Raw genomic sequence first — 57,671 nt, 5'->3', positions numbered from 1 at the left:
TCCAGAATGTTCGCAAGATCGCGGATCGACACGCGCTCGGTCAGCAGAGCCTGCAGGACGCGCTGCACACCACCCACTGAAATCTGCCCCGGAATGAGGTCGGCCACGAGCTTCTGATGTTCTTTCGGCAATTCGTCGAGGAGCTTTTGCGTCTCGGCATGCGAGAGCAGCTCGGACATGTTGTCCTTCACCAATTCGGTCAAATGCGTGGTGATGACGGTGGCCGGATCGACGACGGTATAGCCGCGGAAGAGCGCTTCCTCGCGCGAGCTGGGGTCGACCCACATTGCCGGCAGGCCGAAGGTCGGTTCGGTTGTCTCTTCGCCGGTCATGTTGATCTTGTCGCCGCGCGGATCCATGACCAGGATCATGTTGGGCCTGAGGTCGCCGCGACCGGCCTCGATCTCTTTGATGCGGAGGACATAGGAGTTGGCCTGAATCTGCAGATTGTCCTGGATGCGGACGGCCGGCAGGATGAAGCCCATCTCACCGGCGAGCTGGCGACGCAGCGCCTTGACCTGGTCGGTCAGGCGATGGCCGCGCTCGGTATTAATGAGACCCAGCAGGCCATATCCCAGCTCCAACCGTATGGCGTCAAGCTGAAGCGCCGTCGAAATCGGCTCCTCGGCGACCGGTACATGCGCTTGCTCGACAACCTGCTGTTGGGCCGCGACTGCCGCCGCCTTCTTCTGGTGACGCATGACCAGGTAGGCCATGAGGCCGGTCAAAGCGGCCAGGCTCATGAAGGGGATGGTTGGAATTCCCGGCATCAGAGAGAGCAAGGTCATGAGAAAGGCGGCAAGGCCCAAAGCTGCGGGATAGCCGGAGAGCTGCTTGAAAAGCGCCTTGTCGGTCGAACCCGAAACGCCCGCCTTCGTGACCAGCATACCGGCGCCGGTTGAGACGATCAGGGCCGGGATCTGCGAAACCAGCCCGTCACCGACCGTCAGCAAGGTATAGGTCGAGGCGGCTTCGCTCATCGACAGGCCCTCTTGGGCGACGCCGATGATGATGCCACCGATGACGTTGATGAAGACGATGATCAGGCCGGCAATAGCGTCGCCGCGCACGAATTTCGCGGCACCGTCCATCGAACCGAAGAAGTTGCTTTCGTCCTCAAGCGTCTTGCGACGTTGCTTGGCTTCCTTTTCGTCAATGAGGCCGGCGGAAAGATCGGCGTCGACCGCCATCTGCTTGCCAGGCATGGCGTCCAGGCTGAAACGCGCCGAAACTTCGGCGATACGGCCCGAACCCTTGGTGATAACGACAAAGTTCACAAGGACAAGGATGGCAAAGACGATGATGCCGATAACGTAATTGCCGCCCATGATGAAGCCGCCGAAGGCCTGAATGACATGGCCGGCAGCATCGGTGCCTTCATGGCCGTGGGTCAGGATGAGGCGGGTAGAGGCGAGATTGAGCGCCAGGCGCAACATCGTCACCAGCAGCAGGACGGTCGGGAAACTGGAGAAATCGAGCGGCTTCTCGATGAACAAAACCGTCATCAAGATGAGAATGGAGATCGTGATCGAGAAGGCGAGCGAGATATCGAGCAGCCAAGCCGGCATCGGGAAGATGAGCACCGACAGCACGGCCACGAGACCCAAGGCCAGCGCGATCTCGCCGCGTTTGACAAAGCTGACGAGCCGCCCCAGCGAGTTGCCCCCACCGCCGCCCGTGCCGCCGGTACCCGTCGCCATATCGGTCATGGACCGCTACCCCTTCATCCCCCGACGCCGATCGTCGGAACCCAGATTTACTTACCGGTGAAAACTCAAGCGTTGGCCGCTTCGCCTTCGCCGTGAGCGGCCGGGACGGCGATGCCTTCTTCGCTGTATTGCTTCAGCTTGTTGCGAAGGGTGCGAATGGAAATGCCGAGGATATTGGCAGCGTGCGTGCGATTGCCCAGGCAATGGCTGAGCGTATCGATGATGAGATCCCGTTCGACGGCAGCAACCGTCTTGCCGACCAAGGCCGTCGTTCCGGCAGCCGCGACCGCCGCGGCCTTCGCAACCGCAGAATCGGTTGGGGAACTGGCGGCGACCATACCGGCGCCGACCACGGGCAAACCACGGCCACCCGTCAGCATAATCGCGTCCGGACCAATCACCGGCCCCTGCGTCAACAGCACGGCGCGATGCATCGTATTCTCAAGTTCGCGGACATTGCCGCGCCATTCATGGGCGCGCAGCAATTCGATGACTTCCGGAGTGATGGACTCAATATGGACGCCGTTGGCTGCCGCATACTTGTGGGCAAAGTGCTCTGCCAGCAGGGCGATGTCGCCCGGCCGTTCGCGCAGCGGCGGCAATTCGAGTGACATCACGTTGAGGCGGAAATAGAGGTCTTCCCGGAAGGTACCCTTGCGCACTTCTTCCTGCATGTCGCGGTTCGACGTGGCAATGAGGCGAATGTCGACCTTGACCGGCTGCGAGCCGCCGACGCGGTCGATCACGCGCTCCTGAATGGCACGCAGGAGCTTCGCCTGCAGGCGCGGATGCATTTCGCTGATTTCATCGAGGAGCAGGGTTCCGCCCGACGCTTCCTCGAACTTGCCGATGCGACGCGCGATGGCGCCGGTGAAGGCGCCCTTTTCGTGGCCGAACAGTTCGGATTCCAGCAGGTTTTCGGGAATCGCGGCGCAGTTCACCGAGACGAAGGGCTTTGCTGCCCGCTTCGAATGGGTGTGGATGTAGCGAGCCATGACTTCCTTGCCGGTGCCGCTCTCGCCGGTCACCAGGATGCTGGCATCGGAAGGTGCCACCTGATCGGCAAGCTTCAGAGTCGCCTTCATGACAGGGTCGCTGAAAATGAAGGCTGAGCTTTCCTCGGTCACCGCGGCGAGGACAGCCGCGATCAGTTCAGCGTCCGGGGGCAGGGGGATATACTCCTTGGCGCCCGCCTTGATGGCCCGCACGGCGATCTCGGCCGATGTGCCGATGCCGCAAGCGACAACCGGAATGCTGATGCGTTCCCGCTTAAGGCTGTCGATCATCCTGGTGATATCGAGGCTGACGTCGAACATGATGAGTTCGGCACCCTGGCCATTGCGCAGAGCGTTCATGGCCTGGTCGACATCGTCGACATGCGCCACCTTGGCGCCGCGGCTCAGCGCGATCTTGCCGGCGGCGGCAATGTGGCCATCAAGGGATCCGACGATGAGAAGTCGCATCGGTTAGTCTCCGTTCAATCGAAATATTTGACGCGTTGGTTGGCCGGCAGGATGGTGTTGAGCACCAGTTCCAACCGCCGCGGATTTTCCTGGCGGCCGATCGACAGCGCGCCCAGGATGAAGATCTGGTTGATGAGAAGTTCGATCGCCGAGTTGCGCTCCAGCTTGCTGGCGATCGGCAGAAAGACGACATTGGCCAGCACCGCGCCATAGAAAGTCGTCAGCAATGCCACGGCCATTGCCGGGCCGATACCTTCGGGCTGATTGAGCGATCCCAGCATCTGCACAAGTCCGATCAATGTGCCGATAAGGCCCATGGCCGGCGATACTTCAGCGGCGCGGCGCAAGATACCGGTAGAGCGTTGATGCCGCTGCGCCATAGCGTGGGTTTCAAAGGTCAGGTTGCGCTCGACTTCCTCGATCGGCATGCCGTCGACCAGCATCGTCATGCCGCGCAGCAGGTAAGGCTCGTTACGCAGACCGACCAGTTCATTCTGCATGGCGAGGAGGCCGCGTCGACGCGCCCTTTCTGCCAGTTGCAGAACCTTCGCGGCCGCTTCATTGGGGGTGTGGCCCGTGCTGAAGAGGGTGCGCAACATCAGGGGCTGCGCCTGCATGATCTCGGTAAAGGAATAGGAGACCATGGTGATGGCGAAGGTGCCGCAGACCACGATGAGGATGGAGGGAATGTCGACGAATGCCAGCCAGTTGCCGCCGAGGAAGATCGCCGCTGCAATCAGCAGAATAGCACCGAGCAGTCCAAGTACCGTCGCCATGTCGAGACCCTGGCGTGCCGGCTCCAGGCGCAAGGGCATTTCGCTCTTAGCGGTAAAATTCTGGATCGGTTCATTGGCGGTGTCGGACATGGCGCTTCCTTTGCGAGATCGCGATCAACCGCGGTCGGATTTGATGATTTCGGTCATCGTTACGCCGAGGCGATCTTCCACCACGACAACCTCGCCACGGGCGACCAGCCGATTGTTGACATAGATGTCGACCGCCTCGCCGACCTTGCGGTCGAGCTCGACAACAGCGCCACGTCCAAGCTTGAGGAGCTGGCTGACCTGCATCGTGGCTCGACCCAGCACGGCCGAAACCTGGACCGGCACGTCATAGACGGCGTCCAGCTCCTTGGCGTTCGTCGGAACGCGGCCCGCTTCGGCAGATACGTCGGTTCCCGCATTCTGCTCATCGAATTCCTGCAATTGCAGGTTCTCTTCGTCACCCATTTCCCGCTCCTCGCTCAGCCGACAGCGCTATCGCTGTCAGTACTGTCACCATCCGGTGTTCCAGACGGTTCGATTGACTTTGCTTCGTTCATTTCCGTCGGCACGATCCCGTGAGTCGCCAAGCAACGGTCAAGGGCCGCCGCTACTTCCTGCCAGACACTGTCCGCGCGCCGTTCAAGTCCGCCATCGGCCCATTCAATACGGCAGCTGGCGCCATTGAGGCCTGCGTCGGAGAGCAGATTGACGCGACCCTCGAAATGCTGGTCGGCAGCGATTTCGCCGATCTTCGCCTGCAAGGCCGGCAACAGATCGGCCGGAACCCGCACATTAAGGCGCGATTCCCGGCGCTGGTCGACCAGGCATTGTTCGATGGTTTTCTCAACCTCGGCGAGGCCGCCGCGCCGGCTGAACTCCGGCAGCATCTTGCGGGTCATGGCCAGCGCCAAGCCGGCCGCCTCGCTCAACAATGTGGCGCGGTCGAGCGAAAGGGTTGCCGACATGGCTGCGACCTGGCTGCCGATCGATGCCAAGCCGGCAGCAATCTGTGCCTCGATTTGCGCCTGCGCCTCGGCCTTTCCTTCGGCCTTGCCCTTGGTCAACCCTTCTTTGAGCGCCGCAGCCTTGGCGTCGGCTACCGCTGCCGACAGTTCCGCTTCGCTGAAAGTAGGCTCCGGCGGCGGCGGTGGGGGCGGTGGCTCCACCACGGCCGCTGGCTCCGGCTTCGCCTTGCGCACGACGGCGCGCGGCGCCGCTTGCGTGGCGTCGAAGTCATTCTCGAATAGAAACTTGCGTACCGTGGTCACCCCAGGTTTCTCCGGCCGGTCCATAGGTAGCTACTAATAGATCAATTCGTCGTCGCCCTTGCTGTCGGCCAGGACCAGTTCGCCCTTGGCCGCCAGCTCCTTGGCGAGATTGACCATGCTCATCTGCGCTTCTTCGACGTCCTTCAAGCGGACCGGGCCCATAGCACCCATGTCTTCCTTCAGCATCTTGGAGGCGCGCTCCGACATGTTGGAAAGGAACAGGTCGCGGACCGCTTCCGACGCGCCCTTGAGCGCGATCGGCAGCTTGGTTTTGTCGACGCTGCGCATGAGGGTCTGGACGCCGCCCGGATCGAGCTTGCCCAAATCCTCGAACGTGAACATGAGCGATTTGACCTTTTCGGCGGAATCGCGGTTCCGTTCCTCAAGGGCGGCGATGAACCGCTGCTCGGTGTTGCGGTCGAGATTGTTGAAGATCTCGGCGATGAGCTCGTGCGCGTCGCGCTTCGAAGAGCGGGCGAGGTTGGACAGGAACTCATTGCGCAAGGTGCGCTCGACGTCGTCGATGACATCCTTCTGGATCGATTCCATGCGTAGCATGCGCATCACCACTTCCATCGCGAACGCCTCGGGGAGGAGGGCGATGACGCGCGAGGCATGATCGGGCTTCACCTTTGAGAGCACGACGGCGACGGTCTGCGGGTATTCGTTCTTAAGGTAGTTCGCCAGCACGCTCTCGTTGACGTTGGATAGCTTGTCCCACATCGTGCGGCCGGCGGGACCACGGATTTCCTCCATGATCGCGTCGACCTTCGTCTTGTCGAGCACCTTCATGAGGAGACGCTCGGTGGATTCGAAGGTGCCAGTGAGCGACCCGGTCGACGAGATGCTGTCGGCGAACTCGACGAACAGGCGCTCGACCACGGTGGCGCTGACCGTGCCGAGATTGGCCATCGTCTGCGAGATCTCGCGGATCTCGTCGTCGTGCATCATAGCAAAGAGCTTGGAGGCACTTTCCTCACCCACCGACATGAGGAGGAGGGCTGCCTTCTGCGCGCCGGTCAGCGATCTATAGTCGTCCTTCGTGCGCATTTCAGGCTTCCTGATACATCCACTGACGCATGATATTCACCGCCTGTTCGGGGTGTTGATCGACCAACTCGGCGATACGCTTCAACGAGGAGGCGCGAACACGGCCTTCGACCTGGTTGATATCGATCATCTGTTCGATTTCGTTGGCGATATTGGTGATCTCGCCCATCGAGGTCGGCTGGCCGGCGGTCAAGGCTGCCAAATCCGATGTGCCGGCCCCCGGCAGGGCGAGGGCGGCAGCAGCGCCCGGCGGCAAAGCGGCGCCGCCCGGACCGGCGATAGCGAACTGCTCGGGGGCTGCCGCCGGCAGGGCCAGCAGGCGGTTGAGCAGCGGGCGAACCACCAGCAGCAGGACCAGAACCGCGACCAGAGAGAGGACGATGAGTTCGGCGATCCGCATCAGATCGGCCTTTTCGAGGCCCATGATGTTGATGCCTTCGTCGATCGGCTCCGGCTCGGCGAACTGCATATTTATGACTTCGACGGTGTCGCCGCGATTGGCATCGAAACCGACGGCGGATTTGACCAGGGTCGAGATCTGGTCGAGCTCGGGTTGGGGGCGGGGCGCGTAGGTCTTTGTGCCGTCGGCGGCCGTCGTGTAGGTGCCATCGACCAGAACGGCGACGGACAGTTTCTTGACGTCGCCAGTGTGCTTGACCTCGGTCTGCGTCTTCTTGGAGATCTCGTAGTTGACGGTCTCTTCGGTGCGCTGCGTCGTGCTGTTGCTGGTGTCGCCTGTGCCACCGCTGGCACCCGGCGGGTTCGGCACATTGTTGGCGACCGAGACGTTGTTGTTGGAGGATTTTTCCTGGCTTTGCTCGTTCTCGTCCACCGTCTGTGTCGACCGCACGACCTGTCCGTCCGGATCGAAGCTTTCCGTGTTGGTCGTGACCTGGTTGAAGTCGAGCTCGGTATTGACCTCAGCCCGGATCTTGCCGGCCCCAAGCGTCTGCGAGAGCAAATCCTCGATCGCCTGGGTCAGGCGCAGTTCATAGGCGCGACGCATTTCATCGGCATTGGCGGCCGTCATCTCGCCTTCGGCGCCACCGCGGGCGAGGAGGTGGCCCTTATCATCGATGACCGAGACGTTTGCCGTCTTCATCCCGGGCACGGAAGAGGCGACGAGATGCTGGATCGCCGCCACCTGCTCTTTGTCGAGGATGCCTTGCAGGGTGACGACGACGGATGCCGACGGTTCGGCCTTGTCGCGCGAGAACAGCTCCCGCTTCGGCATGACGAGATGGACGCGGGCACCCTTTACCTGACGCAGCGCGCGGATGGTGCGGCTGAGTTCGCCTTCAAGGGCGCGGAGCTGGTTGATCTGCTGGACGAAGTTCGTGGTGCCGAGTGCGTCGGCGCGATCGAAAATCTCGTAACCAATTGAGCCACCGTTCGGCAGCCCTTCGCCCGCCATGGCGAGGCGCACACGGCCGACTTGGTCTTCTGGCACATATATCTGCGCGCCGTCGCCCTTCACGTCGAAGGGGACCTGCTGTTCCTCAAGCTTGGCCGCAATGGCTGCGGAATCCGTGGAATCGAGGCCGCCATAGAGCAGCGCCATGCCGGGAGTGGTCAGGCGGGTGCCGATGAACCCGAAAAAAGCGATAAGCGCCAAGCTGACGGCAGCCAAGCTTGCAAGTCGCACAGGGCCAAGATTGCGCAACGTCTGCAGAAAGGAATTCACGTTAGCCACTCGCTCCTGATAGGCAGCTTTTGCCGACTCGGCCGCACAATTCGACTAAAATTTTATATACTAAAATTTTCGTAGAATTGCTTGGTTTAGGGTCGGCTTGTGCTGCAAGGACAGGATCGAATGTAGGCTGCAGGCTTTAACGAGAGGTTAATGGCGGTAAAAATTGCCTAGGTGAGGCTGAAATTCTTGCCTATCTAGGTGCTTGATATGGTTAATTTAAATTCAGTAATCCACAGGCATTAAGGAATATTACCTTAACCTCTCACGATCGTGGGGATTCATCCCCCGGCTCAACGCGATCGATGGTCCGATAATCCTGTATGCGCGTCGTGCGGAGGCCACGAAGCCCGTGCCGATCAATCGCCCGCTGCCAGGATAGGAATTCTTCCACAGAAAGTGAGTAACGCTTGCAGGCTTCTTCGATGCTGATGAGACCGGCCCGAACACCGGCAACGACCTCAGCCTTGCGCCGGATCACCCAGCGGCGGGTGCCGGGTGGCGGCAAGTCGTCGATGCTCTTGGGCGGTGCATCGCCAATATTGCTGTTCGCTGGTCTCAAATCTGCCATGGCCATGATGGGGATCCTCTGCAGGATGTCCCGCGATTCCGTATCTGCGTCTCGCCATTCATACGTCAGGGCCATTTAACAAAGTCCTAAACCAGGCCCGGAAAAGTCGCCGGGCCATGTTCAATTTTCATAAAATGTCTTGTGGTACCAGCAAGTTGCCGATCAGGCATCTGAGCTCGGTTTGGTGATCTTCTGGATCTTCTCCAACGGCACGCGGATCGAGCCGATGTTCAGATAGACCTTGCCGTCGACGATGTCGGCGGAATCAACCGAGCCATAGCTGGTGATGGGCGCCGTGTATTTCTTGCCCTGGGCGTCTTCATAGCTGACGGCGACGCGGTATTCGCCATCGGCCAGCTGATTGCCGAAATAATCGGTCCCGTCCCACAACGCCTTGTGCTCACCGACCGTGCGGTCGGCCTCCATGATCATGACGACCTGATTATTCTTGTCATAAATCTGCAGCGTCGCGCGGGTCGCTGTTTTATCAAGCGTGTAGGCGAATTTCGACTCGCCATCGTTCAGCATGATTTTGTCGGTGTCGACGGCGACGTCCGTGCCGATGAAGCTGACAGCCGCATAGGCATTCGTCGAGGATTGCAGGTCGATCAACTGCTCCAGGCGCTTGTTGGACTGGATCTGCTGTTCGACGGAGGAGAAGGCGACCAGCTGCTGCGTAAATTGGGCCGTATCCATCGGCGATAGCGGGTCTTGGTTCTGCAGCTGTTTGGTAAGCAGGGTCAGGAAATTGTCATAGGTGTCGGCCAAGTCGCCCAGGGCGCTGCCGCTGCTCGACGCGTTGGCCTGTGCGGCGGCTGCGTTTTTCGCCAGCGTATCGCTGATGCTGGGGATATCCATGACCTGCTACTCCCTAAAATCGACTAGACCTGCACGTCGACATAGCCGTCGTTGGTCGCGATCACGGAACTTGGGGCGATATCCGCTTCAGTTTCCGCGCTGCTGCCATCGGCCATGCCGTTGCCGCCCGAACCGGAGCCGTTGCCGGAACCGAAGTCACGGGCAAAAGCTTCCGGGTCGCCCCCCTGTAGACTGAAGGAAAGGTCACCCGGACCGGCTTTCAGTCCAGCTTCTTGCAAGGCCCGTTCCAACGCCTTCATGTCGCGTTGGAGAAGGTCCAAGGTCGCCGGCCGTTCGACTGTCACAGCGGCCTGAACGTTGTTTTCCTCGTCAATTTCGAGCTTCAGGTGGATACGCCCGAGCTCTGAAGGAGAAAGTTGCAAGGTGATGCTGCCAACACCTTCCTTGGCCGATTTCTGAATGGAGAGGGCGACCTGGTCATGTACCGGCAAATTCTGCAGGTGCTGGCGCAGGTTGGCGACGAAGTCGGTGCGTCTGATGGCCGAACCTTGCGCCAAGTGCAGATTCCAGCCCGGAACGCCGGTGACCGAGCCGAGGCCACCGTCAAATGTCGCCGTATTATAGGTCGTGGCCATCGGCGTAGCGGCGGCACTGCTATTGACCGACGCCGCGACATGGATCTCCGAATTCTGGGCGGCCTGTTGCTGGTTGCTGCTGGAATTCGTGGCGGTGGCCCCCTGGCCTGCGGGACCGGCGCGTCGCGCGTTGGTGTTGCGCCGAAACGACCCGGCGGCTTCCTCCAGCTCTCGCTCGTTCTTGCGCGTTGCCGCATCTACCTGGGATTGCGCGGCGGTGGCCGCCTCGTCCCCGGTACTGCCGAGCGCGAGGGTGCTGGTGAATGTTACCGGCGCTTTGGCCGCGTCGGGATCGACGGTGGCATCTTCATCGCCGGCCGCGTTTGGGGCCGCTTGGGGCGCAGACGCACTGGCTGAGTCAGGTTCAATCAGAGGCGTAACTTCGCCAACCGCATCACCGGAAGAGCCAACCGGCACCGAAGGAGATGAATCGCTGGCAGCGACAGCCGGAGCGACATCCGTTCCGTCTTCAACCGTCTCAACGGGCACCGCGGCAACAATCGGCGAGGGCGTTGGGACGCTCTGTGTCGACTGATCGGGCGCTGGGTCACCTTCTGCGTCCGTCTGCGCGCCATCGGGATTCATATTTTCGCCAATTGGCGCATCGATCGATTGCTCAGAGGGAGCGCCCTCGACGCCCTCTGCCGGCTCTGTCGGAACATCGCCGATGTCCACTTCCTGACCCGCAACCTGACCGCAATCGACACGCCCGGCAACATTGCCGACACCACTGGCCCGATGAACGATTCCACGTGCTGGATTGGCCGAATCATCGCCGATCGACCAGCGCGAACTTGACTGATCGTTCTGGACCCGCCGGTCGACATGCGTCCCCCCAGCGTCGCGGTAGTCGACGCGGTTGTTCGGGTAATCGTCAAACCGACGGCGTGGCGTGTATGCAGTGGAAGCCTTGGTGGTCGTTGGCTCGGCCTGGGTCAAGTGATGATTCATCACGCCCATCAGCATGTCGGCAAACCCTGAATTGCCGCTGCCGGTCTTCGCATTGCTGGTCTTGGCGGCAAGAACGGCGCTGAAATCGATGCGGTTGGTTTCCATTTGCGTCCTCAAGCCAGAAAGTTGACCAGCGAGATCTGGTTTGTCGTGCCCATCACGGCAAAGATCGCTTGCAATTGCGTTTGTGCCAGATCGATCTTGGCAGCGACCTCGTTGCGGTCGACCGCTTCGATCTTGTCGGTTCCGTCGCTGTAAAGGTTGATCGAGGTCTGGTGCGACAGAGAGGTCGCGGTAATGACCGCGTCATTGACGGTATTGTCGGCGTGGAGCGCGCGGATACCAGTCAGGGCATCGTTCGCAAGCGCCCGCGCGGTTTCGATTTTCTCCTGGTAGTGATCGAGATCGTTGACCGCCGATTGCGCATATCGCAGTGCCAGCTGCAATTTCTGGAAAGCCGGTTCGTTGGCCGAGAAAGTGCTGCGCAATGTCAGCTGGTCGGCGATCGTGATCTTTCCCCGCTCCCAGGCATTGGCAGAGTCATTCGGCTCCTGGTGTTCGTTATAGATCGGTGCCACGGGATTGGTGACGACCGTTGGCTGAACGACTTTGAGCTCTGTCTTAAGTTCAACGCCAGGTGTCGTCGATGTCAGCGTGAAGGTGCCGGTACCGGTTGCGCCGGCCGTTGCTGTTACCGGCATGGCGGGCACAGCCGCGTTGACCAATGCGACAAGATTGATGGCGATCGCATCCATGTCGCGCTCGCCACCCGTCGTGACATAGCGAACAGTTCTGCCGTTGACTGTCAGTTCATAGGCGTCGCCCTTGCGACCGACCGGGCCAGAAAGGCTGATTTCATCGATCTGCGGCAAGGGGCCTGGCGGGATATTCTGGACCGTCGTCGCGGTAGTTGGGGCCGTGGTTACCTGCCCGACATCGGTCGTCAGGACAGCCGTATAGGTAAATGGCGTGCCCGGTGTATCGGATTTCAGGACCAGATCGTCTCCGGAGATGGCGGCAGTAACGCCGAGGCCGGCGGCATTGATCAGGCCGGCGAACTTCTGCGCTACAGACTTGGCGTCGTCGATCGATGTCGTCGTCACCGTAAAGGGACCGCCGACGGGAGCGGTGAAGTTGATCGTGTAGACGTCGCCATTGTCGCCGAACGGACCGGGGAAAGTCACCGTGCTTTCCTGTGCCACGGGAAGAACCGTCCGCTGCAGAGTCTTCACGTCGGCTTCATTCTGGACGGCGCCGTGAGATTCGAAGGCAGTGGTCGAGGCGATTTGAATCTGCCCGTTGCCAGGTGCTGTTACGGTCACGCTGAACGGTGGCTGGTAGGCGTTGATCTTGTCGATGAGCTGCCCGACGATGTCATCGAGGCTCTTCTCGTCGCCCGTTGTCTTATAGCTGATCGTCACCGGCAAAGTGTGCGCCGGCGGATCCATGATCGTGACACTGTAGGTCTCGTTGATCGTTCCAACCGGCCCTGACAACTGGATGAGGTCGACCTGACTGGCGCCGATCGGGATATTGGGCTGGACGGTCGTGATTTTAGACGGCGTCGGGTCATTGCCCGTAACTGTGGCGCTGAAGGCTGTTCCGGGGGTCGTGGCCGTAATGGTCAAGCCATTGGCATCGACATCGCTGACAGTAACAACACCGGTAAGCGGGGCCGAGCCATTGATGGCCGTGCGCAGCTGATCGGCCAATTCCTGAGCGGTCAGCGGCCCGGTAAAGGTAAAAGTCTGGGCGTTGATGGTGAAGCTCTCGGATTGCAGCGTACCCAAATAGTCGGTGGTGACCCGGACCTGCTGAACCGTGGTGCCGGTTGCCAATTGCTGAGCGGTCGAAGACGAGATGGAGTTGGCGCTCCCGGACGGATCCGGAAGCCGATGCAGGTCCACGACGGGCAGGCGGTCGTTGGCCGTCAAGCCACCAAAAAGGTAGCGGTCATTGATCTGCTCATTCAACAGGGCCTGGAATTGGCCGAGCGCGCTGTCGATCTGCCCGACGATCGGCGAGACTTTACCTTGCTGAATCTGTGTTGCGGTGGCGCTGTTGTCTGCCCCGCCAGCCACATTGACCACGGTGGCCGCGACACTGTATGTGGCGCCGACTTCGATCGAGGTCAGGGTGATCTCGGAGCCGACCGCTTTCGCTGTGACGCGCATGCCTGCCGTGGCGTTGATCTGGTTGGCAAGATTGCCCGCGACATCGTCAAGGCTGCCTTCGACACCACTTGTGACATAAGAGAACAACTTGCCGTCGACGGTGATCTTGAAGATGTCGCCCGTGTCGCCGATGTCCCCATCGAGCACGACCTTGTCCTTCTGCGCGGTCGGCGGATCGCTGAGCGGGCTTAAGAATGCGCTGTGCATGTTGCTCGCCAGCTTTTCCATGCTGGTGAATACTTTGTCATACGCCTTGACGTCAGGCGAGACAGCTTTGATTGCGGTCAGATAACCGTTCCGACGGTCAATTTCGGCCCGCAGATCCAGGAGGCGTGTGCCCTGGACGCCGTAGGTCACAAGGTTGGTGGATTTCGTACCGGTATTCAATTGCTGCGTCAGCTGCGACAGCGAAAGCTGCAGGTTTTTCACGCCCGAAATATTGCTGAGATAGGTGGCGTATGAGCTGTAGGTGTTGACCGGCATGATGGTTCCTCGCCTTTACCTGCTGACGGCCGCTTGCAGCGTATCGAACAGCTGCTGGACGACAGTCAGCAACCGGGCCGATGCCGAATAGGCATTCTGCAGAACCTGCAGATTGGCCAGTTCTTCGTCGAGATTCACGCCCACGTCGGCCTGATATCTCTGTTCGGTCTGGCTAAGGCTCTCGCTGCTGAACTTGGCGTCGTCAGCAATCGTCTTGGCATTCGCAATCGATGTGCCAACGATGTTGACCATCATGCCCTTGTAGGAGACGCCGCTAACGGTGAGCCCAGCAGCAACGAAAGTGCGATCGGTGCTGTTGAGAGCGGTCACGACGTCAGAGGCCGAGTTCTTCTTCAACTGCTGCGTCCCGTCGAGCAGGGCTTGATTGACCTGGAAATTGAAACGGTCCGTTCCGGTGAAGAACCCGCTGCGAAGCTCCGGCAGATCGCCATTTGCCCGGGTCTTGATGGAGAAGGGAGTATTGTTCGAACTGCCCACCAGTTGTAGCGAGGACGCCCCGGCGATGGCCGTGACGCCGAGCGTCGTGTCGCTGTTGATCAGGGTGGTCAGCTTGCTGGCTATGGCGTCCAGAGTTGCGTCGGTATTGGTGGCCGTGTAGCTGAAGATGCGCCCGTTGATCTCCACCTCGAAGACGTCACCCGCGCGCAGATCGCCGCTGAGACGAACAGTCGAGTATTGTGGCGAGGCCGGCTGCGCTTCGACCGTGGTTTGGAAAGATGCTTCGATCCGCAGGGACTGACCGGCGGCGTCATATGCCGCGCTGAATGAGCCGCTTGTCGTCGCGGTCATGGCTTTGACGACAGCGTCCAGCTGCGATCTCAGTTTGCGGATGACCTCGGTGCCGGGATCCGTACTGACGGGGACGGATTTGCCGCTATTGTCGAGCCGGAAATCAAGAAGTGCGCGAATTTTGCCTTCGCGCAGAAGACTGTCGACTGGGCTCGTGGGATCTTCGGAACGGAAGATATTCGTGCCGTCATAGAAAAGCTTGGAGGGCGGACCGTCGACCAGGCTAAGGCCTGCCGGTGTGAAGAGGGCGATGGCGCCGTTCTCCCGCTCGACCGTGCGAACATCTATGTACTGAGCGACCTCACGGACCAAGGCGTCACGCTGGTCGATGAGTTCGGTGCGTTCCGCACCAGACTCGCTGGCCGAACGCAGCCGCACGTTGAGCTCGAAGACTTGCTCAAGCAGATCGTTTACCTTGTCGACCGACTGGCCGATATCGATCTTTGCTTCATTGTCGATGGAATCGATCCCTGAGGCCACGCGACTGATTTCATCTGCGAGTTGCTGGCCATAGCGGATGACCGCGGTCTGAGCGGCGTCTGATTCCGGGGTTGCCTGAAGAGTCTGCCAAGCGGCCGTAAATTGCGAGAGCAGGCTGGGGAGGGCAGCCTGATCGGAACTCGTGCCCAGCAATTGCTGGATACGGGACATATATTCGTTCTGGGCGCTGTTGGTGCCGTTGGCGGCGATCAGAGACTCCATCTGCTTGCGCAGACTCTCGCTGACAGCTGTTGAGTAGGACGAGACCGCGACACTGCCGATTTGGCTGTCGCCAAGGACCAGAGATTCGCGATTGAGGGATTTGCGGGTATAGTTCGGGTCGTTGACATGGGCGATGTTGGCCGACAGCACCTGGATGCTGGCCTGATTGACCCGAAGGCTTGCGACTGCGGCATTGAGAGCGCCGGTCAACGACATGGCTGCTTAACCCTTGCTATTTAGGCTTAGCGCTTAATGTTGATGATATCCTGGAGCATTTCATCGGATGTCGTGATGACGCGGGTGTTGGCCGAATAGGCCCGCTGTGTCACGATCATCTTCGAGAATTCTTCGGCGATATCGACGTTCGATCCTTCGACGGCCGACCCACGCAATGTGCCTGAGCCGTTTTCGCCGGCACCGGAAAGTCGGGCCGATCCGCTATCGAAGGTCTCAGTGAAGGCTTGGCCGCTTTCACGCTTCAAGGTATTGGCATCGTAGAACTGGGCGATCGGGACCTTGAAGAAAACGCGGCTACGGCCGTTGTCGTAGTTCAACTCGACATCGCCGTTGTCGCGGATGTTGAGATCCTTGAAGATGCCCTGCGGGACGCCATCCTGGGTGAAACGGCGAACATCGATTGTGCTGCCGGCAAACTGTGTGGCGCCTTCCGTCGTCTGGAACTTTCCGAGATTGAGCTCGATCGTTTGCGGACCGACGCCGTAATCGACTTGGAAGGTGATGATTGCGTCGTCGCCGGCGCTTTGTGCTGTCGGCGTGCTGGCATTGCCATTGAGATTGTAGGCGTTGCTGATACCCACCAGCTTGCCGGCCGTAGCGGCCGATGTGCCGAACTGAACGTCGATGAATGAGTTCGTCGAGCCGTTGGAAGCATTGACGGTGGCGGAGAAGGGTGTGCCGGCGCTGATGGCGGTCAGCTGGACAGTGGCACCCAAGGCTGTGGCGGTGACACCTAGCGAAGAGTTGGCGTTGATAAGCGCTGCGATGCCAATTGCAACGTCATTCAAGCTGGTTTCCGTGCCGTTGGCGACGTAGGAAACAGTCTGTGAACCAACGTTGATGGTCCAGGTGTCGCCGATCTCACCCGGACCGACGGTGCCGGACAATGTCACTGTATCGACCTGGGCCACCGGCAAACCATTCGCCGTCGTGTTGACCGACGAGGCGCCGGTCGCCGTAGTCATGGTGACGTTGCCAGCAACAATGGTATCGCCGACGGTCGTTGTGAAGGTGCCTTGCGCCGCGTCAGCGTCAATCGTGAAGGTGTTGGCCGTCGCCGCGTTGGCGGTAATGGTACCGTTCACCGTGACGTTGGCATTGATCAGTGAAATGAGGCTGTCGCGGACGAAAGTTGCTGTCTCGGTCGGGTTGGTCGCTGTGTAGGTGATCGGCGTGCCGTTGATCGTGACTGTAACGGATTCACCCACCAGCAAACCGCCTGGCGGGATGGTAATGGTGTCCGTCTGGCCGGATCCGCTGCCGCCCAAGGTCAGCGAGAAGGGGGTCCCGCCGACATCGGCCGAAACATCAAACGTTGTCGCTGTCAGGTTCCCGGCTGTGACCTGTGCGGCGAGGCCAGGGTTGGCATTGATGGCGGCAACCATGGCCGCACCCGTTTGGGCCTGAGTATATCCGCCGACAGGCGCCGTCACCGTGATCGAGTTCGAACCAATGGTAAAGGTCAATGTCTGGCCGAAAGCCAAACCATCAGAGGGAATGGTGACAGTATCCACCTGGGCAACGGCCGGTACGTTGGCGGTGGTCGGCGCGATCGCCATGGCTTGGTCATTGACCCCCACCAGCGTGCCGGAGACCGGATCCAGCGTACTGTCTGCCGCAACGATGTCGAGCTTCCACAGATTGTCGGCACGTTTTGCCCAGACCAGCGAGACCGTGTGCGGGTTGCCGAGTGCGTCATAAATCTTGATGTTGGTCGGGGCGAGCGGGGGAGTTGGGTTCACCTTCGACGAGGCCGGAAGATTGCCCACAAATTCGAGCTCCGTGGTAGCGGTCGGCTCGTCTATGGTTTGCGTGATCTGGATGGGGGACAAAGTCGAGGTGTCTGCGACCCCCGTTGTTTCGTCGACAGCCCAGCCATTCAGGTAGTAGCCGCCGTTGTTGACGAGATAGCCGTCCCGGTTGACCTCGAAATCGCCGGCGCGGGTGTAATAGGCAAGGTCATTGAAGAGGGTCTGGTTGGCCGTTTGGCTTTCCGGACGGCTGACGACGAAGAAACCCTGGCCGCTGATTGCCATGTTGGTGAGGACTTGGGTTTGATTGACGTTGCCCTGCAGCGAGTTGGCATATGACGGCGAGGCGACCACACCGCCCGGCTGGTGCAGATTGGCATTGGAAACGGTGATCAGCGTCTCGAAGCGCGTGTCGACCTTCTTGTAGCCAGTCGTCTGCGAGTTCGCGATGTTGTCGGAGATGTGTCCGAGGGATTTCGACTGGGCGTTGACACCGCTGACTGCCGTGAACATGGCGCCAAGAATGCTCATTTAAAACCTCGCTCGGTCTAAGAATGGGTCGATTGAGGCGGTTAAAGCAAATCCCAGGCCAACTCCAATATCATAAAAAATCATTGTTATTCAGTATATTATAAGGCGGCGACCGATCTCTAGGCAGAAATGAATCAGCGCTTATTGCCGGAACGGAAGCATCTGCCGAGGTTAAATTGTTGGCACTCCTGCGCCCGTTTCCTGGCATATTCCAAACTCTGGGTGGCCTCAGCGAAAAACAATTCAGAGCAAAGAGTTATGGTGGCAATGCGCGCTTTGGTGACTGGTGGAGCTGGGTTTATTGGTTCGGCGCTCTGCAGACATCTTGTTCTCGACAAAGGGGCTCATATCCTCAACCTCGACAAGCTAACCTATGCTGCAAATCTCGCCTCGCTTTCCGATATTGAGGGATTGCCGACCTATCGGCTCGATGTCGCGGATATCTGCGATAGTGCAGTGGTGTCTCGGCTGCTGGAAGAATTCAAGCCAACCTGCGTCTTCCATCTTGCGGCGGAATCGCATGTCGACCGATCGATCGAGGGGCCCGAGGCATTTCTCATCACCAATGTCTTGGGCACGCAACGATTGTTGGCTGCAGCGACGCATTATTGGCGTGGATTGTCAACAGACGATGCTGCCACTTTCCGTTTCGTCCACATTTCAACGGATGAAGTCTACGGCGAACTCGGCGACACCGGTTTCTTTACGGAATCGACGCCCTACCATCCCAATTCACCCTATTCGGCCAGCAAGGCATCGTCGGATCATTTTGTGCGGGCTTGGCACAGCACCTATGGTCTTCCAGTCCTTGTGGGCAATTGCTCCAACAATTACGGCCCCCGGCAATTCCCTGAGAAGCTGATCCCGCACATGATCATCCGGGCCATCGGTGGGCAAAGTCTGCCGGTCTACGGCGACGGTCGCAATGTACGTGACTGGCTCTATGTCGAGGACCATGCCAAAGCGCTGGTTGCAATCGCCGAGCGGGGACGTGTCGGCGATAGTTACAATATCGGCGGTCGCAGCGAGCGGGCAAATATCGACATCGTCAAATTGATCTGTGGAATCCTCGACAAAAGGCGCCCGTTGCCCTCTGGGAGCTATGTTGATCGTATCGCATTTGTACGAGATCGGCCTGGCCATGACTTCCGCTACGCCATTGACGCAAGCAAAATCGAGCGCGAGCTTGGCTGGCGTCCATCGGTGACGTTCGAGCACGCCTTGGGCGAGACTGTTGCCTGGTATCTGGACAACGAGGCTTGGTGGCGCAGCATTCTCGACGGTGGTTGGCGCGCTGATCGGCTAGGGCAGCTCGCTTAAACTGATGCCGGTTTGTCGAGGCGGAAGCAGCCGGGCTGGAAATGCCGAACCGTCAGGCCCCTGGCAAGCGCCCATTGTTGAACCGGCTTTTCCAGCGCCCAGTGATAGCGCGGGGTAACGCCATCGTACCACTGGAAGCGCTGCCAGGCTTGCGATTGCTTGAAGCTGAGGGAAAGGTGGCCGGCCAGGATATTGGCATAGAAAGGGTCGATCTGCCGCCAAGTATCCAGTCCATCTGACAACTGCTCAAGGATCACGTGCGATCGTTCAAGGCCCAGGCCACGCAAGAATTTGTTCAGATTCTTGCGGCTGGCATAACCGTCGGAATAGACGAAGACCAGGATCGTGCCACCGTGACGCGTCACCCGATCGAGTTCGGCGAAGGCCACTTCCGGTCGATCCACATGATGCAGAACGCCCCAGCACAGGGTCACATCGGCCAGTCCGTCGACGAATGGCAGATCCGTTGCGGACGCTTGGGTCAGCGAAAAGTGGGGCGGCCGCGCAGTATAGTCAGGAAACGAATAGACCGCTTCCGAAAGGTCGACACCGGCATAGCTCGCGCAAAGCGGGGCAATTAGTCGGCCGATACGCCCATTGCCGCAGCCGATATCGACCACGCTCTTGCCTTTGAAGAAGTCGCGGGGCAGGCCAAATCGACCGAAGACATGTCCGTGCGACATGATCTCCTTGTCGGCGAAACCGTCGATGTGGGTCCACTCAAATCCAAAATTGTCCACATAACTGGCATCCTTCAGCGCAGAATCGATCATGATTGAAGGCTTGTGTCGCGAAGGGTTCACGGGTCGCCTAAACATGCCCGACCTCCGGCGCATATCGTAGGATTGCACATTGCGGCGTTATTGTGACGATCGCATTATCCAGTTGATCACCTTCCGAGACAATCTGCGCGGCCGCCTGGTAAGCACTGGGAAACATGCGAGCATCGATCCTGATGCTTCGCCCAGCTGCATCGAACATGGTTTCCGCCTCGCCCCATTTCAGCATCAGTTGGTCAAGAAGCATTTGCCCAACCAATGTGATGCCGAGTTCTCCAAAGGCAATGCGGCACGAATCTCCGTCCTGCGCGAGGACTGCCGAGAACCCCTGTTTTTTGAGCAGGAAGAGGAAGCAGTCCGCGATGAAACTTGCCACCCGGCCAGCGGCGTCGAAATTGACTGGCTCTGCCAGAAATCGGAACCAGGGAAAATAGACCAAGGAAAAGCTGCACGAAGCAGCCGTCATGGCACGAAGATCAAGGGTCACATGCTGGACGTTGGCGTCTGCGGGCACGATACTCCGCGGCGCCGCCAGGTCGCCGACGCGGCAATAGGCGCCCCCATCTTCTGTCTGCAGTATGGAATCGACTACTGGAAACCAGCTCGGCGCACCGATTTTCGCGATCCCCTGGTTCATTTGCCCCTTCAATACGGCCGGCTGCCGTGCCACGTCGAGGGGTGAGAAATTACCAGTTCGGCAACAGGTAATGAAGACGCCGACCGCCAATACGATCCAGGGTTCGCAGTCGGCCAAGCAGTCGGCGGTACTTTTGCTCTTGCCAGTCATAGGTTGCGCACGGTTCCTTAGACGATCTCTTACTACCCTATGTTGGTGGCGTCGCAAATGGCAACCCGGCAATAGCCTTTGCCGTCGGCTGAATGTTATAGTTTTATGGGTTTTTCTTTTTGGGGTGCCGGGATGCAGAAGAATTTTGCGCGCTTGAGTCCGCTTGATCTGGCCAATGTGCTTTGGCTGCAGTGGCTTGAGAATGTCGAGCCGGAACTCGATCAAATCATCAGCAATCTGCGCCAGGCCTTCGTCGCCTGCGAAAAGACGCGCCAACAGATGGATTACCAGACCGGGTCCATCTCGCTCTCGGCGGCCCTCAGCCTTACGCTTCTGATCCGCAATGCGCAACCGACAACAGTTTTCGAGATTGGCACCTTTATTGGCAAGTCCACTTTGGCAATGGCGTTGGCGATGGATGCAACGGGCATCCCCGGGCAGATCTTCACCTGTGACGGCAGCAATGATTTTCGGGTGCCCCGCCTGAGCCAGACGCCGGTCCGCGGCTTTCCGCGCGCCACCAGCACGCATGCCCTTGAAACGCTCCGGTCCGAAGGGGTGAAGCTAGATATGCTGCATATCGACGGCCGCCTCGGCGATCGCGATCCTGAGTTGATCGAACAGATCATGGTTCCCAACGCCGTAGTTGCCGTGGACGATTTTGAAGGTACGGAGAAGGGGGTGTCAGTCGTATCGCAGCTCTTCTCGCGGCCTGCCTTCGCGCGACACTTGCTGATCTATCCGATGCCCGCCCATGTGCGCGAAGCAGCTGGGCTCCTTGGAAGCAATTCAACTGCGGTCTTGCTGCCGTCCGCCTTCCTCGCGTTTCCGCGCCAATCTTGGCGCTGAAGGACGAGCTTCTGTCGGCCATTGCGTCCCGCCTTATGCCGGAGCTTTCTGGATGATGGCCATTTCCTTGTAGAAATGGACGAAGCTGACATTCCCGCGGCGCCAGTCCATTTCCTGCAACATCTGGTCGACCATGTTCATGAAATGGCTCCGCTCGAAGCGCTGAGCCGGGATATCAAAGGGCAACAGGCTGCGATAGGCCGGGTTATGCGTGCATTTCAAGTCTTCAATCACATAAAGCCCACCCGGCGTCACGCTATCCCAATTGAGGCGGAAGGTCTCGGCGATGTCGGCGCTTACATGTGATCCGTCGTCAATGATGATATCGAAGGGACCGGGAATAGTCTTCTGTGTCGCATTGGCGATGACGATATTGATATTGGGGTACAGCTTGCACAGTTTGGCGCAATCGGGACGGATATCGACCCCCGTAACCTGGGCCGCCGCGAAGTACTTAGACCACATCTTCAGCGATGAACCGCATGCTACACCGATTTCCATCAAGCGGAGATTGGGTTTCTGGCGCAATGGCGAGAAATAGCGCTCGTAGACGGCGGTATAGTTGTGTTTGATCGATCCCTTGTCGGTCTTGAAGTGATCGGCAATAGCGGTCAGATGCGTTTTCGCATAATCGAGATGGAAAGGTGGCTCATAATCGACCGGCGCTGTGGTGTCGAGCGAATAGGCGCGGTCCGCGATGGGTGCTGCTAGCGACTGTGGTGCGGCCGGTTTGGGGGCGGGTGCCGACGACAATGCCGACAGCAAGGACGCAAGCGCTGGCCATTTTTGCGTCTGATATTGCGCGATCTGGTCCAGCATGACCTTACGTGGCCCCTTCAGGTGCAGCACGGCGCGGCCATCAAGCTGCCTAGTGGTATAGGGCCGATCCATTTCGATCGAAAAATTGAAAGCGGTGCAGGGGTAATACGCGACTTCGGCACCAAAAGCATCGGCGCGATCAAGTTCGCTCGGCATACCGGGAGGGCAGGTCAGCGCATTGAGCGACAATTGCCCCCCGCGCCAGCGTTTCACATTGCCGTAATACCCCACCACCGTCTGGTTCTGTGCCAGCCGGTCATAGGTGCCAAGGTAGCCCTGGAAGAAGGAGCGGATCGCTGCCGGGTTGCGGTGATTGGCGAAGATGACGCCTTCGTTGATAGGCATGAGGCCTGGGACCGAGCGATACGTCGCCCCGATATCGAACGGACTGGCGAACAATTGCTTCAGCGGCAGGTTCAGGAATGCGTCGCTGTCGAGGAATGCGGTTGGTGCATTGAACTGGCGCGACCGTACGAAGGCGCACATCGCAATCACGCGCTCGTACATAGGCATGGTGAGGTCGATCGGCAATCGGACGATGGTCAGGCGTGGATGCGAAAGATCCGGGAGGAAAGCGGCATCCGTGGCAAACACGAAGCGCACATCTTCGCTCGCAGCCAGCGCTGCAGCGATGCAATGCCGTACAATGCGCTCATAGTCGAATTTGCCGTGATCAATGGCCACGTCGCGATACTTGATGGCGGATTCAGTTTGCGGTACCGACGCGTGGAAGGCAAAACAGATTTGCGATGCGGGTCGCACCGGGACAGGGGCTTGGTCAAAGGACGCCTGAAAGGTGGCAAGGCGCGCGCGCGTCGCCGGTTCGAGTTCGCTGCTGCGCTCGGCGCGCGCGAGGGCGATCAGCGCGTTCAGATCGATTTCGGATTTCTGCGTGCTGGCGGTCCCGATGGCCATTTACAACCTCGCGGGAAATGCGGCAGCCCATTGTCCGAGGACAATAAACGACCAAGCTGCGTTGATGTTCCTCGTTGCATGATCCGCCATCGACTTCAGTGATTGCTTACGTGCCTGGAAGAAACGCAAGCCGGCGAGGCTTTCAAAGGCGCGATGCATTTCCTGCTGTACCGCCGCCTGATTGTTGAGGAATACGCTGGCAGGCATGCCAAAGCCCTTCTTGGGCGTGTCTATGGCGACCTTCCTGCGGATGGCCTCCGGCAGATTGCGCGCCAGAATCTCGCGCAGCACCAGCTTTTTCAACGTGCCGCCACTCTGCATGCTGTAAGCGTTGGGGAGTCGGCTCGATTCTGCAAGCAGGGCAGGGTGGAAGAAGGGAGTGCGAACTTCTAGGCTGGACCGCATGCTCATACGATCTACCTTGGCCAGAACGGCTCCGGGCATATAGGTCGCGAAGTCCAATTGCCGGATGCTTTCGACGGTCGAGCGACCAGGGTGCTGAAACAGGATCTGCGCATGATCAAGTCCCTTTGCCAAGGTTGACTTGGCTTCGGGAAATGCGGCGATCGCAGCGTCAAATCCAAAGACCGGCAAGAACTGGTTGTAGTAGGCGTCCACGATAGCCGCTGGGGTTGCGCCTGGATTGGCGGCGACCGTCGTTGCCAAGCTGCCGTACCGATCATAGCCAGCGAACATTTCGTCGCCGCCATCCCCGGACAGCGCCACAGTCACCTGTTCCCGCGCATACTTGCACAGAAGATAGGTCGGGACACAGGAGCGGTCGCCGTTCGGCTCATCCAGCAAGGCGCCCATGTTGCGGCCGACATTGTCAAAATCAGCGGCCGAGAAAACATGGTCGCTATGTTGGGTGCCGAGGTGCTGAGCGATTTCGCGTGCTGCGATGTGCTCGCTGCCAGGATCGCCCTCAAATCCAATGGTGAAGGTGCGTGGCGTGACACCAAGTTTGCCCACGGCGATGGCGCAGACCAGGGCGGAGTCGACGCCACTCGATAGAAACATGCCTAACGGTACGTCGGAGAGGAGTCGGTGACGAATGGCTTCCACCATGCCGGCTTCGACCCGCTCACAGGTCTGGGCAAAGCCGTTCTGGCTGATTTCCGCTTCGGGGTCGGTTTCAAACACAAAGTAGCGCGTCACCTCACCGAGGCCAGTGCGATCAATGCGCAGAAAGCAGCCCGGCGGCAACTTTTCGACATTGTGCAGGATGGCCCCCGGAGCTGGCACATAGCGATAGAGCATATAGCTCGCCAAAGCGTTCGCGCTCAAATCCCAATCGAGGCCCGGCACCTTTGTCAGAGCATGCAGTTCCGATGCAAAGGTCAACAATCCGGCATCGCGTCTGATGTAAAGCGGCTTCTCTCCGGCGCGGTCGCGGGCGAAGACGGTCGCGCCCGTCACACTGTCATGGATGGCCAGTGCAAACATTCCGTCCAGCATCGGAAACAGATTGGTGCCGAACCGAATGAAGCCCTTCAAAAGGACTTCGGTATCGGTCTTCGTGCGAAAAGATATGCCGGCGGCGGCCAGTTGTTCACGCAGTGTTTGGTAATTGTAGATCTCGCCATTGAAGGTGATCGCATAGCGGCCAGTATCGTCCAGCATCGGCTGGCGGCCATCTTCCGTGAGATCGATGATGCTGAGGCGCTTGTGGCCGAAATGGCAAAGATTGTCTTGGCTGGACCAGAAACCGTCCATATCAGGACCGCGATAGCGGATGGACGCTGCCATTTCGCGGGTGATGCTTTCAGCTTCCGCTGCGGCGAAACGCCTATCGAAGTTCAGGAAGCCGACCAATCCGCACATGAATCTGTCTGTTCTTTTATGGCTGTCAGTTTCGTCGGTGCGTAGTCGCCCGCTGATGCGCCTCGCAAATCACTTCAATACAAGCATTCACTTATCGGACAACCGATTGCGGATGCAGCTTGGCCACCTTGCGGCCGTCAGCAGTGGCACCAGCATGGACCGAGTGGCCCATCAATTCGACCCAGCCACGGGTCTGGTTTGCAGCCTGATGTTCCAGTTTCCAATGATCGCTATATTCGCTCCCACTGGTTTCCTCGAAAACGGGCATGCCCTGCGTATAATGCACCAGCTTGGCGTCATTGCGCGGCGGATCGTATCCGACAAGATGATTCCATTCCCGCGGCAGATCGCCAACTAGCTCATTCGGTAGCCAATCCATCGTATGCGGAAAACGGCATCTTTGCGGGTCTTCGATATAGTCCGGTGTCAATACGCGATTGGCCGGATGACCGCAGTTGAACAGGATCATCGAGGCCCATTCGAACCTCTTTTCATTCTTAGACACCATCGCGGCGTAGCGATCGTCGCACAGAGCAAAAAGTTCGGCCATGTCTGCAAGGCATAGATAGTCTGTGTCGAGGAAGAGCGCCCACCCCTGGAATCCGTTCAGCCAGGGGACCAGGAAGCGGCTATAGGTAAACGGCGTGAGACCCTGCCGGGTGATAGGCAAACTCGGCAAGACGAGCGGAGCGATCGTGACTGGCTTGCTTGACCGGCGGAAGATGCTGAATTGCAGGACGTTGTAGGAGACCGCCTGCCGATGATCAAAGCCGATGTAGATGGGAAGCGGCTGAGCGTAGGTCTGTGCAGACATGATTGGTCTCTATCGTCGTCAGGAGAGGGAGTCGAACAGCACGCCGGTCAGTTTGGAGGTAGCCGACGTACCGATGGCTGGCAGGCTGGAGATAAACGAAGATGCGCTCGATAGGCCGGAGATCAACGCATTGGTCCCCACGCCGAGCCCGGTGAAACCGAAAGCATCAGCGCTGGTGTTGACACCTTTCTCGACCGTGTCGAAGTCGCGCTTATAGCCGCCTTGCGTGAACTGGATGGCGTACTGCATCGATTTCTGGGCCTGCGGATCGTAACCATCGGCACGAGAGACGCGGACCGCATAATCGCCTTGCTTCAATTCCAGGGCGCCTTGCGTCAACAGCAGGTAGTTCTTGCGGGCATCACCGGCATCAAGGTCATTGTCGGCGATGAGCGCACCCGACGAGCGGCTGAAGACCTGGATGCGGAGCGCATCCTTCTGCTCCTGGTCACTGACGAGCGATCCGATCGTGGTCAAGCCTGTCGTGGCGACGCGCAGCTTGAACACGTCGACCTTGTCACCTTCGCCCAGCGAACTGAATAGGCTGATGCGGGTATCGTTTTCGCGCAGAATGCCGATATCCCGCGCCGTCATGTTGTTGTCGATTTTGACGTCGTTGGTGTTCTTCTGGAATTCCTGCACGTCACCGATCGGACCGGACTTCTTCATTTCCGAGGCGATACGCTCGATCTCTTTGGATATCTGATCCAGCTCGTCCTGCGCGCTGGTGGCGGCCGCCGTATTGGCGCTGGTCGCGGTACTGGCGCCGGAGGTCGTATTGAACAGAGTCGAGGTGCTCGTCGAGGCCGTGCTGGAGCTGATCGATGAAGTTGCCATTGCCTCGTTTCCTCTTTTGATCGATCAGGCCGTCAAGTTCATAAAGGGTGTGGCCGAAGTACCTGCAACGGGAGCCGGTGCGGCGGCCTGCGGTGCTGCAGTCGGGCCCTTCACTTCCGTCGCCAAGCCTTCGGCGATTGCGCGATTGATATCCAGGATCGGTTGGATCTTGGTGCCGTCGAGGTCAGCCAGCCGTTGCATGATATGCCGGTCGACCATGATCGATAAAGCGAGCACATTGTCGCGGATTTCTTTGGGCAGAGGGCAGGTGGGGTCGATCAGCGATCCTTGAAAGATCGACCAAAGTCGCTGATTGAGGATCAACGCCGTGCGCAGGCTCTCACCACCGTCATTGGCACGCGCCGCCAACGCCAACCGCCGTGACGCCTCGGCTAAGGCCCAGGCTTCAGTGCTGCGCGGGTCGGCCGCATGAGGCTGATTCGTGTATCCGACGGCTGCTTTCATTCTCTCCTCCGTGCCGCGGCGCCTGCCGGGGCAAACTCTGCTCGTCCCGCAATGGTCTAGAACAGTTTGGCAGTGGCCTTCAGTGCACGGTAATAATCACCTTGATGCACGAGTCGTGCCACTTCTGTCATCTTCTCCAAACTGTCCGGATTGACCCGCATATTTTCCGCCAGAATGGTTTCGAATTTCACAAGGTTTTCAGGCGCGTTTTCGGGAAACAGGTAGATCAGCTGAATGATCAGGTAGAGCTTCTTAACCAGTGTGTCGGCCTGTTCGTCCTTCATGACCTCTCGGCCGCGCAGGAAATTGGCCTTATTGAACAGGTAGAAGCTACCCGGTTCCTCTCCGCGTCCGATAACCGCCCCGTTCACAATGACCTTTTCACCGGGTCGTAACGTAAATTTCAGTGGCAAGTCAGCCCCCCTAAGATTTCTGGGTAGCCCGCCGCCTGGATTTTTGTAGATGCGCGAACCTAGCGCTAGGGGCGGGCGACGGCATTTCTGCCGTCGCCCAATCCTACTCAACCATTTGCGATTAGAACAATCGCAGAATGGCCTGCTGCGCCTGGTTGGCGAGTGAGAGTGCGATCGTACCCAACTGCTGCTTCGTCTGCAGGGTCAGGATGTTCGCGCCTTCCTCGTTCTGGTCCGCCTGGACCAGCTTGTTGGCGCCCTCAGTCAACACATCCGAGAATTCCTTGGTGTAGCTTTCTCGGGTCTGAATGACGTTGAGGTTGGTGCTGAGGTTCGACGAGGCCGACCGGAGGGTCAGCTTTGCCGCATCCAGCTGTTTGATCGCGTTGTCGATATCGGCTCGGTCATTCCACCCGTTCTGGGCAAAATCGAGCTTCAAGCCCTGACCGTCCGTGCGGACGTTCTGGCTGACAACGGTCACTGTGCTGGTGTTGGTTTCGTTCAGCTGCACCGTCAGGTTGTTGGCATCGGTCGCATCGACCAACTGCTTGGTCGTGAGATCGGCCGTCTGACCGGTGTTCGCCGGACGAACGTCGAACTTTGCTTCGCGCGGTGCGTTGTAGGCGCCGCGGATCTTCACTTCGAACGTACCGGTCGCCGCAACGTCGATACCAGTCGAGTTGGTGAGACCAGCCGACGTGGTTTCAAACGTGATGGTGGCACCATCGTTCACACCACCCGCCAAGGTGACCTGGAACGATGTAACCGCACCGGTGAGGTTGACGTTCGTCTTCGTGAACGTGCCACCCAAGCCGTCGGAGAAGGTGATCGTCGCGGCACTGGTCGTGCCGGAGACGGTCGCCGTCAGCTTGGTCACCGAGTTGTCGAGGAAGCCGCTGACGCTGCTCACCGCCGACACGGCATTGCTGTCAATACCGCTCAGGCCGGTAACGGTCTTCGTGGTGTTGACTTCGCTGATCGTCGCTGCCGCGGCGGTCGTGATGTACTTCAGATCGCCGAAGTTCAAGTTCAGATTGAACTGCGCCGACGAGGCAAGACCCACGCCCGGAGCAAACGACACATTGCCAGCATTGCCGGCACTGACCGTCACGACCACGCTTGATGCAGCACCGGCACCCTTCAGGGCGACGCTGTAGTTGTCGAACTGGTTGGTCGTGTAGTTGAACGACGCTGCAGTCGCGGTAAGGCCATAGGTTTCAGCCGCCGAGATGGCGCCGCCATTGTTATCCGGCGTGCCAACGATGAGGGCCGCACCCGTACCGTAGGACGTACCGACGGCGTCCGAGTACTTGGACGCCTGCAGGATCTGACGCTGATCGACCGTGACACGGGCGGAACCCGAGTCGAAGGCGAACGAGTTCTCACCATTGGCGACCTTGGCCTGCCCGAGCAGGTTGAGGCCGTCGCGGGTGAGCGTTTCGCCGTTCTGGTTGGTAGCGACGATCTGCAGATTGACATTCTTTTCGATCACGGACGTGCCGACACCGACGGTATCGGGAACGTCTTCGATCGAGTCGAAGTCGACGTCGAACGAAACGTTCGTGCCGCTGTTGAAAGAGGCCGCGAAACGCAGCACGTCGCCGCGCGCCTTGGCTTCTTCGAACTGCGAGACGGTGAACGTCTGGGTGATGGTGGATTCGCCTTCGCTGACGGTAAAGGTTTTGTCTTTACCGACGCCGCCGGTCAACTTGATCGAAATCGACGAGAAGTTGGACGCGGTGGTCGAAGCGAAGCCGTTGATCACCAGGTTGCTGATGCCGCGGGCCTGTTCGGCGTTGGCGATATCGTTGGTCGCACCGCTGATCGCACCATCGCCCGTGACGGAGATGGTGTATTCGTCAGCGCTGACGACGTTGGTCGCACGCGCACCGCTGATGCCGGCAATCGCGTTGACCGAGGTCTTCGACGACGCCGTGGCGTCAAGGCGCAGGCCGCTGCCGACCAGCAGGTTCTTACCGGCATAGGTCGCGTCGTTGGCGAGCGAGTCGATCTGACGCAGCACGCCGTTGAACGAATTGGCCAAGCTATTGCGCAGCTTCACCGAGTTGGCGTCCGTGCCCAACGAGCCGAGAGCCTGGGTGGTAAGGCCGCGAGCCTGTTCGACCAGGGCTTCGATCTTGGAGATGCCGGTGTCGGCACCCTTGATCGTGCTGATGGCCTGACCGATACCGTCCTTGAGGCCGGTCAAGTCGCCCGCACGCTGGTTCAAACCCTTCGCGGCAAAGAAGCCGGCCGGGCCGTCGAGCGCGGAGTTGATCTTGTTACCAGTCGCAAGGCGGAGCTGGGTCCGCTCGAGCTTGGTGGTGGTGTCTTGCAACAGCAGCAGGTTGCTGCGGATGCCAGAAGAAAGTTGGACTTCTCCAGCCATAGTACTAATCCCCTTTGGAGATTGGGTTGCCGCTGGCTCTTTGAGCCAATGGGCCGACCGGACGGTCGACCCCAGGTAGGAAGCAATTTCCCTGCCAACTGGCAGAAAGTGCCGGAAGGGCTTGAAAACGGCTCAAATGCTGAAGAAATCAATGTGTTAACGACATATTTACCACGCCGGTGGTCGGCAAAATTTGCCGGACCGGCAAGAAGCTCTCCTTAATATTCGTTAATGAGGGCAAGATTTGCCTCCCCGAGGGGCCAGGCCATCGGAACGCGCGGTAGCATGAATCTTGCGTGTGCCAAGGAGATGCAGGGTCGCCAGGAAGCGTTCGCTGCTAGAATTGCCGAATCAGGGCTGGTTGATGGACACGATTATGATCGGGAATGCGCCTGAGCCGGGTGGGGCGGAAGAAAGCCCGGCGGTCACTCAGCAGGTTGAGGCGCTGCGGAGGCGCTCGGCGCATCTGTATCAGACCGACAGGATTGACGAGCTTGAGGCTTGCCTGAAGCAGATTCTGGCCCTGCGCCCGAATGACAGCGTTGCTCTCTACAATCTCGGTGTCCTGTATCATGGTCGTGGCGAATTGGGCCAGGCCGAACATCATCTCATCCGGCTTATCGCCGCCGACCCCGACTATCTCGATGCCTATCTGGCCCTGGGTGGCATCTACTACTCGACGCGCCAGTTGTTGAAAGCGATCAACGCCTATGAAAGGGGGCTTGCGCGCGCGCCGACCCGCCTGCCGTTGCTGGGTGCCTTGCTGGTGGCGCGCCTAGCCGAACGGGTTCCGTCCAACATCCGGTCCGTTTGCGAACGCATCATCGCGATCGACTATGAAAATCCCGACGCCAATACCTTTCTGGCCTGGGCGCTCATTACGATGGGCGACAATCTTGCCGAGGCACTTACCTGCGCTGACCGCGCCTTGTCACGCGATCCGATGCATCCACAGGCGACCGCCATGCGTTATCAGGCGCTCGTCGAGTTGCGGCGCGAAGATGAAGCGGCGGCACTGTGGCGACAAATGGCCGAGCGCGCCGAGAGCGATTGGCTCTTCGCCAAGAACGTCAGCCTGATCGCAACACAGTTGCGCAAGAAGACCCAGCTGGCCGAAATTCCCAACATTTACTTACGACACAATCCCGACGACAACGACGCCATCGCACACGTCGCCAATACCTTTATGATGGATGGCGACTTCCCGGCCGGTCATGAACTGGTCAAAAAGGTCGCCGAGGTCCTGCCGGACAACAAGATCATTCAGATGACGCTCGCATTGAGCGGTTTCCGGCTGCGCGATTTTGGTCTCTTCCATAAATTCCATGATATGCGCTGGGAGCGTGACGGCGCGGAAAAGCGCTGGGACATCGGTATTCCGGCCTGGGACGGACGGCCGCTGCCGGACCAAGCCGTGCTCATATACAGCGAACAGGGAGTCGGCGATCACATCATGTGGGCTTCGGCTCTGCCGGCGCTGCAGAGCCGTGCCACGCGCGTATACGTGGAGACCAACTCGCGCCTCAACTCGCTCTTTGCGCGCAGCTTCCCGGAATATGCGATTGTCACCCGCGAGCATTTGCCGCCAAACTGGAACACAAAGGCGATCGGCGGCATGGCCTCCGCCGCCAACATACCAGCCCTGCTTGATCTCAGTTTTGACGAGATTCCGGGGCGCAACGGCTTTCTTATACCGGACCCCAGCCTCGCCCTGAAACTCCGCGCCCGCTATCAAGCAATGTTCCCCGGCAAGAAGCTCATAGGCATTTCTTGGCGCAGCGGCAATCGGGACAGCGCGGCTATCCGTTCGTTGGAGCTCTCCGAATGGGGGCCAATCCTATCGAATCCGGATTGTGCTTTTGTCAATCTCCAGTATGGCGACGTAACGCGCGATGTGGAGTTTGCCCAGCAGACAATGGGCGTCGAGATTTTCTGGGACCGAGAGATCAATCCGCTCGGCAATATGGATCCGTTCGCCGCCCAGATCGCCGCGCTAGACCTCGTGATCTCCGTTGACAACAGCACGATCCACTTTGCTGGCGCAATCGGCAAGCCGACCTGGGCGTTGCTCCCGGTGAATTCGGACTGGCGCTGGCTCGCCGAGACGCGGGATTCCCTCTGGTATGCGAGTTTGGTACTGTTCCGTCAGCAGCCCGGCCTCGGCTGGGACCCGTTGGTTGCCGAACTTGCCGATCGGCTGCGGCGTTTAGACAGCGATGAAATCACGGCGGCCAATGTCGCCATGATGAGGCGCTGCGGCGACCACGCCTTCAAGCATGGGCGGCTCGATGTCGCCGAAGATTTCTATCGCGCCCTCCTGGCGATAGACCGGCACCGGGCGGAGGCGCTGCATGTGATCGGGCATTGCGCCCGTATCGCCGGTCATCCGAAGGATGCGGTCGCGATCACGGCAGGGGCTCTGGAACAGGCGCCCGACCGCATAGAATATCGTACCGAGCTGGCCCTGGCGCTCGATGCCTGCGGCGAAGGCGAGCGGGCCGAGCGCATGGCGCGAGATACCTTGAAGCGCGCACCAGAGAATGCACCAGCCTTGCTGGCGATGGGCCGTATCCTCTGCCAGCATCGGCGCGAGACTGAAGCCACGGACTATTTCGCACGCGTTCTTCGCAGCGATCCGCGTCATGTCGAGGCGCGGACGGCACTGGCGCAAGCGCAGGCAATTCAAGGCGATTGGGATCTCGCCAAAAGGAATTTCGAGCTCGCGATCCAACACGCGCCGCTTGACGCGAACTCGCACTTGGCGTTTGCCGAAGCGGCGCTGCGTCAGGGTGATTTCGGTATTGGCTGGGAGCATTTCCGCTGGCGTTTCGGATCTGGTTTCGGCGATCTGCCCGGTCATCTCGCCATGCTCGATCCGCAAATTCATCCGATGACCTGGGCCGAGGGCAATCTGCGCAAGGCGCGCTTGCATCTGCGTGCCGAACGTTCGGTCCTCGAACAGCTGCTGTTGCTGAGCCTGCTTCCAGAAATACAGGGCGAGACACGTTCGATCATGGCAGAGGTGGCGCTTCCGCTCCTGCCACTGCTGCGCCCGATGCTACCCAAGGTCACGCTCGAGGCAGCGGGCTCGGTGGGGCAATCGCATCTCGAGGTCGGCCGCGTCTCGCTGTCGTCAAGCCTCGGCGATCTGGCGCGCCGTTTCCGTGGGGACAGGGAAAGTTTCTCCGCAAAGCCCTGGCTGGATCCCAGATCCCTCGACCGTTCAGCCGCATTGCGCGCCGAATACCAGCAATGTTTTCCCGGCCGACCCCTGGTTGGCCTTTCCTGGCGCGGTGAGAATGCAGACAATGAGCAATTGTTGGCCAGATTTCTGCCCCTGCTGAAGGATCCCGCATTCGGCGTCGTCTCGGTCCAGCGCGGTGCTGACCGCGGCGCGTTGGCATCTTTTGCCGCTGAGGCGGGCTGCGATTTCGCCGTCGATCCGCGAATCGACGGCATGCAGGATCTCGCCGCCTATGCCGGCCAGCTTGCGGCGCTCGACGTTGTCGTGGCGGAAGACGATCTTACCGCCGTCCTGGCGCTGGGCCTGGGGCGTCAGACTGTGAAGCTCTGCCGCTCCGGAACCGAGCATTGGGCGTGGGGGCTCTCGGGTCCGAGTTGCGTTTGGGGGGGCAATGTCCACATAATGCGAGAGGCGACTGACCCGGCGCAGGGGCTCGCATCCTTGCGCGATGCTGTCGCCAGTCGGAGTACGAGAAGGAGCGCATCATGAATCGCCACGAACGTCGGGCCGCCAAGAGTTCCGCGCGCGCCAAGGGCCAGGCGCAGACGGGTAATGGGATCGGCGATACCGTCACTCAAGGCATCGCGCTCATCAATGCCGGCGAATACCCCCAGGCCGAGCAGATCTTCCGGCATCTGCTGAAATCGGCGCCGGATTCTGTCGAGGCGAAGCATCAGCTTGGCACCATCCTGGCGCGAACTGGCCGGGCGGAGGAGGGGATCGCCCTGCTGCGGGAAGCAACGGCGGCGATGCCCAAGGAATCCCTCTATTGGAGCAACTTGGCTGCGGCCTGTTACATCGCCCAGGATTCCAAGGGTGCCGCCGAGGCGGCGCGTCAGGCCGTCGCCTTGCGGCCGGATTACGGCCTCGCCTGGGACAATCTCGGGTCGGCGCTGATGGATCTCGGTGAATTCGCCGAGGCGATCGAAGCTTATCGGCAGGCCATGAGGTTCGGTGCCGGCGATCTCGAGACGCAGAAGCGGCTGTCCGCCTGCTATATGGGGATCGAGGATTATCCGAGTGCGGTCAGGGTCATCAACAGCGTCCTTGCCGGCAATGCCGAGGATCACGAAATGCTGGCTTGTCTCGGCTCGGCCCTGATCGAAACCAAGGATTTTGCCGGCGCGCGCGATGCGCTGGCCAAGGCGGCGGCGATTGCGCCGGACTATTTCCCGACCGCCTACCATTATGGTCGCGTCCTGCGTCTCAGCGGTGATCGTGTTGCCGCTCTGCGCTGGCTGCGCCGCGCCACGTCGTCCGAGCCGCGCAACCCGGTTGCCTGGCGCGATCTGGCTGAGGCGTCGCTGGAGGAGGGTGATCTCGAAAATGCCAAAGTGGCGATCGAGCGCGCCTTTGCGCTGGAGCCCAATGCCGTCTCGATCCGTGCCCTCCGCGACCGCATCGTCCCGCCGGTGGCGCCGCAGCAGCCGGTGCTGGATTTCTCCAATATCGGTCCATTCATCCCGATCGAGCTCGACGCGCCGCGCCTGGAGACGCTGCAGGCAAATCCGGCAGCGCCAGCGACTGAGCCTGGCGTCGTCGATCTGTCCATTCTCAAGATCGGCAACTGACCAAGCGCGATGTCCGGTCCGACCGCGCCCGACCAATCCGCGGCGATTGGCCGGGAGATCGAAATCGCCCGCGCCGCCCATGCCAAGGGTGACATTGCGGCCGCGCTGAAGACCTATGATCGCATCCTGGCCACCCACCCCGACGAGGCGCGTGCCTTGTGCTTGCGCGGCCTGATCCGGCGCGATAGCGGCGACATCCAGGCAGCCGAGCGCGATTTTCGTCGCGCCATGTCGGCGGCGCCGGACATGCCGCTCACCTATCAATTGCTCGGCGACCTGCTGCACAATGCCAAGCATCTGGTGATGGCGGCGGATATCTACGAGCTGGGCCTGCGTCGCGATCCGGGTAACGTGCCGATCCTCTCCAATCTTGCGCATACTCGCCTTGGCCTCGGCCACTACCAGGCATCCCTCGATCTCAGCCGTCGCGTCGTGGCGATCGACCCGGCCCAGCAGGAAGCCTGGTTCCGCATCGGCGCGTCCCTGTGCCAGCTCGGCGATGCCGCGTCGGCGTTGGCACCGCTTGCCCGTGCCATCGCGCTCAAACCGGATTGCCTGCGCAGCCGTGCCGCCCTTTGCGTGGCGCATCATCGCCTGGCTGACATGGCCAAGATGGCTGAGGATTTGGCCGCGGCTGAAATCTATCTCGCCGACGATTTCAATCATCTCTCGCAGTTCAACGAAGTCGTGGCTTGGCTGAACTGTGCCGAGATCGCCTTTCCTGTGGTCCGTGCCTTTCTTGAGCGCCATCCGCGGGATGCGCGCGCCTGGAACCTTCTTGCGCGCCTTCATATCGTGGCTGGTGAAGAGCGCTATGCCAATGAACTGCTCGAGCGGGCGATCGCTTTGGCACCGGATGATCCGGAACTCCATCTGACCTTGGGCCTGCAACAATTCAAGCTCGGCGACTTCCGGGCCGGGCTCGAGCGGTACCGCCATCGCTGGGACCGGCCCGACATGAGTGCGCGGGAAGGCAAGTGGGATATCGCGGCACCTGCCTGGAATGGCCAGGTGCTGACCGAGGGCACGCTCATGGTCTGGACCGAGCAGGGGATCGGCGATCTTGCGATGTTCGCCGGCTTCTTCAACGACCTTGCCGATCTGGCGCCGCGCGTGATGATTGAGACAATCGGCAGGTTCCGCCATCTCCTGCAACGCTCCTTTCCCTGGGCGCAAACCTATCAGCGCGACCAGCTGCCGCCCGATTTCATCGCCCGCAACGATATCAAGGCGCATGTGCCGATCGGCGATCTGCCGCTGCTGCTCGGTGCCGATTTCGAGCGATTGCCGGCGCGCGAAGGCTATCTGATCCCCGACGCGGCCCAGATGTGGCGCCTGCGTGAGCGCTATCAGCGTCGCTTTCCGGGGCGCCTCATCGTCGGCATCTCCTGGCGCAGTGGCAACAAGAGCAGCGCCACCACGCGCTCGGCCGAGCTCGATTGGTGGCGCGATCTCCTCAAAGATCCGCGTTTCGGATTCGTCTCGCTGCAATACGGTGCCGTGGGCGAGGAGGTTGCCGCCTTCAACGCCGCTGCCGGGGCCGATATCCTCTGCGACCCGGAAGTCGACCCGCTGCAGGATCTCGACCTCTTCGCCGCCCAGGTCGCCGCGGTCGATCTGGTGATTTCGGTCGACAACAGCACCGTTCACTTTGCGGGGGCGATGGGCAAGCGCGTTTGGATCCTGCTGCCCCATGTTGCCGATTGGCGGTGGCTCACCGAGCGTCCGGAATCGATTTGGTATGCCAAGGCTCGGCTGTTCCGCCAGCCAAAGCGCGATGATTGGGGTGCGGTCTTTGCCGAAGTCCAGCAACTTCTTCCGCTCTTCGATGCCAGGCTGGCGCGTGATGATCTTGCCGCGCTGATGCATCGTTGCGCGTCTCAGCTTTCCTATCTCGGTAATTCCAGCGATGCCGAAATCTTTCTTCGTCGCCTGCTGCAGCAGGACGATACCGATGTTGACGCTCTCTATGAGCTCGGTCATCTGGCATTGGCGACGGGCCATGTTGCCGACGGCATCCCGTTCCTGGCGCGCGGCGCGGCCATCGCGCCGGCGCGCATCGATATCGCTTACGATCTGGCGCGTGGTCGATCGGAGCTGCCCAATCTCACCTTCGGTCTGCCGCGATGGGTGCCGGGCGATACGTCGCGGCGTCGCCTCCTGCTTTGGTCCGACGGCACGGCAGCAGTCGATTTGGCGGCTGCGGCCGGTTTGCCGGCTCTGCGCGATCGCTGCGATCTATTGGTTCTGGGCGTGACGGGGTCACTGTTGCCGCTTTTTGCCCGCCTCGACCGGCGTCTCACTCTCTATCGGCAGGAAGATCTGACGGCAGGCGATATGGAATCTCTCAGTCTGGATGGACAGGCATGTCTTGCCGACCTCAGGCCCACGTCGATGCCGGACCGTCCTTGGCTGATGGCAGACCCCGCCCGCGTGGCTGAACAGCGGGCCCAGAACAGCGCCATGTTTGGTGACAGACTGGTGGTGGGTCTCGTCAGCCGCCAAGAGGGGCCGTGGGCCGGCACACCCATGCCGAATTGGGCGAGCCTCGACACTGGTTTTCTCGCTATTCTCGCGGCACAAACGTCGATCGGCCTTGTCGTGCTGGATGATCCAGGCACCGACACGTGGCCGGAGCACGTTCGGACGGACCCGCGCCTCGATTTTCGACGGCGCAGCGATGCTTTCGCGGCGGCGATCGCGGCGGTTGATGTCGTGGTTGCGGTCGAAAGTGCCTCGGCCTGGCTCGCTGCGGCTTTGGGAAAACGCCTCTTTCTTCTGCGTGGTCGCGCGGCGTCGTCTCTCTTTGATCATCTGTCGGCAGAAGTGACCTTGCGGCAGTCCGCCAACGGTTCCTGGGCGCGGGCGCTGACCGAGCTTCTTGCGGCGCTCGCGGCCATCGACCGGTCGATACTCCAAAAATAAGCCCGGCCCAGCGGGAGCGAATCGCTGGGCCGGGTTGGCTAGGACCCGATCGGGGGATCGGTGCCTAGAACAGACGCAGGATGGCCTGCTGCGCCTGATTGGCAAGACTGAGGGAGATGGTGCCGAGCTGTTGCCGCGTCTGCAGCTGCAGCATGTTGGCGCCTTCCTCGTTCTGGTCGGCCATCACCAGCTTGTTGGCCCCCTCGGCGAGCACGTCGGTAAATTCCTTCGTGTAATTCAGTCGCGTCGTAATGACGTCGAGATTGTTATTGAGTGCCGATGCCGAGGATCTGAGCCTGATCTTGGCAGCCTCCAGCATTGCTGCGGCATTGTCGATATCGGCGCGGTCCAGCCAGTTGTTCTGGGCAAAGTCGATCGCCAATCCCTGGCCGTCGGTTTGCACGTTCTGGCTCACCACCGTGATCTGGTTGGTGTTGGTCTCGTTGAGCTGCACCGTCATGTTGTTCTGATCGGTGCCGTCAGTGACCTGTACCGTGGTCAGTTTTGAGTCGAAGCCGGCTTGTGCAGCACGCTGGTCGAATTTCAGTTCGTCCGGTGCCGTGAACTGGCCGATGGCGTTGTATCGGATGCTGGACTCTGAATCGGCCCGGAATGCACCAGGATTGACGGTCAACTGGATGACCGACCCATCGTTCGGTCCGCCAACCACCGAGAAGGTGAGGACGGCCGATGCAGCAAATGAAAGGGCTGTCGTGACGATTGCCTTGCCGCCATAGCCGTCGTCCAGGGCAAAGGTTGCCTGGGTGTCGTTGGACTTCACGGTGAAGTTGAGATTGTGCGCCAGATTGCTGGCGAGCGGCGACAGGATGCTGCTGAGGCTGATTGCAGCGGCAGACAACACTGCGCCAGTCACCGCTTCAGTACCGTCTGCCTGGGCGGCGGTCGAGGCGGCGGCGGTTGTGACACCGTTGAGGCCGACGCGCAGGAAGTTGATGTCGACAGATGCGTTGCCGTCACCCGAGGTGAAAGTATAAGTGCCGTCGGTTGAGACACCGGTGGACGTGACGCCGCCTGGGCCGGCGAGATTGACGCCGTAGGAGGTGAAACGACCAGTGATGAAATCGAAGTCGGCGGCACTGGCCGATGCGGTCACCGTGAAGGTGGCATCCGTGGCAATTGATGCGGCATTGATGACCGGCGTCCCGACGATGCCGGAGGAGGCATGGCCATAAGCGCTGCCGATCTGCGCGTCGCTGCTCGCGGACTGCAGGATGGTCCGTTCATCAATGGTCAGGCGCGGCGTGCCGGTATCGAAATTCCAGGAATTCTCGCCGTCGGAAAGCTTCTGCTGGCCGAGTAGGCTGGTGCCGGACCGGGTGATCTCCTGGCCGACACCGTTGAAGTTCGCAACGGAGACGGCAACATCGACGAATTTCTCGATGACAGAGGTGCCGAGACCGTAAGTATCCGGCACGTCATCGATCTGGTCGAAATCGACGTCGAAATTGATATGCGTACCACTGGCGAACTGGTGGTCCAGGTTCAGCGCCTGGCCGGTCGCCTTGGCAATGGCCCACTGTTGCGTGGTGAAGGTCTTGGTGAACGATACATCGCCTTCGGTGATGGTGAAGGTCTTGTCCTTGCCCTTGCCACCCGTGTAGCGGATCGTGACCGGGTCGAAATTGCCGGCCGTCTTGCTCTGGAAGCCGCTGATCGACAGGTTGCTGATGCCGCGATCACGCTCTGCGTTGGCGACGTCGCTCGCGTTGGCCGAGATGCGGCCGGTGCCGGTAATGTCGATGACGTAATCGTCGGCCTTCATCACATTGGTGACGCGCGACGCGGTAACGCCGGGCAGGGCGTTGGCAGCACTCTTCGAGGACGAGGTCGCATCGAGGCGCAACCCGCTGCCGACCAGCAGGTTTTTGCCCTGATAGCTCGAATCCTGCGCCAGCTTGTCGATCTGGCGCAGCAGCGTGTTGAACTGTTCCGACAGTGATTTGCGCAGCGCCATCGAGTTGGCGTCGCTGCCCAGGTTCTGATAGGCGGTCGTGATGAAGCCGCGGGCCTGTTCGACAAAGCCCTCGATCTTGGTGACGCCGACATCGGCGGCCTTGATGGTCGAAATCGACTGGTCGATCGAGTTCTTCAAGGTCGAAAGATCGTCAGCACGCCGGTTAAGGCCCTTGGCCGCGAAGAATTCGACCGGACCGTCGATGGCGCCGTTGATCTTATTGCCGGTCGCCAGGCGCTGCTGCGTGCGATCGAGTTTGCCGGAGATCTGCTGCAGCAAAAGGAGGTTGCTGCGGATACCGCCGGTCAATTGAACGTCATTGGTCGCCATCTGGGTTCTCCCGAATGTGTCTTGCGACTAGGGCGGTCCTTTTTGACCACCTCGCGGCGCCCTTCGCCACGTCTCGGAAGCTCTTATGCAGCTGGCGTGCCAACTCATAAGTGTATGATGTATAATGAGTTTATGGGTGTCTGGCGCCCTCGCGCGCTATGTAGCCTTTGCCTGGACGGGAATTTCCGGTCGCGCCAGGCAGGCATCTTTTGCAGTCTTAGGAGGGGAAAAGGTGGACGCCGGTCACGGTTTGGAAGGACAAAATCGGCGTGCGAGAGGGCTTCTGAGGCGCGAACGCGCACGCGGGTATGCGCCTAGGATCTTAGTCCTCTTGCATATTTTGCCCTTACGACCTATCTTGGAATCTGGGTGACTTTAAGTTGGTGTAAGTTCGTCCGCACTCTATAGCGGGAACTTCCACTGTTTCACCGGCTGATATGGCACTTGGGCCGCCTTTATTCTCAGGGGGCCACCATATTGGGAAGGTATTGCTGAATGGTAAACGTGGCACAGGCATTGGGATCGACCGGCGGTGGCGCCGCGCTTTATGCGCGGGCGTCAGCGGCGTCGGTTGCCCTTTCGTCTGAGGCTGCCACGACCGAACCGGTTGATGCAGCTGCTGCGGTCGAAGCGCCGGCCGTGTCACAACGGGCTGACCTGACGGTCACGGCTCTCAGCCAAGCCTACAAGTACAACAGCTTTGAATTCACCTATCGGCAGGACTTCGGGAAAATTGTCCTGTTGCGGCAGAAGCCGGATACCGGCGAAGTCGTCCAGCAGTTCCCGTCTGAGTACTATCTGAAGAAGTATGCCGACAGTCAGCGTGTGGCGCAAAGCGCTGCGGGGACCAGTGCTGAAACGGTATCTGGTGGTCAGGTCGACGTGAATGTGCCGACCAGTGCCGGCGGTGATGCGGGTGGCACGCCGCCCACCAGCGCTGCTCCGGCGCCAGCTCCGGCACCGGCGATCAGTGCGGCGCCATCCCTGCCCGGCGGTAGCGGGGCGAGCTCCTCGCCGGTCAATCTGACCGTCTGATATTTTTTAATTTCAAGGGGTTGAAGAAAAATACTGGCGCGCCCTCTCAGGCGCGCCATTGTGTTTGCGCGTGCTGCGTGTTTAGGCGCGCTGCTGAACCGCGACTGGGCAGGTGGCCGGCTGGCGACGCGACTTTGTGACCGCGCCGCGATTGTTGTAACCGGTGACGGCGGCGCGCTTTTCATCGAGCGCCTGAACGACCGCTCGCATGACTCGTTCATTCACGTCCCGCATGGCTTTCAGCGCGCGCAGATTGTCCTGGACGGCGGTTTGAAAGCGTTCCGTCGCCTCGGTAAGTTCGTCACGGAGTGCGGTGCTCACATGACTGAGATCCTCGCCGGGTTCCTTGAGCGCCAGGGTGAAGGCCTGGTAGGCATCGGCCAACGCCACTTTATCCATCTGCAGCTGCTTCAGCTCCGTCGGCTTCATGCTGCGCATCAATTCCAGTTCGCGCTCCATGCAGCTGATCAGCTGCGATGTGATGGCCAGCAGTTCGGTCATCCGGCTTGTCTTGTCCATCACGCAACCTCCTGAATCTGCATTAATTGTTTCTGTACGATGTCGGCGATGCCAAGGCTCCGGCTGCGTCCGACCGCCTTGCCGAATTCCTGGTTCAGCAGCGACTTGAACATCGCTTCACCTTCGCCGCCGCCGGTCACCGGATCGGGTTCGATGTCCGATGACATTTGGTCAAAGACCAAGCCGGCGAAGAAGGATTCGAAATCTTCCGCCACCTTGGCGATGCCAGCGCTATCGCGCGGGCCCGTGCTCATGCCGGGTCCCTGGCGCAGGCTGGGGCCGGTTGCCTGCAGGCTGGGGTCGATCATCGCGGGAAGGCTGAGATCCGCCATCACTGCACCATGATGTCGGCTTGCATGGCGCCGGCACTCTTGATCGATTGCAGGATCGAGATCAGATCGCGCGGCCCGACACCCAGCGAGTTGAGGCCGGCCACCAGATCCTCCAAGGTCACGCCGTCATTGAGAACGGCCAGCTTGCGGTTGGGATCTTCCTGCACCTGGATATCTGTCCGCGGCACCACGGTGGTGACGCCGGTGGCAGAAAATGGTGAAGGTTGAGAGACTTGCGGCGTTTCAGTAACCCGGATTGTCAGGTTGCCCTGAGCGATCGCCACCTTGCTGATACGCACGTTCTGCCCGATGACGACGACGCCGGTGTTCTCGTCGATGATCACCTTGGCCTGCTGGTCGGGTTCGATCGGCAGCTGCTCGATATCGGTGATAAGGCTGGTGGGATCGCCGCCATATTGCGCGACATTGAGCTGGACGGTGCCGGAATCGAGTGTGCTGGCCGTGCCGGCACCGACGAACTCGTTGATCGCGTCGGTGATGCGGCGGGCGGTCGTGAAGTCCGGGTTACGCAGGGCGATCTTCATGGTCTGCAGCGTCTTGAAGTCGAAGGGGACTTCGCGCTCGACAATGGCGCCGCGCGTGATCCGGCCGGAGGTCGGAACGCCGCGCACCACGGTTTCGGCGGCGCCCGTCACCTTGAACCCGCCGATCGTGAGCTGGCCTTGGCCGACCGCATAGACTTCGCCATCGGCGCCGAGCATGGGGGTCGCCAGCAGCGTGCCGCCTTGCAGGCTCGAAGCGTCGCCCAGGGAAGAAACGGTGATGTCGATTTCCGCACCCTGCCGGGCAAAGGCTGGCAAAGTGGCCGTGACCATGACGGCCGCCACGTTCTTCGGTTCCAGATCGGCATTGGCCTGGTTCACCTTGACGCCCAGGCGTTCCAACATGCCGATCAGGCTTTCACGGGTGAACGGCGACTTCTTCTTCACATCGTCGCCCGTACCGTCCAGGCCAACCACCAGGCCATAGCCGACCAACTGGTTCTCGCGCACCCCCTCGAACTCGGCGATATCCTTGATGCGAGACAAGGCATGGGCCGGGGCGCTCGGCAGAAAGCCGGACAGAGCGACGGCCAGAGCCACCAGGGCATGAAGCCAGCGATGCGGGCGGCGGTGCGGTCTATGGAAGACGTTAATCGTCATGACGGTCATCTTCTTGTGGCGGATCTTTATCCGACCATCGGAGATGCGAGTTCCGTGCCAGGACGGCGGATTAAAATAATCTATATTTATCAATGTCATAAAAGACACGGCGAGAGGTGCTGAGGCCTCTGGCAGGTAATCTGGGCCAGGTTTGCGGGGAAGAAATTACCTGCGGGCAGAGGGCGTGCCGTTCGGGCAAGTTGTTAATTCTTTTAATCTTTTATTAGCGGCGGATGCTATTATATCAGGGACTCAGGCCTTACTGGCGCCAGGTGAATAGTGGCCATCAAGATCGACCCGGTTTCCCCAAAACCCGTCTCTGCCAACCGTCGTGTTGGCGGGCCGAGTGCTGCTGGCGGCGGAGCGGAGTTTGCCAAGGCGCTGGGTGAAAGCCAGGGGAGCCACGGCCATGTGTCGATGGCGCTGGGCGTCAATTCCCTTTCCGTGGTCCTCGCGGTTCAGGAGGCACCCGACGCCGCCAAGGGGCGGGCGCGCAAGCAGGCGCGCGACCGCGGCCTCAAGATGCTGGACTATCTCGAGGAGATCCGCATCGGGCTCCTGATGGGGGCGATCCCCAAGGAGCGGCTTGAGCAATTGGGACAGATGGTGCGCGTGAAGCGCGAACAGATCGACGATCCCAAACTTACTGCGATTCTGGACGAGATCGAGCTGCGCGCGGCCGTCGAACTTGCCAAGCTCAGTCGTTAGTTCTGCAAGAATCTTTTTTTTTCAATTAGTTGACGATGCGCCGCCACGAGAAATCGTGCTTGCGGGCAACAGCCTTTTGCCTATACTCCGCGCCAAATTCGCCCCCGAGTCAGACGCTTAGTCAGTGGCTTTCGGGGCGAAGCGGCAACGACGAGTCGAGACCACGCATGAAGCCTTTGCTGTCGCCCGATTATCGGCCCTCCGACAAAGAGCCTTTCATGAACCCCGTACAGGTCGAATACTTCCGCCAGAAGCTGCTGGCCTGGAAGGGCGAACTGTTGCGTGAATCCGGTGAAACGCTCAGTCATCTTCAGGAAGAGAGCCTGTCCGAACCCGATCTAGCCGATCGCGCCTCGCTTGAGACCGACCGCTCGCTGGAACTGCGCACCCGCGATCGCGAGCGCAAGCTGATCCAGAAGATCGACGAAGCCTTGGGCCGGATCGAAGACGGTTCCTACGGCTATTGCGAGGAGACCGGCGAGCCGATCTCCCTGAAGCGGCTCGAAGCCCGGCCGATCGCCACCCTTTCGCTGGAGGCGCAGGAGCGCCACGAGCGCATGGAGCGGACGCATCGCGACGATTGATCGATGAACTCGATCGATTAGCCGTTCTTCAATCGACTGGGACGATCTTAAGCCAGGGCCAGCGAGCCTGGTAACTGGCTGCCTTGGCGGCCGCGCTGCTTGCATCCGGACAGGCCGGATTGGCGATGAGCTCACCGCGCGTAAGTTCCTCCGTGCCATAGGGTGCGTGGAGCGCGATCGTTCCATCGGCCCGGGGTTGCAGCCCGACACAGGTGCAACGGATCGGAAAACGCCCGATCGCCGCGCACGCATTCTCGACGGGCGGATATGCGACACCGAAGCGGTCCCGGTACCAGAGGTGGACCCGCGCCTGATTCTTCAGATCAATCAACGCGTCGAGATCGGCAAAGACCAGCCGGGCGCGTTGCAATGCCCGATCTTCAGCGTCGTAAGAGAGGTCGGTGGGGTCGAAATAGAAGAGGTCGTAATCCTTGATCCCCTCGGTCGGTGGGCGACCGGCGAGGGCGTTCCAGTAGGATTGGTAGACGCTGCCGGCGACCAGCCAGGGGTCGGGGAGATCGAGCATGGGGAGGCGCGTCAGGATCGCGCGGTTGATCGGATTGGCGATCGCTGCCTGGACGAGGTCACTCATGGCGGCCAGTCTAAGGGGCGAAAAGGGATCGTCAAAAGGGCATTTACGGGGGCAAAAGGGCGGTAAAAAAAAGACCCCTCCACCCCTGAAAAGGGGGGAGGGGATAGTCGCCGTCATGAACTCTCAGTCGGGGCCATCAGGCCCCGACATGGCAATCGCACGCGTTGGAAAACGTCAGAACGGGAAGAAGATGTCGTAGACCTGCTGGCCGAAGCGCGGCTGCTGCACGTCGGAAAGCGTCCCCTTGCCACCATAGGCGATGCGCGCCTCGGCGATCTTGTCGTAGTTGATTTCGTTGACGTTCGAGATGTCCTCGGGCCGGATGACGCCACCGACGGTGAGCTGGCGCAGCTCGTAGTTGACGCGCACCTGCTGCGTCCCCTGCAGCACCATGTTGCCGTTCGGCAGAACCTGCGTGATCACCGCCGCGACGCGCAGCTTGATCGCCTCGGAACGATCGACGGTGCCCGAGCCGCTCGTCGTCGACTTGCTGTCGGAATTGACCAGATTGCCGGCATCGATGCCGTCGGGGAATATGTCCTTCAGCATCGTTTCGTAGCCGAGCAGGTTGTCGAGCCCGGCGCTGTTGCTGCCGTCGCGCGTCTGGCCGGTCTTGTTGTCGAGCTTGGCCTGGTCGTCGATCTCGATGACCACGGTGAGAATGTCGCCGATCTTGCCGGCGCGCTGATCCTTGAAGAAGGCGCGACTGCCCTGCCGCCACAGCGAGTTGGGCTGGCGCACATCTGCCATCGGCGAGGGCATCGGCAGCGAGACCGGCTGGTAGTTCGGATCCTTCTGCGGATTCTCGATCGGGTCCATCGACGGTTCCTTGCCGATCTCCGCAACGCGGTCGATCATGTTGCCGCAGCCGGCGAGCGAGACCGAGCCCATGAGGGCGGCGCCGGTAAGCGCGAGGCGGAAGCTGCGGTGAATGCGTGAGCGGGCCATGCTGGCCTCCTTCAGTTCAGGCTAAGCTGGCCGGCGACCGGGATCACGATCGTGCTCGCGTCCTGGACGATGCCGGTCAGTTCTTTCTTGCTGTTGACATTGACGACGCGAATGGGCTGGCCGATTGCGGCATCTTCAAGCGCCTTGCCGGTGACGGTGAGGTTCATCGGCCCGCTTTGGAGGGCCAGCGTCACCAAAGTGTTCTTGCGCACGGCCGGTGTCATGACGAGATCGGTGCCGCGCAGCATCTGCCCGGTCCGAAGCGGCCGCTTGGTGGTCATGCCGACCAACTGCCGCGCATCGGTGATGACGTTGCCGATGAGCCGGTCGGTCCGTACGGAGATCCATTGCAGATCGGCATCCTGAACCGTGATGCCGGCGCCCATCGCATGGGAGAAAACCGGAATGTCGATCGTTTCGTAGATCGTGCCGCTGACCGGCCGTTGCTGCAGCGTCGGGCCGTCGGCAGGAACGACGAGCATGGCCGCAAAGCGTTGCGTGGTCGGATCGTATTGCAGATTGTGGACGCCGACCGTTGTGGCACTGGCTGTCGGCAAGACGAACTCGACATCGCCGCCGTCGAGCACCAGTTCCATGCGGGCATCATTCCCGGCGCGGTCGTGGATCGCGTCGGTCAACGCGTTGATGACGGAACCGGCGTCGATCCGCTGGCTCATGCGGCCGACCAGCACCTTCTCGAACTTCGAGTCCGGCTGCCAGTCGAGCTGATAGGCGCGCGCCAATTGGCGCAGGAAACGCGCGTCGAGCGAGATTGTCTGGCCTGGCGCCGGCGCCTGGGCGATCGGCGTGTCGCCATTGGAAAGCGATTCCATGAAGAGATCGCCGAGCCGGATGACGTCATCATCGACCATGACATTGGTGCGCAGGCTGAGACCTTGCGGCGCGGCCTGTTCGTCGACCGAGACTTCGCCATAGCCGGCGCTGGCCACCATTTCGGCCTTGGCCGGAAGAGACCAGGCCGCGGCCAGGGCGGCGAAGGAGACAATGAGGCGACGTGATGCACGCGACATGATGCACCTCCTCAACGGATGTTGCTGACAGTCGCCATCATGTCATCAGAGGCCTGGATGACCTTCGAGTTGATCTCGTAGGCGCGCTGGGCGGCGATGAGATCGGTCATCTCGCTGACCATGTTGACATTCGACTGTTCGAGAAAGTTTTGCTGCAGTGAGCCAAAGCCGATGGCGCCGGGATTGCCCGTGGTGGGGCCACCCGAGGCTTCGGTTTCAAGCAGCAGATTGTCGCCGCTCTGCTGCAGGCCGGCATCGTTGATGAAGGTCGCCAGCTGGATCTGGCCGAGGATGACCGGTGCCACCTGACCCGTGATCGTGACCTGGACCTGGCCGTTGCCGTTGATCGTGATATCGTTGGCGTTGTTGGGAACCGTGATGTTGGGGACGATCGCATAGCCGTCCGCCGTCACCATTGTGCCGTCGTTGGAGAGGCGGAACGTGCCGTCGCGCGTATAAGCGGTGGTGCCGTCCGGCAGCGTCACCTGGAAATAGCCGCGGCCCTTGATCGCGACATCGAGCGGGTTGTCGGTCGGCACCAGCGAGCCTTGCTCGTTGATGCGATAGACGGCGACCGGCTTGACGCCGACACCGACCTGGACGCCCGCCGGGACGATGGTCGCTGTGTCGGAGGATTGCGTGCCGACGCGGCGCTGGTCCTGATAGAGCAGGTCGGCAAATTCGGAACGGCTGCGCTTGAAGCCAGTGGTCGTGACGTTGGCAATGTTGTTGGCGATGACGTCGATGTTCATCTGCTGGGCGAACATGCCGGTCGCGGCTGTGGTGAGCGATTTCATAGCTCTCTCTCCCCTTCGGCTTTAAGAGCTGGGAATGATGTAGTTGACGGCACGGCGCATGCGCTCATGCTCGCCTTCGAGGAACTTCTGGGCCGATTGGTAATTGCGCTGGACCCAGATCATGTTCGTCATTTCGCGGATCGATTCCACGTTCGACCCTTCGATCATGCCCTGCTGGACCTTGAAGTCCGCGGTGTTGGCGGCCGCTGCCGGCTGCGTCGTGGCAAAGAGCGTGTTGCCCTGCGGCTTCAGCTGTGCTTCGTCGGGAAAGGTGACGACATCGAGCTTGCCGTAAATGACCGGCGTGTTGCCGCCCTGGGTCCGGTCGGCCGAAACAGTGCCGTCGGCAGCGATGGTGACGGGTCCGTCTTCCGGATTGAGAATGATCGGCGCACCGCCAGCCAGGACGCGGAAGCCGCTGCCGGTCACGAGTTCGCCGGCACCATTGAGTTCGAAACGGCCATTCCGGGTGTAGCGGGGGCCGTCCGACGTCTGCACGACGAAATAGCCCTTGCCCTGGATGGCGACATCGAGAGCGTTGCCCGTCTTCTGGACATTGCCCTCACTCATGTCGCGATAGCTGGCAAGGTCCTGAACGTAAGACAGTTTGACCGGCTTTTCGGCCTTGATCAGATACTCGCTGAAAACCATGCCCTCGGCCTTGAAGCCGGGGGTATTGGTGTTGGCCAGATTGTTGGCCACTACGTCCATCTGGCGCGACAAAGCGAGTTCCCGCGACAGAACGATGTAAGTCGGTGTTTCCATGACGGTGCCCTCAAAGGGTCGGTTTCATCCAGCTCTAACGGCCGGTGAGCCAAGTAATGCACCTGCCATGCCAGATATAATATTGTTATTTATCAATTCGTTATGTGGGCGTAGGGACGTGAAGAGCAGATTTTGCCCGGCGCAGAATGAGTTTCTCCCGGCACAATTTGCGGGGCCGGCGCTTCACCTGATGTTAACCATCCCTGACTAGTTTAACCCCATTGCCCGGCTGCATTTTTTCGAGGCGGCGCGGGTGTTTGGAGAGCAACCGACGGATTTCTCGGGGACGTTTTCGACCATGGCTGAAGCGGAAGGCGCAGAAGGCGCAACACAAACCAAGAAAAAGATGAGCGGGAAAAAACTGGTCCTGTTCATCGTGCTGCCGTTGCTGCTGCTGGGCGGCGGCGGTGCAGCTGCCTATTTCCTGCTCTTCAAGGAAGAGCCGAAGAAGGAAGAGGCCCACGGGGCCGAGGGCGAAGCGGCGCCAGCCGAAGAGGAAGCCGCCGCCGAGGAAGAGGGGCATATGCCCGCCTTCGTCGAGCTGCCGAAGATGCAGGCCAACCTCATCATGACGGGCAAGAAGCAGCCGTTCATGGTGACGACCATCGTGCTCGAGGTCGGTTCGCCCGAAGAGCAGAAGATGATCGAGGAAGTGCAGCCCCGAATCGAGAACGAGATCGTCACCTATCTGCGCAGCCTGCGGCCCGAGGATGTTCAGGGGGCGGCGGGCCTGCAGCGCCTGCGTGAGGAACTGCTGCTCCGCGTGAAGGAGGCGGGAAAACCGGCCAAGGTGAAAGATATCCTCTTTAAAGAAATGCTGGTTCAACAGTAAGATGGCCGTTGTTGGCGCGATTTGTGCAATAATGCCGCCAGCGAGGTAGGGCGATGATCGACGATCCCGAAGAGGAACTGTCCGAAGAAGAAAAGGCGGCTGCGGCTGCCTGGGGCGACATGGCGGACGAGGATGCCGGCGGCGACGATGGCGCGGCGGCACCCACCGGCCCAATGTCCAACCGCGTCCTGGATCAGGACGAAATCGACAGCCTGCTCGGTATCTCGAAAGGTGACGGTGCCGAGGAAAAGACCTCAGGCATCCAAGCCATGCTCAACAGTGCGCTCGTTTCCTACGAGCGCCTGCCGATGCTGGAAATCGTCTTCGACCGCTTGGTGCGCATGCTGTCGACCAGCCTGCGCAACTTCACATCGGACAATGTCGAGGTTAGCCTCGACAACATCACGGCGATCCGCTTCGGCGATTACCTCAATTCGATCCCGCTGCCGGCCATGCTGGGCGTGTTCAAAGCCGAAGAGTGGGACAATTACGGCCTGCTGATGGTCGATTCCTCGCTGACTTATTCGATTGTCGACGTGCTACTGGGTGGTCGCCGCGGCACCGCCGCGATGCGCATCGAGGGGCGGCCCTATACGACGATCGAGCGCAATCTGGTCGAACGATTGGTCAATGTCGTTCTCAACGATCTGACCGCCACGTTCGACCCGCTGTCGCCGGTGACTTTCCGTTTCGAACGACTGGAAACCAATCCACGCTTTGCCGCCATTGCCCGCCCTGCCAACGCCGCCATCCTGGCGCGTCTGCGCGTCGACATGGAAGATCGCGGCGGCCGACTGGAACTGATGCTGCCCTATGCCACGCTGGAACCCGTGCGTGAACTGTTGCTGCAGATGTTCATGGGTGAAAAGTTCGGCCGCGATTCCATTTGGGAAACGCACCTGTCGGGCGAGCTTTGGCAGACGGATGTGAAGATCAACGCCGTGCTGGACGAAGTCTCGGTCTCGCTCAACGACGTGCTGAACTGGAAGCCCGGCAGCCGGCTGGATCTGGAAGTGACGCCGGATTCGCTGGTCGAGCTGCGTTGCGGTGATGTGAAGCTGTTCAACGGCCAGATGGGCCGCAAGGGCAAGCATATCGCCGTGAAGCTCCAAGAGCGGCTGATCAAGTAGGATCGGCTTGCGGGCAATAAAGCTGGTGGGCGCGAACGAAGCATGATGTCGCTGGGCCTCATTACCGATCTCATCCTGGTCGCGTTGCTGGCGGCGACATTGTTCTATGTCCTGCGCTTGCTGCGGCGCCTCGGCGAATTGAAGCAGGATCGCGATTCCTTCCAGAAGCTCATTCAGGATTTTGCCACGGCGACGGCGCAAGCAGACCGGGCCTTGGGTGACCTCAGGGTCGGGGCCGACGGCGTGGGCCGCGAATTGGGGCAGGGGATCGAGCGTGGGCAAGGCGTCGTCGGTGAACTGCAGCGCTCGTCCGACGATCTCAAAATGCTGATCGCCCGCGCCGAAAGTGCCGCCGACAAGCTGGAGACCCAACTGCGCGGCATCCGCGACAATGCAGCTTCCCCGGCAGCCCAGCCGACGCCGCGTAGCGGTGCCGGCAGCGACCAGAACCCGGTAACGGACCCGCAGACGCAAGCCCTTCTGTCGGCCCTGGGCCGCATCCGCTAGGACGAGAGAATGCCGCAGGATCAGCCGAAACTGCCCGCAGCCCAGGCAAAGTTCACCACGCCGCGCGTTCGTCTGCTGCCGGTATTGGCCGGTGTGATGGCGTTGGTTCTGACCATCCGCGTCGGCGACATGTACCATAAGGTCAGTGTCGGCATTGGCACGGAAACCCAGGCGCAGACCACCCCGGCGGCGAATGCCGCACCGACCCAGCCCGCCGCGAATACGGCCCCCACCCAGCCGGCGGCCAATGCCACGCCGACACAACCCGCCGCCGCAGGCAATGCCACGGCGACGGCCCCGGCCGGAAACGGCACGGCGACCGAGCCTGCTGCGCCGGCAGAGGGTGCGTCGACCGAGGGTGCCCCGGCCGAGGGCGCGCCCGCCGCGAAAAAGGACCCGCTCGAATACACCGACGAGGAAGTCGAGGTGCTGCAGCAACTCGCCAAACGTCGAGAGGATCTGGAGCTGAAATCCCGGCAGCTGGACGAACGCGAGGCGATGGTTGCCGCCGCCGAGCAGCGCATGGAACAAAAGATGGCGGAACTCAAGGCGCTGCAATCGACGGTCGAGGATCTGCTGAAGAAGCGGTCGGATGCGGAGGAGCAGCGACTGCAGGCCCTGGTCCAGACCTATGAAAAGATGAAGCCGAAGGACGCTGCCCAGGTGTTCGAGGAATTGGACATGGATCTGCTGGTCGATCTGGTCAGCCGGATGAAGCCCGGAAAATCGGCGCCGATTCTCGCCATGGTCACGCCGACCAAGGTCAAGGAATTGACGTTCGAGTTGGCGCAGCAGAAGGCTCTGCCGCTCACTCCTTGAAATCATTAGTGAATTTGTTTTTCCGGGTTTAACTCCGGTTTAACCTATTTGCTGCAAATTCAAGACAGTAAGCGGCAGGCAATACCGCGTGAAACGTAGAGAGTTGGAGTGAGAGGGAACTGATGTCGGTCGATCTCAACATGCAGGTACTCATCGTCGACGATTACAAGACGATGCTCCGCATCATCCGGAACCTGCTGAAGCAGCTGGGCTTCAACAATGTCGATGAAGCCACCGACGGGTCCATGGCGCTGCAGAAGCTGCGCGACAAGGATTACGGCATGGTCATTTCCGACTGGAACATGGAGCCGATGACCGGCATCCAGCTGTTGCGCGAAGTGCGTGCCGATGCGCGCCTCAAGAATATGCCCTTCATCATGATCACGGCGGAAAGCAAGACCGAGAACGTGATCGCGGCGAAGGAGGCCGGTGTGAACAACTACATCGTGAAGCCGTTCAACGCCGCCACGCTCAAGACCAAGCTGGTCTCCGTGCTCGGTAACTTCTGAGCCGATCCGACAAAGACAGCCGGAAAGAGGGGGCCTGACTCATGGGGGCTGGAATGACTGCGACTGTGCCACCAGAGCTTGTGCATCGTTTGAGTGCACTCAAGGGACGCATGCAAACAGTGAGCCGAGAGGAAATCGCCGAAGTCGTCAGCAGTTTGCTGGCGACGATGGAGGGCGACCTTTCCGACGACAATTTGAAGCTCTATGCCGAGCTCGAATCGCTCGCCAAGTACATCACCACCGCCAAGTCGGAGATTGCGGCGCTGCGGCCCGATGAAATCACGGACCAGCATCTGCCCAAAGCCACCGACGAACTCGACGCGATCGTCGGCGCCACGGAAGAGGCGACCAACTCGATCCTCGGGGCGATGGAAAGCCTTGAAACGCTGGCTGGCGAACTGCCGCCTGAGTTCGGCGAAAAGGTCAGCGACGCCGTGACCCAGGTCTATGAAGCCTGCAACTTCCAGGACATTACCGGCCAGCGCATCACCAAGGTGGTGAAGACGCTGAAGCATATCGAAGAGAAGGTCGAGGCGCTGGTTGCGGCCTTTGGTGACGAGATCGCCAAGTACAAGAAGGCGCATCCGGACGCCGAAGAAGCGCCGGAAGAAGAGAAGAAGCCGAGCGATGCCGATCTTCTCAATGGCCCGCAGCTGCCTGATGACGCCTCGAAGCAGGCGGAGATCGACGCCCTCCTGGCCAGTTTCGACTGAGCAGCCACTGGCGCTTTGACGGTCCGGGGCGGAATCCGCTCCCCCGGACCCCCGTCTCTCGGATCCTGGTCTCTCGAATCTTGGTCCCTGGGATCCTCGTTGGGCGCCGGTAGCGGTGGCCAGCGAACCCGATTATCTTGCCAACATGAACGCAACCGTACCTGAGTCGGCCACGAGGCGCCGGGGTTCGCGCCGGAGTCCGTCCAGGCGCCGCCATCTTTGGGCGGCCGCCTCGCTGCTGGTCGTTGCCCAGTTGCTGGTACTGCCGATGGACGTGGCGCGGGGTCAGGAATCGGGTCATCCGGTCGCCGTCAAGGGGCAGCTTTTCGACGATTACGGGCGCCTCATCCTCAATTGGGGGAAAGCTGCAGCGCCTGCGGTCAAGGTCGATCTCAGCGCGAATGCGATGACCTTGCGCTTTGCGGCGCCGGTCAGCTTGGACCCGGCCGCACTCCGGGCCGATCTCAAGGCCTATATCCGCAATGCGGCGTTGAGTGCCGATGGGAAGACACTGACCCTGTCGCTCAAGAAGCCCGTGACCTACCGCCTCAACCAGACGGGCGCCCGGTTGCAGCTCGACCTTGCGCAGCCCGGCGAGGCGGTCTTTCCCAACAAGGCGACCACCGAAGCGGCAACGGCCGCGCCGCCGGCGGAAAAGACGATTGCCGCGGCACAGCCCGCAACCGCACCTCTGGCCGACGCGGCACCGACATCAGGTCCGGTATTGAAGCTCCGCAGCGGCGAGCATAGCGGCTATTCGCGTCTGGCCCTGGATTGGCCCGGGGTGGATTTCACCGTACGCCAAGCCGGCGACAAGGCCATCGTCACCTTCGCCAAGCCGGCACGGCTCGACGGGGCACTGCGCCTGCCGCCACGGTTGCGCGGTGTGAAGGCGCGCTCGACCGCGGATGGCGGCTTGGCGCTGGAGCTCGATCTGCTGCCCAATGTGGGGATCAACGCCTTCCGCAATGGCGGCACGGTCGTGTTCGATTTGGTCGACGGCAAAGCGCCTGCGGCACCGGCAGTGGCCGAAGCTGCGCCCGAGGTGCCAGCCCAGATCCCGGCCCCGGCGGTCGCGGCAAGCGAGCCGGTGCAGGCAGCACCCCCACCAGCCAATCCGGCACCGGCTGAACCGTCACCCGCTGAACCGGCACCCGCTGAACCGGCACCCGCGGCATCGGTCAGCGCCGAAAGCGGTCTGGCACCGGCACTGCAATCTGAACCGCCGGTCGGCGTCGAGGAGGGAGCACCGCCGCCGGCTGTCGAAGTGGCGCCACCCGTCGTCGTCAGCAAGGAACCGGCGGTGACCACGCCGGCCAAGCCGCCGGCACCGGTTGCCATCACGGCAAGTGCCCAGCCGATGCAAGGTGGTGCGGTACTCGATTTCGGTTTTCCGAAGGCGACGGGCCTCGCTGTCTTCAAGCGCGGCGAGGCACTGTGGATGGTCTTCGATCGGCCCGGCGATGTCGATCTCTCGGCGCTGGTCAAGGCGGCGCCGGCCCTGACGGGGCTCGCCCGCGTCGAGACCCCCTTCGGTACGGTGCTGCGCCTGCCCAATCTCACCCGCATGGGCAGCGGCCAGGCCGGCGCCAATGTGAGCGGCGACGGGCGCAAATGGCAGATCAGCATCGGGCCAGGCCGCGAGCAGCGACCGAGCAAGGTGATCGACCAACGCCGCGAATCGCTCGCTGACGGCGGTGCCTCACTGTTGCTGCAGGCGACCAAGCCCGGCCCGGTCATTCAATTGGCCGATCCTGAAGCCGGCGACAGTCTCTCCGTCATACCACTTACGGCGACCGGCAGCGGTGTGGCCGATGGCGCTGCCTGGCCGGATTTCCGTGTCCTGCCCAGTTTCCAAGGCGTGGTCGTGGTGCCGATCAGCGATCGCACGCGGGTCGAAGCCTTGCCCAACGGTGTCGTCGTCACCACCGACGGCAAGCCCGGCGCGCCGCCGGCACCGACCGTGCCGCAGCCCATTTCGGAAACCGAACCGCCACCGGCCGAAGGTGGCGCTCCGGCGACCGTTGCTGCGGCACCGGAGCCAGTGGCGCCGACGCCGCCCGCGGGTGGGGAAAGTGCGGCACCGGGCGCGGCTCCGGTCACGGACGTTGCCGGCATATTCGATCTGCCGCGCTGGCGCCGTGGTGGCGAAGCCACCTTCGCCGAGGACGAGAAGGCGCTCAGCGCCGCGATCATCGAGGCTCCGGAGCGGGACAAGCCGCAGGCGCGCCTGGCACTGGCGCAGTTCCATTTCGCCCACGGCCGCTATCCCGAAGCGCTGGGCGATTTGCAACTCCTCGACAAGCTGGCGGCCGATGGGGACAAGGATGTCCTCACCCTGCGCGGCGCCACAGAGGCGTTGATGGACCATGACGCGGATGCCGCCAAGGATCTGGAACGCGATGAAGTGAAGGACGTGCCGGAAGCGGCGCTGTTCCGCGGCTATCTGGCGGCGAAGGCGGGCGATTGGAAGAAGGGTGCCGAGCTGTTCGGGGGGCTTCTCCCCTCGCTTGATGATTATCCAAAATCGGCGCGGATGATGATCCGCCGGGCTGCGGCCGAGACGCTCATCCGCGGCGGCAATCCGCTCATGGCGCAATCCTTCCTCGATGCCATGCGTCTCGACATGCCGGGCGCCGAGGACCAAGCCTATCACGATTATCTCGACGGTTTGCAGAAGGCGGCCGGCGACGACAAAGAAGGTGCTGCCAAGATCTGGGCGGGCCTCGCCGACAGCCCGGTCGAGGAAGTGCGCGCCCGTTCGCAATTCGATCTGACCGAACTGGAACTCGCGGAAAAGAAGATCGATGAACGGCAGGCGGCGGATCAGCTGGAAAAGCTGCGCTTCCTGTGGCGCGGGACGGATTTCGAGTTCGATCTGCTGAAGCGGCTGGGCGAGCTCTATGTGGCGTCCGACCAGCCGCGCAAGGGCCTCACCACTTTGCGCCAGGCGGCGACTAACTTCCCGAAGAACCCGAAAGCGCGCGACGCCGCCGAGGCGATGACCAAGGCCTTCCGTGACCTCTATCTCGGCGACAAGGCGGACCGCTTGCCGCCGCTCACGGCGGTGGCGCTTTACGACGAGTTCCGCGAACTGACGCCGAGCGGGCCTGATGGCGACAAGATGGTGACCGCGCTCGCCGACCGGCTGGTCAAGGTCGATCTCCTCGACGGGGCGGCGAAGCTGCTCACCAATCAGGTCAACAAGCGGCTGACCGGGCTCGACAAGGCCAAGGCGGGAACGCGGCTCGCGGCGATCAGTCTGCTCGACGACAAGCCCGATCAAGCCTTGGAGGCGATCAAATCGAGCGAGGTGCCGGACATGCCGCCGGACCTCGTGGCACAACGCCGGCGCCTGCAGGGGCGGGCTTTGTTCGAAACCGGCGACACGCTGAAAGGCATGGCGCTGATTCGCGACGATGGCAGCCTCGACGGGCTGTGGCTGAAAGCGGACCTCAGCTGGCGCATGCGCGAATGGCCGGCGGCGGCGGCGGCACTCGGCAATCTCGTCGACGGTGAAACGAAGCGCCTGGTGGCCGAAGATCCGACCCTCGCTCCACCCGCAGATCCGGCCGAGGACCCGGCAGCGGTCCTTGCCGACACGGGCGACGCCGGCGCCAATGCAGCCAAGCGCGACGAGACGTTCAACAAGGTGCTGGCGCCGCTCATTCTCAACCAGGCGGTGGCCCTATCGCTGGCCGACGATCGGCCGGGCCTGCGCATGCTGGCCAAGGCGCAAGGGAAGCAGATGGAGAAGGGTCCCTATGCCACGGCCTTTGCCACGTTGACCTCGCCCAGTTCCAACCTGTCGGACAGCATTTCCGCGGCGATGAAAAGTGTCGATCAGCTGGGTGCGTTCGTCGACGATTATCGCGAACGCCTGAAGCAGCAGAGCCTCAGCGCCCCCGAGACGGCACCCGACGCCGCGCCGCCAGCGGAAGCGACGCCGACCCAATAGGGATCAGTTGATTCCGAAACTTCGCACGAGGCTGCCGGCGACAAGATACCAGCCATCGACCATGACGAAGAAGATCAGCTTGAAGGGCAGGGCGATCATCACCGGCGGCAGCATCATCATGCCCATCGACATCAGCACCGATGCGACCACCATGTCGATGATGAGGAACGGTAGGAAGACGAGAAAGCCAATCTCAAAGGCGCGCCGCAACTCCGAGATCATGAAGGCCGGTACGAGCACCTTGAGCGGCGTCTCCTCGGGTGTCGCCACCTCGTCGATTTGCGCCATGTTCATGAACAGCGTCAGGTCCTTTTCGCGTACCTGAGACAGCATGAAGGTGCGGAAAGGCGCCACGACCAGGGGAAAGGCCTGTTCCTCGGTGATCTTTTCAGCAATGAGCGGCGCGATGCCGTCGTCATAGGCCTTCTCAAAGGTGGGCGCCATGATGAAGACCGTGAGGAACAGGGCGAGACTGGTCAGCACCATATTGGGCGGCGTCTGCTGCGCACCCAGGGCCGAGCGAAGCAGGGATAGAACGATCACCACGCGGGTGAAGCTCGTCACCATGACCAGGATGCCCGGTGCCAGCGACAGCACCGTCATCAGGGCGATCAGCTGGATGATGCGACCGGTCGTGCCGCCATTGGGGCCGTCGCCGAGATCGAGATTGAGGCTTTGTGCCGCTGCCGGAAGCGCTCCGGCGACGAGCAGGAGCATCAACCAGAGGGCGCCGCACCAAAGGCGATCAAGAAGTTTCTTGTTCTTCATGTGGCACTCTCGTCGCGGCCGGGTGCTGTGGGGTGGAGCGGGGGCGGTTCCTGACGATTGAGACCCGGCACATCGCGCGGCGGGGTGGAGCGACCAC

48 protein-coding genes (2 of these 48 cut by a window edge) are annotated in these 57,671 nt (G+C 60.8%); 15 read left to right on the top strand and 33 right to left on the bottom strand.

The features are described from left to right. The 13 genes from flhA to ACE3PP_RS00565 all read right to left on the bottom strand — a co-directional run. Window positions 1–1,700, bottom strand: the 5' portion of a protein-coding gene (gene flhA, locus ACE3PP_RS00625) for a flagellar biosynthesis protein FlhA (RefSeq protein ID WP_374377347.1). 409 nt of this gene lie to the left of the window's left edge; only the first 1,700 of its 2,109 coding nucleotides appear in the window; its start codon is at window positions 1,698–1,700; the stop codon falls past the left edge of the window. 74 nt (window positions 1,701–1,774) lie between these two features. Beyond that, window positions 1,775–3,172 carry a sigma-54-dependent transcriptional regulator gene (locus ACE3PP_RS00620; protein WP_374377234.1) on the bottom strand — a complete coding sequence of 466 codons (1,398 nt, stop codon included), beginning with the start codon at window positions 3,170–3,172 and terminating at the stop codon, window positions 1,775–1,777. 14 nt (window positions 3,173–3,186) lie between these two features. Next, entirely contained in the window at window positions 3,187–4,038 is an 852-nt protein-coding gene (locus ACE3PP_RS00615) for a motility protein A (RefSeq protein WP_374377233.1), read from the bottom strand. A 24-nt stretch (window positions 4,039–4,062) separates the two neighbouring features. Next, a complete protein-coding gene (gene fliN, locus ACE3PP_RS00610; RefSeq protein ID WP_374377232.1) occupies window positions 4,063–4,401 on the bottom strand; it encodes a flagellar motor switch protein FliN in 339 nt (112 codons plus the stop codon). Between the two features lie 14 nt (window positions 4,402–4,415). After that, the gene (locus ACE3PP_RS00605; RefSeq protein WP_374377231.1) at window positions 4,416–5,204 is read right to left on the bottom strand and encodes a hypothetical protein; all 789 of its coding nucleotides are present in this window, start codon (window positions 5,202–5,204) and stop codon (window positions 4,416–4,418) included. Window positions 5,205–5,237: 33 nt separating this feature from the next. After that, window positions 5,238–6,254, bottom strand: a complete 1,017-nt coding sequence (gene fliG / locus ACE3PP_RS00600; protein ID WP_374377230.1) for a flagellar motor switch protein FliG — start codon at window positions 6,252–6,254, stop codon at window positions 5,238–5,240. A gap of 1 nt (window position 6,255) precedes the next feature. Continuing rightward, window positions 6,256–7,938, bottom strand: a complete 1,683-nt coding sequence (fliF, locus tag ACE3PP_RS00595; RefSeq protein ID WP_374377229.1) for a flagellar basal-body MS-ring/collar protein FliF — start codon at window positions 7,936–7,938, stop codon at window positions 6,256–6,258. A 271-nt stretch (window positions 7,939–8,209) separates the two neighbouring features. Beyond that, window positions 8,210–8,515: a DUF1153 domain-containing protein gene (locus ACE3PP_RS00590; protein ID WP_374377346.1), complete on the bottom strand. Its 306-nt coding sequence runs from the start codon at window positions 8,513–8,515 to the stop codon at window positions 8,210–8,212. A gap of 162 nt (window positions 8,516–8,677) precedes the next feature. After that, window positions 8,678–9,373 (bottom strand): flagellar hook assembly protein FlgD, encoded by a 696-nt coding sequence (locus ACE3PP_RS00585; RefSeq protein WP_374377228.1) that lies wholly within the window; start codon window positions 9,371–9,373, stop codon window positions 8,678–8,680. Between the two features lie 23 nt (window positions 9,374–9,396). After that, complete coding sequence (locus ACE3PP_RS00580) at window positions 9,397–10,935, bottom strand: flagellar hook-length control protein FliK (protein ID WP_374377227.1); 1,539 nt, start codon at window positions 10,933–10,935, stop codon at window positions 9,397–9,399. Between the two features lie 98 nt (window positions 10,936–11,033). Next, window positions 11,034–13,577: a hypothetical protein gene (locus ACE3PP_RS00575; RefSeq protein ID WP_374377226.1), complete on the bottom strand. Its 2,544-nt coding sequence runs from the start codon at window positions 13,575–13,577 to the stop codon at window positions 11,034–11,036. Window positions 13,578–13,592: 15 nt separating this feature from the next. Further along, a complete protein-coding gene (flgK, locus tag ACE3PP_RS00570) occupies window positions 13,593–15,305 on the bottom strand; it encodes a flagellar hook-associated protein FlgK (RefSeq protein WP_374377225.1) in 1,713 nt (570 codons plus the stop codon). 26 nt (window positions 15,306–15,331) lie between these two features. After that, window positions 15,332–17,608, bottom strand: a complete 2,277-nt coding sequence (locus ACE3PP_RS00565) for a flagellar hook-basal body complex protein (protein ID WP_374377224.1) — start codon at window positions 17,606–17,608, stop codon at window positions 15,332–15,334. Between the two features lie 267 nt (window positions 17,609–17,875). On the opposite strand from ACE3PP_RS00565, the gene rfbB reads away from it, so the two are divergent. Further along, on the top strand, window positions 17,876–18,928 hold the full coding sequence (gene rfbB, locus ACE3PP_RS00560; protein WP_374377223.1) for a dTDP-glucose 4,6-dehydratase: 1,053 nt from the start codon (window positions 17,876–17,878) through the stop codon (window positions 18,926–18,928). Here the strand turns inward: rfbB and ACE3PP_RS00555 are convergent. After that, window positions 18,925–19,701, bottom strand: a complete 777-nt coding sequence (locus tag ACE3PP_RS00555; protein ID WP_374377222.1) for a class I SAM-dependent methyltransferase — start codon at window positions 19,699–19,701, stop codon at window positions 18,925–18,927. The genes rfbB and ACE3PP_RS00555 overlap by 4 nt on opposite strands. A gap of 37 nt (window positions 19,702–19,738) precedes the next feature. Beyond that, window positions 19,739–20,494 carry a hypothetical protein gene (locus ACE3PP_RS00550; protein WP_374377221.1) on the bottom strand — a complete coding sequence of 252 codons (756 nt, stop codon included), beginning with the start codon at window positions 20,492–20,494 and terminating at the stop codon, window positions 19,739–19,741. Between the two features lie 78 nt (window positions 20,495–20,572). Between ACE3PP_RS00550 and ACE3PP_RS00545 the strand changes: the two genes are divergently transcribed. Then, entirely contained in the window at window positions 20,573–21,343 is a 771-nt protein-coding gene (locus ACE3PP_RS00545) for a class I SAM-dependent methyltransferase (RefSeq protein ID WP_374377220.1), read from the top strand. Between the two features lie 33 nt (window positions 21,344–21,376). On the opposite strand, the gene ACE3PP_RS00540 is transcribed toward ACE3PP_RS00545, so the two are convergent. From ACE3PP_RS00540 to ACE3PP_RS00510, 7 genes are all read right to left on the bottom strand, one after another. Next, complete coding sequence (locus ACE3PP_RS00540; protein WP_374377219.1) at window positions 21,377–23,077, bottom strand: hypothetical protein; 1,701 nt, start codon at window positions 23,075–23,077, stop codon at window positions 21,377–21,379. Beyond that, window positions 23,078–24,901: an asparagine synthase (glutamine-hydrolyzing) gene (gene asnB / locus ACE3PP_RS00535; protein ID WP_374377218.1), complete on the bottom strand. Its 1,824-nt coding sequence runs from the start codon at window positions 24,899–24,901 to the stop codon at window positions 23,078–23,080. A gap of 91 nt (window positions 24,902–24,992) precedes the next feature. Next, window positions 24,993–25,715, bottom strand: coding sequence for a hypothetical protein (locus tag ACE3PP_RS00530; protein WP_374377217.1), 723 nt, complete (start codon window positions 25,713–25,715; stop codon window positions 24,993–24,995). Between the two features lie 18 nt (window positions 25,716–25,733). Next, complete coding sequence (locus ACE3PP_RS00525; RefSeq protein ID WP_374377216.1) at window positions 25,734–26,552, bottom strand: hypothetical protein; 819 nt, start codon at window positions 26,550–26,552, stop codon at window positions 25,734–25,736. A 24-nt stretch (window positions 26,553–26,576) separates the two neighbouring features. Next, the gene (locus ACE3PP_RS00520) at window positions 26,577–27,017 is read right to left on the bottom strand and encodes a flagellar biosynthesis regulator FlaF (RefSeq protein WP_374377215.1); all 441 of its coding nucleotides are present in this window, start codon (window positions 27,015–27,017) and stop codon (window positions 26,577–26,579) included. Between the two features lie 56 nt (window positions 27,018–27,073). Beyond that, window positions 27,074–27,430 (bottom strand): flagellar biosynthesis repressor FlbT, encoded by a 357-nt coding sequence (locus tag ACE3PP_RS00515; protein ID WP_374377214.1) that lies wholly within the window; start codon window positions 27,428–27,430, stop codon window positions 27,074–27,076. Window positions 27,431–27,551: 121 nt separating this feature from the next. Next, the gene (locus tag ACE3PP_RS00510) at window positions 27,552–29,819 is read right to left on the bottom strand and encodes a flagellin (RefSeq protein WP_374377213.1); all 2,268 of its coding nucleotides are present in this window, start codon (window positions 29,817–29,819) and stop codon (window positions 27,552–27,554) included. Between the two features lie 364 nt (window positions 29,820–30,183). On the opposite strand from ACE3PP_RS00510, the gene ACE3PP_RS00505 reads away from it, so the two are divergent. The 3 genes from ACE3PP_RS00505 to ACE3PP_RS00495 are packed head-to-tail and all read left to right on the top strand — an operon-like array spanning window position 30,184 to window position 37,559. After that, window positions 30,184–33,552, top strand: coding sequence for a tetratricopeptide repeat protein (locus ACE3PP_RS00505; protein WP_374377212.1), 3,369 nt, complete (start codon window positions 30,184–30,186; stop codon window positions 33,550–33,552). Next, window positions 33,549–34,634, top strand: coding sequence for a tetratricopeptide repeat protein (locus ACE3PP_RS00500; protein ID WP_374377211.1), 1,086 nt, complete (start codon window positions 33,549–33,551; stop codon window positions 34,632–34,634). The genes ACE3PP_RS00505 and ACE3PP_RS00500 overlap by 4 nt, the downstream gene beginning before the upstream one ends. A gap of 9 nt (window positions 34,635–34,643) precedes the next feature. Then, complete coding sequence (locus tag ACE3PP_RS00495; RefSeq protein WP_374377210.1) at window positions 34,644–37,559, top strand: tetratricopeptide repeat protein; 2,916 nt, start codon at window positions 34,644–34,646, stop codon at window positions 37,557–37,559. A 64-nt stretch (window positions 37,560–37,623) separates the two neighbouring features. Here ACE3PP_RS00495 and ACE3PP_RS00490 read toward each other — a convergent pair whose 3' ends face one another. Continuing rightward, the gene (locus ACE3PP_RS00490; protein ID WP_374377209.1) at window positions 37,624–39,864 is read right to left on the bottom strand and encodes a hypothetical protein; all 2,241 of its coding nucleotides are present in this window, start codon (window positions 39,862–39,864) and stop codon (window positions 37,624–37,626) included. Between the two features lie 495 nt (window positions 39,865–40,359). On the opposite strand from ACE3PP_RS00490, the gene ACE3PP_RS00485 reads away from it, so the two are divergent. Continuing rightward, window positions 40,360–40,899: a hypothetical protein gene (locus tag ACE3PP_RS00485; protein WP_374377208.1), complete on the top strand. Its 540-nt coding sequence runs from the start codon at window positions 40,360–40,362 to the stop codon at window positions 40,897–40,899. Between the two features lie 81 nt (window positions 40,900–40,980). Here ACE3PP_RS00485 and ACE3PP_RS00480 read toward each other — a convergent pair whose 3' ends face one another. Genes ACE3PP_RS00480 through ACE3PP_RS00470 form a run of 3 tightly spaced genes read right to left on the bottom strand, consistent with a single transcriptional unit; the run spans window position 40,981 to window position 42,913 of the window. Beyond that, window positions 40,981–41,418, bottom strand: coding sequence for a hypothetical protein (locus ACE3PP_RS00480; RefSeq protein WP_374377207.1), 438 nt, complete (start codon window positions 41,416–41,418; stop codon window positions 40,981–40,983). Beyond that, window positions 41,418–41,726: a rod-binding protein gene (locus ACE3PP_RS00475; RefSeq protein ID WP_374377206.1), complete on the bottom strand. Its 309-nt coding sequence runs from the start codon at window positions 41,724–41,726 to the stop codon at window positions 41,418–41,420. Before ACE3PP_RS00475 ends, ACE3PP_RS00480 begins: the two co-directional genes overlap by 1 nt. 23 nt (window positions 41,727–41,749) lie before the next feature. After that, complete coding sequence (locus ACE3PP_RS00470; protein WP_374377205.1) at window positions 41,750–42,913, bottom strand: flagellar basal body P-ring protein FlgI; 1,164 nt, start codon at window positions 42,911–42,913, stop codon at window positions 41,750–41,752. Between the two features lie 279 nt (window positions 42,914–43,192). On the opposite strand from ACE3PP_RS00470, the gene ACE3PP_RS00465 reads away from it, so the two are divergent. Together ACE3PP_RS00465 and dksA are read left to right on the top strand one after the other, a co-directional pair. Continuing rightward, on the top strand, window positions 43,193–43,621 hold the full coding sequence (locus ACE3PP_RS00465; protein ID WP_374377204.1) for a flagellar assembly protein FliX: 429 nt from the start codon (window positions 43,193–43,195) through the stop codon (window positions 43,619–43,621). A gap of 167 nt (window positions 43,622–43,788) precedes the next feature. Further along, complete coding sequence (gene dksA / locus ACE3PP_RS00460) at window positions 43,789–44,205, top strand: RNA polymerase-binding protein DksA (RefSeq protein ID WP_374377203.1); 417 nt, start codon at window positions 43,789–43,791, stop codon at window positions 44,203–44,205. 28 nt (window positions 44,206–44,233) lie between these two features. On the opposite strand, the gene ACE3PP_RS00455 is transcribed toward dksA, so the two are convergent. From ACE3PP_RS00455 to flgF, 5 genes are all read right to left on the bottom strand, one after another. Further along, a complete protein-coding gene (locus ACE3PP_RS00455; RefSeq protein ID WP_374377202.1) occupies window positions 44,234–44,797 on the bottom strand; it encodes a nucleotidyltransferase family protein in 564 nt (187 codons plus the stop codon). 174 nt (window positions 44,798–44,971) lie between these two features. Continuing rightward, window positions 44,972–45,745: a flagellar basal body L-ring protein FlgH gene (gene flgH, locus ACE3PP_RS00450; RefSeq protein ID WP_374377201.1), complete on the bottom strand. Its 774-nt coding sequence runs from the start codon at window positions 45,743–45,745 to the stop codon at window positions 44,972–44,974. A gap of 11 nt (window positions 45,746–45,756) precedes the next feature. After that, entirely contained in the window at window positions 45,757–46,776 is a 1,020-nt protein-coding gene (flgA, locus tag ACE3PP_RS00445) for a flagellar basal body P-ring formation chaperone FlgA (protein ID WP_374377200.1), read from the bottom strand. Window positions 46,777–46,787: 11 nt separating this feature from the next. After that, entirely contained in the window at window positions 46,788–47,573 is a 786-nt protein-coding gene (flgG, locus tag ACE3PP_RS00440) for a flagellar basal-body rod protein FlgG (protein ID WP_374377199.1), read from the bottom strand. Between the two features lie 21 nt (window positions 47,574–47,594). Next, the gene (gene flgF, locus ACE3PP_RS00435; protein ID WP_374377198.1) at window positions 47,595–48,338 is read right to left on the bottom strand and encodes a flagellar basal-body rod protein FlgF; all 744 of its coding nucleotides are present in this window, start codon (window positions 48,336–48,338) and stop codon (window positions 47,595–47,597) included. A gap of 346 nt (window positions 48,339–48,684) precedes the next feature. On the opposite strand from flgF, the gene ACE3PP_RS00430 reads away from it, so the two are divergent. From ACE3PP_RS00430 to ACE3PP_RS00400, 7 genes are all read left to right on the top strand, one after another. Next, complete coding sequence (locus ACE3PP_RS00430) at window positions 48,685–49,170, top strand: flagellar basal body-associated FliL family protein (RefSeq protein WP_374377197.1); 486 nt, start codon at window positions 48,685–48,687, stop codon at window positions 49,168–49,170. A 53-nt stretch (window positions 49,171–49,223) separates the two neighbouring features. Then, window positions 49,224–50,300 carry a flagellar motor switch protein FliM gene (gene fliM, locus ACE3PP_RS00425; protein WP_374377196.1) on the top strand — a complete coding sequence of 359 codons (1,077 nt, stop codon included), beginning with the start codon at window positions 49,224–49,226 and terminating at the stop codon, window positions 50,298–50,300. 42 nt (window positions 50,301–50,342) lie between these two features. Further along, a complete protein-coding gene (locus tag ACE3PP_RS00420; RefSeq protein WP_374377195.1) occupies window positions 50,343–50,807 on the top strand; it encodes a DUF6468 domain-containing protein in 465 nt (154 codons plus the stop codon). A 9-nt stretch (window positions 50,808–50,816) separates the two neighbouring features. Further along, a complete protein-coding gene (locus ACE3PP_RS00415) occupies window positions 50,817–51,626 on the top strand; it encodes a MotE family protein (RefSeq protein WP_374377194.1) in 810 nt (269 codons plus the stop codon). Between the two features lie 122 nt (window positions 51,627–51,748). Beyond that, complete coding sequence (locus ACE3PP_RS00410; protein ID WP_374377193.1) at window positions 51,749–52,135, top strand: response regulator; 387 nt, start codon at window positions 51,749–51,751, stop codon at window positions 52,133–52,135. 53 nt (window positions 52,136–52,188) lie between these two features. Continuing rightward, window positions 52,189–52,848, top strand: coding sequence for a protein phosphatase CheZ (locus ACE3PP_RS00405; protein WP_374377192.1), 660 nt, complete (start codon window positions 52,189–52,191; stop codon window positions 52,846–52,848). A 115-nt stretch (window positions 52,849–52,963) separates the two neighbouring features. After that, the gene (locus ACE3PP_RS00400; protein WP_374377191.1) at window positions 52,964–56,806 is read left to right on the top strand and encodes a hypothetical protein; all 3,843 of its coding nucleotides are present in this window, start codon (window positions 52,964–52,966) and stop codon (window positions 56,804–56,806) included. A 3-nt stretch (window positions 56,807–56,809) separates the two neighbouring features. Here ACE3PP_RS00400 and fliP read toward each other — a convergent pair whose 3' ends face one another. After that, on the bottom strand, window positions 56,810–57,574 hold the full coding sequence (fliP, locus tag ACE3PP_RS00395) for a flagellar type III secretion system pore protein FliP (RefSeq protein WP_374377190.1): 765 nt from the start codon (window positions 57,572–57,574) through the stop codon (window positions 56,810–56,812). After that, window positions 57,571–57,671, bottom strand: partial view of a flagellar biosynthetic protein FliO gene (locus ACE3PP_RS00390; RefSeq protein WP_374377189.1) — the final stretch only. It continues 283 nt past the right edge of the window; 101 of the gene's 384 nt are visible here — the last part of the coding sequence; its start codon lies beyond the right edge, outside the window; the stop codon is at window positions 57,571–57,573. Before ACE3PP_RS00390 ends, fliP begins: the two co-directional genes overlap by 4 nt.

The sequence above is a fragment of the Dongia sp. genome, assembly GCF_041910485.1.
Classification (GTDB): domain Bacteria; phylum Pseudomonadota; class Alphaproteobacteria; order Dongiales; family Dongiaceae; genus Dongia.
Note: the sequence above shows the minus strand (reverse complement) of the source record. Positions and strands in the feature narration are given on the sequence as shown.

Coding starts and splice junctions, on each gene's coding strand:
- ACE3PP_RS00405 (WP_374377192.1), top strand. CDS start 52,189: ATGACTGCGACTGTGCCACCAGAGCTTGTGCATCGTTTGAGTGCACTC.
- fliN (WP_374377232.1), bottom strand. CDS start 4,401: ATGGGTGACGAAGAGAACCTGCAATTGCAGGAATTCGATGAGCAGAAT.
- dksA (WP_374377203.1), top strand. CDS start 43,789: ATGAAGCCTTTGCTGTCGCCCGATTATCGGCCCTCCGACAAAGAGCCT.
- flgF (WP_374377198.1), bottom strand. CDS start 48,338: ATGGAAACACCGACTTACATCGTTCTGTCGCGGGAACTCGCTTTGTCG.
- fliM (WP_374377196.1), top strand. CDS start 49,224: ATGATCGACGATCCCGAAGAGGAACTGTCCGAAGAAGAAAAGGCGGCT.
- ACE3PP_RS00410 (WP_374377193.1), top strand. CDS start 51,749: ATGTCGGTCGATCTCAACATGCAGGTACTCATCGTCGACGATTACAAG.
- ACE3PP_RS00615 (WP_374377233.1), bottom strand. CDS start 4,038: ATGTCCGACACCGCCAATGAACCGATCCAGAATTTTACCGCTAAGAGC.
- ACE3PP_RS00585 (WP_374377228.1), bottom strand. CDS start 9,373: ATGGATATCCCCAGCATCAGCGATACGCTGGCGAAAAACGCAGCCGCC.
- ACE3PP_RS00520 (WP_374377215.1), bottom strand. CDS start 27,017: ATGAAAGCAGCCGTCGGATACACGAATCAGCCTCATGCGGCCGACCCG.
- ACE3PP_RS00550 (WP_374377221.1), bottom strand. CDS start 20,494: ATGACTGGCAAGAGCAAAAGTACCGCCGACTGCTTGGCCGACTGCGAA.
- ACE3PP_RS00540 (WP_374377219.1), bottom strand. CDS start 23,077: ATGGCCATCGGGACCGCCAGCACGCAGAAATCCGAAATCGATCTGAAC.
- ACE3PP_RS00505 (WP_374377212.1), top strand. CDS start 30,184: ATGGACACGATTATGATCGGGAATGCGCCTGAGCCGGGTGGGGCGGAA.
- ACE3PP_RS00525 (WP_374377216.1), bottom strand. CDS start 26,552: ATGGCAACTTCATCGATCAGCTCCAGCACGGCCTCGACGAGCACCTCG.
- ACE3PP_RS00510 (WP_374377213.1), bottom strand. CDS start 29,819: ATGGCTGGAGAAGTCCAACTTTCTTCTGGCATCCGCAGCAACCTGCTG.
- ACE3PP_RS00575 (WP_374377226.1), bottom strand. CDS start 13,577: ATGCCGGTCAACACCTACAGCTCATACGCCACCTATCTCAGCAATATT.
- flgH (WP_374377201.1), bottom strand. CDS start 45,745: ATGGCCCGCTCACGCATTCACCGCAGCTTCCGCCTCGCGCTTACCGGC.
- ACE3PP_RS00470 (WP_374377205.1), bottom strand. CDS start 42,913: ATGACGATTAACGTCTTCCATAGACCGCACCGCCGCCCGCATCGCTGG.
- ACE3PP_RS00580 (WP_374377227.1), bottom strand. CDS start 10,935: ATGCTGATGGGCGTGATGAATCATCACTTGACCCAGGCCGAGCCAACG.
- rfbB (WP_374377223.1), top strand. CDS start 17,876: ATGCGCGCTTTGGTGACTGGTGGAGCTGGGTTTATTGGTTCGGCGCTC.
- ACE3PP_RS00565 (WP_374377224.1), bottom strand. CDS start 17,608: ATGAGCATTCTTGGCGCCATGTTCACGGCAGTCAGCGGTGTCAACGCC.
- ACE3PP_RS00475 (WP_374377206.1), bottom strand. CDS start 41,726: ATGATCGACCCCAGCCTGCAGGCAACCGGCCCCAGCCTGCGCCAGGGA.
- flgK (WP_374377225.1), bottom strand. CDS start 15,305: ATGTCGTTGACCGGCGCTCTCAATGCCGCAGTCGCAAGCCTTCGGGTC.
- ACE3PP_RS00430 (WP_374377197.1), top strand. CDS start 48,685: ATGAGCGGGAAAAAACTGGTCCTGTTCATCGTGCTGCCGTTGCTGCTG.
- ACE3PP_RS00455 (WP_374377202.1), bottom strand. CDS start 44,797: ATGAGTGACCTCGTCCAGGCAGCGATCGCCAATCCGATCAACCGCGCG.
- ACE3PP_RS00490 (WP_374377209.1), bottom strand. CDS start 39,864: ATGGCGACCAATGACGTTCAATTGACCGGCGGTATCCGCAGCAACCTC.
- ACE3PP_RS00555 (WP_374377222.1), bottom strand. CDS start 19,701: ATGATCGATTCTGCGCTGAAGGATGCCAGTTATGTGGACAATTTTGGA.
- fliG (WP_374377230.1), bottom strand. CDS start 6,254: ATGCGCACGAAGGACGACTATAGATCGCTGACCGGCGCGCAGAAGGCA.
- ACE3PP_RS00420 (WP_374377195.1), top strand. CDS start 50,343: ATGATGTCGCTGGGCCTCATTACCGATCTCATCCTGGTCGCGTTGCTG.
- flgA (WP_374377200.1), bottom strand. CDS start 46,776: ATGTCGCGTGCATCACGTCGCCTCATTGTCTCCTTCGCCGCCCTGGCC.
- fliP (WP_374377190.1), bottom strand. CDS start 57,574: ATGAAGAACAAGAAACTTCTTGATCGCCTTTGGTGCGGCGCCCTCTGG.
- ACE3PP_RS00620 (WP_374377234.1), bottom strand. CDS start 3,172: ATGCGACTTCTCATCGTCGGATCCCTTGATGGCCACATTGCCGCCGCC.
- flgG (WP_374377199.1), bottom strand. CDS start 47,573: ATGAAATCGCTCACCACAGCCGCGACCGGCATGTTCGCCCAGCAGATG.
- ACE3PP_RS00415 (WP_374377194.1), top strand. CDS start 50,817: ATGCCGCAGGATCAGCCGAAACTGCCCGCAGCCCAGGCAAAGTTCACC.
- asnB (WP_374377218.1), bottom strand. CDS start 24,901: ATGTGCGGATTGGTCGGCTTCCTGAACTTCGATAGGCGTTTCGCCGCA.
- ACE3PP_RS00485 (WP_374377208.1), top strand. CDS start 40,360: ATGGTAAACGTGGCACAGGCATTGGGATCGACCGGCGGTGGCGCCGCG.
- ACE3PP_RS00495 (WP_374377210.1), top strand. CDS start 34,644: ATGTCCGGTCCGACCGCGCCCGACCAATCCGCGGCGATTGGCCGGGAG.
- ACE3PP_RS00480 (WP_374377207.1), bottom strand. CDS start 41,418: ATGGACAAGACAAGCCGGATGACCGAACTGCTGGCCATCACATCGCAG.
- ACE3PP_RS00590 (WP_374377346.1), bottom strand. CDS start 8,515: ATGGCAGATTTGAGACCAGCGAACAGCAATATTGGCGATGCACCGCCC.
- ACE3PP_RS00530 (WP_374377217.1), bottom strand. CDS start 25,715: ATGTCTGCACAGACCTACGCTCAGCCGCTTCCCATCTACATCGGCTTT.
- ACE3PP_RS00500 (WP_374377211.1), top strand. CDS start 33,549: ATGAATCGCCACGAACGTCGGGCCGCCAAGAGTTCCGCGCGCGCCAAG.